55 protein-coding genes, 1 tRNA gene and 1 pseudogene (1 of these 57 cut by a window edge) are annotated in these 55,402 nt (G+C 67.3%); 35 read left to right on the forward strand and 22 right to left on the reverse strand.

The features are described from left to right. Nucleotides 1-100 precede the first annotated feature (100 nt). Genes ACWD0F_RS35330 through ACWD0F_RS35350 form a run of 5 tightly spaced genes read left to right on the forward strand, consistent with a single transcriptional unit; the run spans nucleotide 101 to nucleotide 4,908 of the window. The gene (locus ACWD0F_RS35330) at nucleotides 101-1,525 is read left to right on the forward strand and encodes an FtsK/SpoIIIE domain-containing protein (protein WP_449884050.1); all 1,425 of its coding nucleotides are present in this window, start codon (nucleotides 101-103) and stop codon (nucleotides 1,523-1,525) included. Beyond that, nucleotides 1,522-1,725 carry a hypothetical protein gene (locus ACWD0F_RS35335; protein ID WP_449883677.1) on the forward strand — a complete coding sequence of 68 codons (204 nt, stop codon included), beginning with the start codon at nucleotides 1,522-1,524 and terminating at the stop codon, nucleotides 1,723-1,725. Before ACWD0F_RS35330 ends, ACWD0F_RS35335 begins: the two co-directional genes overlap by 4 nt. Beyond that, nucleotides 1,722-3,344 carry a replication initiator gene (locus ACWD0F_RS35340; RefSeq protein ID WP_449883680.1) on the forward strand — a complete coding sequence of 541 codons (1,623 nt, stop codon included), beginning with the start codon at nucleotides 1,722-1,724 and terminating at the stop codon, nucleotides 3,342-3,344. The genes ACWD0F_RS35335 and ACWD0F_RS35340 overlap by 4 nt, the downstream gene beginning before the upstream one ends. Continuing rightward, nucleotides 3,341-3,532, forward strand: coding sequence for a helix-turn-helix transcriptional regulator (locus ACWD0F_RS35345; RefSeq protein WP_449883683.1), 192 nt, complete (start codon nucleotides 3,341-3,343; stop codon nucleotides 3,530-3,532). Before ACWD0F_RS35340 ends, ACWD0F_RS35345 begins: the two co-directional genes overlap by 4 nt. Continuing rightward, the gene (locus ACWD0F_RS35350; RefSeq protein ID WP_449883685.1) at nucleotides 3,529-4,908 is read left to right on the forward strand and encodes a tyrosine-type recombinase/integrase; all 1,380 of its coding nucleotides are present in this window, start codon (nucleotides 3,529-3,531) and stop codon (nucleotides 4,906-4,908) included. The genes ACWD0F_RS35345 and ACWD0F_RS35350 overlap by 4 nt, the downstream gene beginning before the upstream one ends. Nucleotides 4,909-5,914: 1,006 nt before the next feature. Here the strand turns inward: ACWD0F_RS35350 and ACWD0F_RS35355 are convergent. Beyond that, nucleotides 5,915-6,358 (reverse strand): hypothetical protein, encoded by a 444-nt coding sequence (locus ACWD0F_RS35355; protein ID WP_449883688.1) that lies wholly within the window; start codon nucleotides 6,356-6,358, stop codon nucleotides 5,915-5,917. A gap of 427 nt (nucleotides 6,359-6,785) precedes the next feature. After that, the gene (locus tag ACWD0F_RS35360) at nucleotides 6,786-9,830 is read right to left on the reverse strand and encodes an NACHT domain-containing protein (protein WP_449883690.1); all 3,045 of its coding nucleotides are present in this window, start codon (nucleotides 9,828-9,830) and stop codon (nucleotides 6,786-6,788) included. Between the two features lie 449 nt (nucleotides 9,831-10,279). Here ACWD0F_RS35360 and ACWD0F_RS35365 point away from each other — a divergent pair, with 449 nt between their 5' ends. Further along, nucleotides 10,280-10,810: an NUDIX hydrolase gene (locus tag ACWD0F_RS35365; RefSeq protein ID WP_449884053.1), complete on the forward strand. Its 531-nt coding sequence runs from the start codon at nucleotides 10,280-10,282 to the stop codon at nucleotides 10,808-10,810. Here the strand turns inward: ACWD0F_RS35365 and ACWD0F_RS35370 are convergent. After that, nucleotides 10,788-12,011 carry an XRE family transcriptional regulator gene (locus tag ACWD0F_RS35370; protein ID WP_449883692.1) on the reverse strand — a complete coding sequence of 408 codons (1,224 nt, stop codon included), beginning with the start codon at nucleotides 12,009-12,011 and terminating at the stop codon, nucleotides 10,788-10,790. The two genes, ACWD0F_RS35365 and ACWD0F_RS35370, sit on opposite strands and share 23 nt — an antisense overlap. 208 nt (nucleotides 12,012-12,219) lie before the next feature. On the opposite strand from ACWD0F_RS35370, the gene ACWD0F_RS35375 reads away from it, so the two are divergent. The 3 genes from ACWD0F_RS35375 to ACWD0F_RS35385 all read left to right on the forward strand — a co-directional run bounded on the left by ACWD0F_RS35375 (nucleotide 12,220) and on the right by ACWD0F_RS35385 (nucleotide 13,903). Next, on the forward strand, nucleotides 12,220-12,549 hold the full coding sequence (locus ACWD0F_RS35375) for a hypothetical protein (protein WP_449883695.1): 330 nt from the start codon (nucleotides 12,220-12,222) through the stop codon (nucleotides 12,547-12,549). Beyond that, entirely contained in the window at nucleotides 12,546-12,881 is a 336-nt protein-coding gene (locus tag ACWD0F_RS35380) for a hypothetical protein (RefSeq protein WP_449883697.1), read from the forward strand. The genes ACWD0F_RS35375 and ACWD0F_RS35380 overlap by 4 nt, the downstream gene beginning before the upstream one ends. 305 nt (nucleotides 12,882-13,186) lie before the next feature. Next, complete coding sequence (locus tag ACWD0F_RS35385) at nucleotides 13,187-13,903, forward strand: GntR family transcriptional regulator (RefSeq protein WP_449883700.1); 717 nt, start codon at nucleotides 13,187-13,189, stop codon at nucleotides 13,901-13,903. Nucleotides 13,904-13,990: 87 nt separating this feature from the next. Here the strand turns inward: ACWD0F_RS35385 and ACWD0F_RS35390 are convergent, their stop codons facing one another. Further along, complete coding sequence (locus tag ACWD0F_RS35390; protein ID WP_449883702.1) at nucleotides 13,991-14,500, reverse strand: hypothetical protein; 510 nt, start codon at nucleotides 14,498-14,500, stop codon at nucleotides 13,991-13,993. Between the two features lie 233 nt (nucleotides 14,501-14,733). Between ACWD0F_RS35390 and ACWD0F_RS35395 the strand changes: the two genes are divergently transcribed. From ACWD0F_RS35395 to ACWD0F_RS35430, 8 genes are all read left to right on the forward strand, one after another. Further along, entirely contained in the window at nucleotides 14,734-15,144 is a 411-nt protein-coding gene (locus ACWD0F_RS35395) for a plasmid replication, integration and excision activator (protein ID WP_449883705.1), read from the forward strand. After that, the gene (locus ACWD0F_RS35400; protein WP_449883708.1) at nucleotides 15,141-15,434 is read left to right on the forward strand and encodes a hypothetical protein; all 294 of its coding nucleotides are present in this window, start codon (nucleotides 15,141-15,143) and stop codon (nucleotides 15,432-15,434) included. Before ACWD0F_RS35395 ends, ACWD0F_RS35400 begins: the two co-directional genes overlap by 4 nt. Nucleotides 15,435-15,517: 83 nt before the next feature. After that, nucleotides 15,518-16,942, forward strand: a complete 1,425-nt coding sequence (locus tag ACWD0F_RS35405; RefSeq protein WP_449883710.1) for an FtsK/SpoIIIE domain-containing protein — start codon at nucleotides 15,518-15,520, stop codon at nucleotides 16,940-16,942. Continuing rightward, a complete protein-coding gene (locus tag ACWD0F_RS35410) occupies nucleotides 16,942-17,142 on the forward strand; it encodes a hypothetical protein (RefSeq protein ID WP_449883713.1) in 201 nt (66 codons plus the stop codon). The genes ACWD0F_RS35405 and ACWD0F_RS35410 overlap by 1 nt, the downstream gene beginning before the upstream one ends. Beyond that, entirely contained in the window at nucleotides 17,135-17,284 is a 150-nt protein-coding gene (locus ACWD0F_RS35415) for a hypothetical protein (protein ID WP_379533777.1), read from the forward strand. Before ACWD0F_RS35410 ends, ACWD0F_RS35415 begins: the two co-directional genes overlap by 8 nt. Before the next feature lie 38 nt (nucleotides 17,285-17,322). After that, the gene (locus ACWD0F_RS35420; protein ID WP_449884056.1) at nucleotides 17,323-18,888 is read left to right on the forward strand and encodes a replication initiator; all 1,566 of its coding nucleotides are present in this window, start codon (nucleotides 17,323-17,325) and stop codon (nucleotides 18,886-18,888) included. Further along, the gene (locus tag ACWD0F_RS35425; protein ID WP_449883715.1) at nucleotides 18,885-19,076 is read left to right on the forward strand and encodes a helix-turn-helix transcriptional regulator; all 192 of its coding nucleotides are present in this window, start codon (nucleotides 18,885-18,887) and stop codon (nucleotides 19,074-19,076) included. The genes ACWD0F_RS35420 and ACWD0F_RS35425 overlap by 4 nt, the downstream gene beginning before the upstream one ends. Continuing rightward, nucleotides 19,073-20,437 carry a tyrosine-type recombinase/integrase gene (locus ACWD0F_RS35430; protein WP_449883718.1) on the forward strand — a complete coding sequence of 455 codons (1,365 nt, stop codon included), beginning with the start codon at nucleotides 19,073-19,075 and terminating at the stop codon, nucleotides 20,435-20,437. Before ACWD0F_RS35425 ends, ACWD0F_RS35430 begins: the two co-directional genes overlap by 4 nt. 221 nt (nucleotides 20,438-20,658) lie before the next feature. Here the strand turns inward: ACWD0F_RS35430 and ACWD0F_RS35435 are convergent. Next, nucleotides 20,659-20,740, reverse strand: a tRNA-Tyr gene (locus ACWD0F_RS35435). A gap of 330 nt (nucleotides 20,741-21,070) precedes the next feature. Here ACWD0F_RS35435 and ACWD0F_RS35440 point away from each other — a divergent pair. Together ACWD0F_RS35440 and ACWD0F_RS35445 are read left to right on the forward strand one after the other, a co-directional pair. Next, entirely contained in the window at nucleotides 21,071-21,571 is a 501-nt protein-coding gene (locus ACWD0F_RS35440) for a YajQ family cyclic di-GMP-binding protein (protein WP_449883720.1), read from the forward strand. A 156-nt stretch (nucleotides 21,572-21,727) separates the two neighbouring features. Continuing rightward, nucleotides 21,728-22,204, forward strand: coding sequence for an NUDIX hydrolase (locus tag ACWD0F_RS35445; protein WP_449883723.1), 477 nt, complete (start codon nucleotides 21,728-21,730; stop codon nucleotides 22,202-22,204). 42 nt (nucleotides 22,205-22,246) lie between these two features. Here the strand turns inward: ACWD0F_RS35445 and htpX are convergent, their stop codons facing one another. The 8 genes and pseudogenes from htpX to ACWD0F_RS35485 form a co-directional block, all read right to left on the reverse strand. Beyond that, nucleotides 22,247-23,098, reverse strand: coding sequence for a zinc metalloprotease HtpX (gene htpX, locus ACWD0F_RS35450; RefSeq protein ID WP_449883725.1), 852 nt, complete (start codon nucleotides 23,096-23,098; stop codon nucleotides 22,247-22,249). A 104-nt stretch (nucleotides 23,099-23,202) separates the two neighbouring features. Beyond that, on the reverse strand, nucleotides 23,203-24,792 hold the full coding sequence (locus ACWD0F_RS35455) for an NADH-quinone oxidoreductase subunit N (RefSeq protein ID WP_449883728.1): 1,590 nt from the start codon (nucleotides 24,790-24,792) through the stop codon (nucleotides 23,203-23,205). Next, the gene (locus tag ACWD0F_RS35460) at nucleotides 24,789-26,642 is read right to left on the reverse strand and encodes a complex I subunit 4 family protein (protein WP_449883731.1); all 1,854 of its coding nucleotides are present in this window, start codon (nucleotides 26,640-26,642) and stop codon (nucleotides 24,789-24,791) included. Before ACWD0F_RS35460 ends, ACWD0F_RS35455 begins: the two co-directional genes overlap by 4 nt. Then, nucleotides 26,639-26,821, reverse strand: a complete 183-nt coding sequence (locus ACWD0F_RS35465) for a hypothetical protein (protein WP_449883733.1) — start codon at nucleotides 26,819-26,821, stop codon at nucleotides 26,639-26,641. The genes ACWD0F_RS35460 and ACWD0F_RS35465 overlap by 4 nt, the downstream gene beginning before the upstream one ends. Continuing rightward, nucleotides 26,818-28,731 carry an NADH-quinone oxidoreductase subunit 5 family protein gene (locus ACWD0F_RS35470; protein ID WP_449883735.1) on the reverse strand — a complete coding sequence of 638 codons (1,914 nt, stop codon included), beginning with the start codon at nucleotides 28,729-28,731 and terminating at the stop codon, nucleotides 26,818-26,820. Before ACWD0F_RS35470 ends, ACWD0F_RS35465 begins: the two co-directional genes overlap by 4 nt. A 338-nt stretch (nucleotides 28,732-29,069) precedes the next feature. Continuing rightward, nucleotides 29,070-29,372: pseudogene (gene nuoK / locus ACWD0F_RS35475) on the reverse strand (NADH-quinone oxidoreductase subunit NuoK); the annotation flags it as partial. After that, on the reverse strand, nucleotides 29,372-30,010 hold the full coding sequence (locus tag ACWD0F_RS35480) for an NADH-quinone oxidoreductase subunit J family protein (protein WP_449883738.1): 639 nt from the start codon (nucleotides 30,008-30,010) through the stop codon (nucleotides 29,372-29,374). The gene ACWD0F_RS35480 and the pseudogene nuoK, both read right to left, overlap by 1 nt. Next, nucleotides 30,007-31,344 carry a 4Fe-4S binding protein gene (locus tag ACWD0F_RS35485; protein WP_449883740.1) on the reverse strand — a complete coding sequence of 446 codons (1,338 nt, stop codon included), beginning with the start codon at nucleotides 31,342-31,344 and terminating at the stop codon, nucleotides 30,007-30,009. The genes ACWD0F_RS35480 and ACWD0F_RS35485 overlap by 4 nt, the downstream gene beginning before the upstream one ends. Before the next feature lie 152 nt (nucleotides 31,345-31,496). Between ACWD0F_RS35485 and ACWD0F_RS35490 the strand changes: the two genes are divergently transcribed. After that, nucleotides 31,497-32,687, forward strand: a complete 1,191-nt coding sequence (locus tag ACWD0F_RS35490; RefSeq protein WP_449883742.1) for a protein kinase domain-containing protein — start codon at nucleotides 31,497-31,499, stop codon at nucleotides 32,685-32,687. A gap of 24 nt (nucleotides 32,688-32,711) precedes the next feature. Here the strand turns inward: ACWD0F_RS35490 and ACWD0F_RS35495 are convergent, their stop codons facing one another. The 5 genes from ACWD0F_RS35495 to ACWD0F_RS35515 all read right to left on the reverse strand — a co-directional run bounded on the left by ACWD0F_RS35495 (nucleotide 32,712) and on the right by ACWD0F_RS35515 (nucleotide 36,366). Beyond that, entirely contained in the window at nucleotides 32,712-33,686 is a 975-nt protein-coding gene (locus tag ACWD0F_RS35495) for a hypothetical protein (protein WP_449883745.1), read from the reverse strand. 93 nt (nucleotides 33,687-33,779) lie between these two features. Then, nucleotides 33,780-34,721: an NADH-quinone oxidoreductase subunit NuoH gene (nuoH, locus tag ACWD0F_RS35500; RefSeq protein ID WP_449883747.1), complete on the reverse strand. Its 942-nt coding sequence runs from the start codon at nucleotides 34,719-34,721 to the stop codon at nucleotides 33,780-33,782. Nucleotides 34,722-34,870: 149 nt separating this feature from the next. Next, the gene (locus ACWD0F_RS35505) at nucleotides 34,871-35,413 is read right to left on the reverse strand and encodes an NADH-quinone oxidoreductase subunit C (protein ID WP_449883750.1); all 543 of its coding nucleotides are present in this window, start codon (nucleotides 35,411-35,413) and stop codon (nucleotides 34,871-34,873) included. Then, nucleotides 35,410-35,940 carry an NADH-quinone oxidoreductase subunit B gene (locus tag ACWD0F_RS35510; protein ID WP_449883753.1) on the reverse strand — a complete coding sequence of 177 codons (531 nt, stop codon included), beginning with the start codon at nucleotides 35,938-35,940 and terminating at the stop codon, nucleotides 35,410-35,412. The genes ACWD0F_RS35505 and ACWD0F_RS35510 overlap by 4 nt, the downstream gene beginning before the upstream one ends. A 54-nt stretch (nucleotides 35,941-35,994) precedes the next feature. Next, a complete protein-coding gene (locus tag ACWD0F_RS35515; RefSeq protein ID WP_449883755.1) occupies nucleotides 35,995-36,366 on the reverse strand; it encodes an NADH-quinone oxidoreductase subunit A in 372 nt (123 codons plus the stop codon). Nucleotides 36,367-36,510: 144 nt separating this feature from the next. On the opposite strand from ACWD0F_RS35515, the gene ACWD0F_RS35520 reads away from it, so the two are divergent. The 11 genes from ACWD0F_RS35520 (at nucleotide 36,511) to ACWD0F_RS35570 (ending at nucleotide 47,926) form a co-directional block, all read left to right on the forward strand. Next, entirely contained in the window at nucleotides 36,511-37,986 is a 1,476-nt protein-coding gene (locus ACWD0F_RS35520; RefSeq protein ID WP_449883758.1) for a polysaccharide deacetylase family protein, read from the forward strand. Nucleotides 37,987-38,019: 33 nt separating this feature from the next. Next, nucleotides 38,020-38,112: a putative leader peptide gene (locus ACWD0F_RS35525; RefSeq protein WP_449883760.1), complete on the forward strand. Its 93-nt coding sequence runs from the start codon at nucleotides 38,020-38,022 to the stop codon at nucleotides 38,110-38,112. A gap of 121 nt (nucleotides 38,113-38,233) precedes the next feature. After that, the gene (locus tag ACWD0F_RS35530; RefSeq protein ID WP_449883763.1) at nucleotides 38,234-40,078 is read left to right on the forward strand and encodes a 2-oxoacid:acceptor oxidoreductase subunit alpha; all 1,845 of its coding nucleotides are present in this window, start codon (nucleotides 38,234-38,236) and stop codon (nucleotides 40,076-40,078) included. Further along, nucleotides 40,071-41,117: a 2-oxoacid:ferredoxin oxidoreductase subunit beta gene (locus ACWD0F_RS35535; RefSeq protein ID WP_449883766.1), complete on the forward strand. Its 1,047-nt coding sequence runs from the start codon at nucleotides 40,071-40,073 to the stop codon at nucleotides 41,115-41,117. The genes ACWD0F_RS35530 and ACWD0F_RS35535 overlap by 8 nt, the downstream gene beginning before the upstream one ends. Before the next feature lie 77 nt (nucleotides 41,118-41,194). Further along, nucleotides 41,195-42,061: an NAD-dependent epimerase/dehydratase family protein gene (locus ACWD0F_RS35540; RefSeq protein WP_449883768.1), complete on the forward strand. Its 867-nt coding sequence runs from the start codon at nucleotides 41,195-41,197 to the stop codon at nucleotides 42,059-42,061. A gap of 70 nt (nucleotides 42,062-42,131) precedes the next feature. Further along, nucleotides 42,132-42,803 (forward strand): polysaccharide deacetylase family protein, encoded by a 672-nt coding sequence (locus ACWD0F_RS35545; protein WP_449883771.1) that lies wholly within the window; start codon nucleotides 42,132-42,134, stop codon nucleotides 42,801-42,803. 6 nt (nucleotides 42,804-42,809) lie between these two features. Next, nucleotides 42,810-43,706 (forward strand): glycosyltransferase family 2 protein, encoded by an 897-nt coding sequence (locus ACWD0F_RS35550; protein ID WP_449883774.1) that lies wholly within the window; start codon nucleotides 42,810-42,812, stop codon nucleotides 43,704-43,706. Next, nucleotides 43,703-44,725, forward strand: a complete 1,023-nt coding sequence (locus ACWD0F_RS35555; RefSeq protein ID WP_449883777.1) for a GNAT family N-acetyltransferase — start codon at nucleotides 43,703-43,705, stop codon at nucleotides 44,723-44,725. Before ACWD0F_RS35550 ends, ACWD0F_RS35555 begins: the two co-directional genes overlap by 4 nt. A 99-nt stretch (nucleotides 44,726-44,824) precedes the next feature. Next, nucleotides 44,825-46,132 (forward strand): nucleotide sugar dehydrogenase, encoded by a 1,308-nt coding sequence (locus tag ACWD0F_RS35560; protein WP_449883780.1) that lies wholly within the window; start codon nucleotides 44,825-44,827, stop codon nucleotides 46,130-46,132. Then, nucleotides 46,113-47,291 (forward strand): glycosyltransferase family 4 protein, encoded by a 1,179-nt coding sequence (locus ACWD0F_RS35565; protein ID WP_449883782.1) that lies wholly within the window; start codon nucleotides 46,113-46,115, stop codon nucleotides 47,289-47,291. Before ACWD0F_RS35560 ends, ACWD0F_RS35565 begins: the two co-directional genes overlap by 20 nt. After that, complete coding sequence (locus ACWD0F_RS35570) at nucleotides 47,288-47,926, forward strand: class I SAM-dependent methyltransferase (RefSeq protein ID WP_449883785.1); 639 nt, start codon at nucleotides 47,288-47,290, stop codon at nucleotides 47,924-47,926. The genes ACWD0F_RS35565 and ACWD0F_RS35570 overlap by 4 nt, the downstream gene beginning before the upstream one ends. Here the strand turns inward: ACWD0F_RS35570 and ACWD0F_RS35575 are convergent, their stop codons facing one another. Continuing rightward, nucleotides 47,927-48,760, reverse strand: a complete 834-nt coding sequence (locus ACWD0F_RS35575; protein ID WP_449883788.1) for a glycosyltransferase — start codon at nucleotides 48,758-48,760, stop codon at nucleotides 47,927-47,929. Nucleotides 48,761-48,789: 29 nt separating this feature from the next. On the opposite strand from ACWD0F_RS35575, the gene ACWD0F_RS35580 reads away from it, so the two are divergent. Then, nucleotides 48,790-49,335 (forward strand): dTDP-4-dehydrorhamnose 3,5-epimerase family protein, encoded by a 546-nt coding sequence (locus ACWD0F_RS35580; protein WP_449883790.1) that lies wholly within the window; start codon nucleotides 48,790-48,792, stop codon nucleotides 49,333-49,335. A 13-nt stretch (nucleotides 49,336-49,348) separates the two neighbouring features. Continuing rightward, nucleotides 49,349-50,332 (forward strand): hypothetical protein, encoded by a 984-nt coding sequence (locus ACWD0F_RS35585; RefSeq protein ID WP_449883791.1) that lies wholly within the window; start codon nucleotides 49,349-49,351, stop codon nucleotides 50,330-50,332. On the opposite strand, the gene ACWD0F_RS35590 is transcribed toward ACWD0F_RS35585, so the two are convergent. Together ACWD0F_RS35590 and ACWD0F_RS35595 are read right to left on the reverse strand one after the other, a co-directional pair. Continuing rightward, nucleotides 50,284-51,642: an O-antigen ligase family protein gene (locus ACWD0F_RS35590; protein WP_449883794.1), complete on the reverse strand. Its 1,359-nt coding sequence runs from the start codon at nucleotides 51,640-51,642 to the stop codon at nucleotides 50,284-50,286. The genes ACWD0F_RS35585 and ACWD0F_RS35590 overlap by 49 nt on opposite strands. After that, complete coding sequence (locus ACWD0F_RS35595; protein ID WP_449883797.1) at nucleotides 51,639-52,385, reverse strand: hypothetical protein; 747 nt, start codon at nucleotides 52,383-52,385, stop codon at nucleotides 51,639-51,641. Before ACWD0F_RS35595 ends, ACWD0F_RS35590 begins: the two co-directional genes overlap by 4 nt. Before the next feature lie 115 nt (nucleotides 52,386-52,500). On the opposite strand from ACWD0F_RS35595, the gene ACWD0F_RS35600 reads away from it, so the two are divergent. Continuing rightward, nucleotides 52,501-53,376 (forward strand): DUF6492 family protein, encoded by an 876-nt coding sequence (locus ACWD0F_RS35600; protein WP_449883800.1) that lies wholly within the window; start codon nucleotides 52,501-52,503, stop codon nucleotides 53,374-53,376. A gap of 12 nt (nucleotides 53,377-53,388) precedes the next feature. Here ACWD0F_RS35600 and ACWD0F_RS35605 read toward each other — a convergent pair whose 3' ends face one another. Then, on the reverse strand, nucleotides 53,389-54,288 hold the full coding sequence (locus ACWD0F_RS35605) for a hypothetical protein (RefSeq protein ID WP_449883803.1): 900 nt from the start codon (nucleotides 54,286-54,288) through the stop codon (nucleotides 53,389-53,391). A gap of 185 nt (nucleotides 54,289-54,473) precedes the next feature. Here ACWD0F_RS35605 and ACWD0F_RS35610 point away from each other — a divergent pair, with 185 nt between their 5' ends. After that, nucleotides 54,474-55,402: the 5' portion of an acyltransferase family protein gene (locus ACWD0F_RS35610; protein ID WP_449883805.1), read on the forward strand. The gene runs 238 nt beyond the window's last position; 929 of the gene's 1,167 nt are visible here — the first part of the coding sequence; it begins with the start codon at nucleotides 54,474-54,476; its stop codon lies beyond the right edge, outside the window.

Below are 55,402 nucleotides of genomic sequence, written 5' to 3' on the forward strand. Positions count from 1 at the left end.
CCCGAGAACACCGTACGTACGAGTCCGTCATCATCAAGCACAACTCAGCGTGACGCCACAGCACGATCCGTCACCACCGAATCCGAGACAGAGCCACTGACTGGACACACCCCCTGGCGACGAGGCGCGCAACCTCGTCTCCACCACGCCCGACACGGCCGTCGTCTTCCGACCGGCCGTCGTCACCACACCCGCCATCCTCACCATCGTCATCCTCACCGGTCGCATACTCGCCAGGCTCGTCCGTACGATCTGGCGCCACCCCATCGCGGCCTTCATCCCGATAGCCCTCGGCGCTCTCTGGTACTTCTACGGCTGGCCGCTGGCGGCGTCCCTGTCCGGGACAGTCGTCTTCGCCCTGAGCTCGTGGGCGTTCCTCGACCGGCCGTCCTTCGCCCGTCTCGTCGGCTATCGGCTGCTGGCCTGGTGGCGACTCGTCTGGATCTACCGGCGGCACTGGCAACCCGTCATGATCGTCTCCGGTCTCGGCCGTCACCTCCGGGGCCGTGACTACCTGCCCCGGCTGGGCAAGGTCACCTGCACCTCGTGGGCCGACGTGGTCACCGTGCGCATGCTCAAAGGCCAAGCGGTCAAGGACTGGGCGGATCGCACCGACCACCTGGCCCAAGGCTTCGGCGCGAAGTCGTGCCGCGTTGCCCCATCTCATGCTGGACGGCTGACACTGACCTTCCCACGCAGCGATCCACTCGCCTCGCCCCTGCCGGCGCTCGCCATACCGGAGGAACCGACGGTGGGGCCGGTCGAGATCGGCAAAGGCGAGGATGGGCGGCCGTGGCGGCTCAAAGTGCACGGCACTCATGTCCTCGTCGCGGGCGCGACGGGAGCCGGCAAGGGGTCGATCATCTGGTCCGTCATCCGCTCTCTGCTCCCCGCCGCCAGCGCGGGCCTGGTCGAGTTGTGGGCGCTGGATCCCAAACTCATGGAGCTGTCCTACGGCCGCGACTTGTTCGGCGATCGGTATGCGGCCACGCCCGAGGAGTGCGCCGATCTGCTGGACGAGGCCGTCTGCGTCATGCAGAAACGGGCGGCCCGGTTCGCCGGCCTCCAGCGCTCCCACACCCCCACCGTTGTTGATCCGTTCGTCCTGGTCATCGTCGATGAGGTGGCGTTCCTGACCGCCTACCAGTCCGACCGGCAGCTCAGACAACGCATCTCCGCAGCGCTCGCCACCTTGACCACCCAAGGGCGCGCGGTCGGTGTCGGCGTCCTGGCCGCACTCCAGGACCCACGCAAAGAGGTCATGAACATCCGCAACCTCTTCCCCGACAAGATCGCCCTCCGGCTGGATGAGTCGGAACAGGTGGACATGGTCCTCGGCGACGGCGCACGTGATCGCGGCGCCCTCGCTGACCACATCTCACCCATTCCAGAGATCGGCGCGGGCGTCGGCTACGTCCGGCTGGAAACCAGTCCCGAGCCCGTCCTGGTCCGCGCCGCCTACGTCTCCGATCACGACATCCGCGCCATGGCCGACGCCTATGCCTCACACGGGGAGGCCGCGTGAAGATCTGCTTCCACGGCACCGCCGACGAAATCAGCCTGGTCGCAGGCCGCCCGCTCCTGGTCCTGCTGACCGCGCGTGATCTGCCCCGCATGCGGGTCTTCGAGCTCTACCACCCCCACGTCTACGCCAACCCCTCCCACGAGCGCTACCGGCTCTGCGCCGTAATGACCGAGACCACCGACGAAGGGAGGACCGCGTGACCCATCCGCACGACCGCGCACTACCCCGGGCCGTACGACAGGCCATGCCGATGGCCCGGGATGTGCTCGTAGAGGTCGCCAAGCTCCACGGCGTCTGTATCCGGCCCGTCCCGCTCAAGCGGCTCGACGTCGTCACCGGTAAGTCCGAGATCATCGACGTTCCGTGCGGGGCCACCCTCGACAGCAAGTGCCCGCCGTGCGCCAAGCGCAACAAGCAACTGCGCAAGGCCCAGTGCCGCGAGGGCTGGCACCTCGACGCCGAACCCGCCATCACGCCCGACGAGGCCAACGAGGCCAACGAGGAACAGCGTTGGCTGGTGGAGTTCCGCGCCGACTTCCAAGCCCAGCGGGATGCCGCCGAAAAGGCCGGCGACGACACCACCGACCTGGACGCGATCATCACCGGCCTGGACGAGGAGATCAACGCAGCGGGCATGCGCGGCAACGTCCTGGGCCGTACCACCACCAAGCGCTCCCGCTCCACCAGACGGCGCCAGGACGCGCCCGACCTGCCCAAGCGCAAAATGACCAACACCACCCTGGGACGCACCTTCCACGGCACGGACGGCAAGACCTACCGGCCGTCCCTGTTCGTCACGCTCACCTTGCCCTCGTACGGCAAGGTTCGCGACGGCGTCCCCGTCGATCCGGACGCCTACGACTACCGGCGCGCTGCTCGGGACGCGCTGCACTTCTCCAAGCTGGTGGATCGCTTCGTGCAGAACCTGCGCCGTGTCGCAGGCTATGACGTGCAGTACTTCGCCTCCGTGGAGCCTCAGAAGCGACTTGCTCCGCACCTGCACATGGCCATTCGTGGAACGCTCCCACGCGCGGAGATCAAGCAGATAGCCGCCGCCACCTATCACCAGGTTTGGTGGCCACAAGCCGACGAAGTGCGCTTCGAGGGCGATCAACTGCCGGTGTGGGACGAGGAGACCGGCTTCCTCGACCCGATCACCGGTGAAGTCCTGCCGACCTGGGACGAAGCCCTTGACGCCCTCGGTGAAGACGCCGAGCCGCTCCACGTGCTTCGCTTCGGCGATCAGGTGGACGTGCAAGGCGTTCTCGCCGGTACGCCGGACGCTGACCAGTGCATCCGGTATCTGTCCAAGTACCTGACCAAGTCCATCGGTGACAGCCTCGACGGCGGCCAGGCCCAGCGTGAGCACGCCACACGCATGGTCGATGCCCTGCGTTACGAGCCGTGCTCGCCGTCCTGCCCGAACTGGCTGCGCTACGGCGTACAGCCCAAGAACGCCAAAGCCGGGATGGCCCCCGGCCGGTGTCGCTCCAAGGCACACAAGCCCGAACACCTCGGCTACGCCGGTCGCCGCGTCCTGGTCTCCCGCAAGTGGTCCAACAAGACCCTCGCCGAACACAAGCAGGGCCGCCGCACCTGGGTCCTGGAAGCCCTCGGCCAGGCCGACATACCCACCGACCCACACCGCTACATCTGGCGCCCCGTCCCGACCGGAGACGCCAACGTGCCACCACTCGCCGTCCGGCTCCTCAGATCCGTCCACGAACGCCAACGCTGGCGCGCCCACCTCCGAGAACTGGAGGCCAGAGCAGCCGGCCAAGACCTTTCGGCAGCCGAGGACGTGGGGAGGGCCGCGTGACCAAGCACGACGAACTACTGACCGTCCGCCAGGTCCTCAACGAACTCGGCGGAGTCTCCCGCCGCACCTTCTACCGCTGGCGCGAGGTCGGCAAGGCGCCCGATGGCATCCGCCTGCCCAACGGCGAACTGCGCATCTACCGCAGCGACCTTGAATCCTGGCTCGAATCCCTCCGGAGCGGAGCATGACGACCTCGTACGACGTGAAGTTCTGGGAGATCCGGCGGAACAAGTCCAGCAAGTCACCCTCCTACGAGGTTCGTTGGAAGGTCGGCGGGCGGGAGAAGTCCAAGACGTACAAGACCAAGGCCCTCGGCGAGAGCTTCCTGTCCGACCTGCGGCAAGCGGCGAGACGCGGTGAGGCATTCGACCTGGAGACCGGTCTTCCCGAGTCGATGATCAAAGCCAAGGGCGCGCGAACTGTCCTCGACTTCGTTAAGGCGTACGTCGAAGCGCGCTGGCCGTACGCGGCTGCCAAGAGCCGTGACAGCATGTCCGACGCCCTGGCGACGGCTCTCCCGGCGTTGACGGCAGAGAAGGCGGGGCGGCCGAATGCTGCCCTCCTCCGTACGGCCCTCCGCCAGTACGTTCTGCTGCCTGAGAAGAAGCGGCCCGCGATGCCCGCCGACATCGCGCGAACCGTCCGCTGGCTGGAGGCGGCATCCCTCAGCATGGCGGAACTCAACGACACCAAGGCCGTGCGCCCGGCCTTGGACGCCCTCACCCTGTGCCTCGACGGCCAGAAGGCCGGGGCCAACACGATCAGGCGGAAGCGCGCCGTCCTCCACCACGTCTTCGAGTACGCGGTGGAGCTGGAAGAGCTGCCGTCCAATCCACTGCACCGGATCAAGTGGAAGCTTCCCAAAACCACCGAGACAGTGGATCCACGGGTCGCGGTCAACCCACGCCAAGCCAGGGAACTGCTCGTCGCGCTCACGTACGTCGGCAAGCGCCAACGCGGCGGGAAGGGCCGGGGACAACGGCTGATGGCCATGTTCGCCTGCATGTACTTCGCCGCGCTCCGCCCCGGTGAGGCGGTCAGCCTCCGTGAGCAGGACTGCCACCTCCCGCCAGCGGGCTGGGGACGGCTCACCCTCGACGGCTCCCGCCCTGAGGTGAACCGTCGCTGGACCGACACAGGCGACGCTCACGAGCTGCGCGGGCTCAAGCATCGGGGCGAGGATGACGTCCGGCGGATTCCGATCCCTCCGGAACTGGTCAAGATCCTTCGGCAACACATCGAAGAGTTCGGCGTCGCTCCTGGCGGGCGGCTGTTCCGCAGTGAGCGCGGTGGCGTGGTCGCCTCGACGGCTTACACCGAGGTCTGGCAGGAAGCCCGTACTCTCGCGCTCACGCCCGCCCAGGTCGCCTCACCGCTCGCCCGACGCCCGTACGACCTGCGGCACGCAGCCGTCTCGCTCTGGCTCAACGGCGGCGTACCGGCTCCGGAAGTGGCCGCCCGTGCCGGCCACGGGGTCGATGTCCTGCTGCGGGTCTACGCCAAGTGCATCGACGGCCAGGAGGACAGCGTCAACCAGCGGATCACGGACGTACTGACCGCATGAGATCACGAACAACGTCCCACGAAGGGCTCCGGCTAACCCCGGGGCCTTTCGGCGTTGCAGGGCTTCGTCATCCCGCACATGCTCCGGATCATGGGCCTCTACCTGGGGAAACGCCGCAGGATTCATCCCGCATATATCCCGTGAGCACCGACAAACGGCCGCTCACGGCAGCATCCGGCTGCACAACCCCGGAAAAGCAGAAGAGGCCCCGGAGGGCCTCTGAGCTGCGCTAACTGCATGTGGCAGGTGCAAGGTTCGAACTTGCGTAGGCTGAGCCGACGGTTTTACAGCTCGTGACCGTTGCGGCCCTCACCCAAGCTCCGAACTGCGGGGTTCTACCGTCCGTCGCCTCTAGCCCACAAGATCATTGCACGCATATTGCACAGCGATCCGAGGCCTCGGCCGCGACGATGAGCACGTAGCGACCACGCGTCTGGGGTAGCTTAGCGATGTGCCCTTGCCTACCGGAGCTCGCCGAATAATGGTCGCTGGCGGGCTGGGAGCCTCGATCATCGCTGGTGACAACGGCATGCCTCTTGGCCTGCGCATGATCCTTGGTATCAGCGCGATGATCGTAGCCGCAGTGAGCCTCGCCGACGAGGGCGCTGAAGAATCAACGGGTAGCCAGGTACCCATTTTAAAAAAAACTTGGAGGGTAAGTGTCCGCACTTACCCAATCCCGCCGCGCTCTTCCTGCCCACTAAGCTGCGTCGAGTGACACGGTCATCAAGCTCCGTCTGTGGTTTCTCGCGCGAGGCGCACACGCCGTCCGCCTGATCATCCCGTCTGCCATCGTCCCGCCCGAAGGGGAAGCGGGCCTGGGCCACGGGGTCAAGGTGGAGCGCCCCACTGGACGAACGACCTTGAGCCCGTGGCCCAGGCCCGCTCGGCTTGTCCCGGGTCGATGGCGGGCGGGATGATCAGGCTTCCACCTCAACCACCTACGGCCCCTGTCCCTGCCTCGGCGATCATCCCGGAGCCGGAGGCCCCCGCCGGAGGCGTGGTTCTAAACGTCCAAGTACGTGAGGCACGCGACACCGACGATGACGAGGCCGATCCCTAACAGAATGATTCCGAATACGTTGAGGGAGCCCCAGAACAGCCAGAGCCACGCGCCCGTAACTGCGAGCGCCAACAAGAGCCAGAGTCCAGCTCGGACTGATCCACCGTACTCACCTGAGACGATCAGTGCTAAGGCCCCGAGAAGGATGTACAGGCCGATCCCCCAGAGCAGCAGGCGCCCAAAGTCCTGACCGGAGCCGAACAGCTGTAGCCGTTCCACAAGGGCTGGGACGGCGACCGGGGCTTGCGCTTGCTCGGGGTTTGAAGGGTCGGGAGGGTTCCCTTCCCCCCACGGGGCCCTCTCGTCCCATTTCAGGAAGGTCATCACGGCGACCATGAGAGCTGCGACGGTGGCTACTTCCGCGAGGATCGTTAACCGGCTGCGCATCTTGCCATCGTCTGTTGTTCGGAACTGTCGTGTCCAGACGGTGAGTCGGATGCGCTGCGGTGGCGGGGCGCGAGGGTCGGCGGGTTCGATTGGTACGGCGGGAGCTGACGCGGGCCGGCCCGAGGCGCCGCCGTCAGGGACCGGCCCCCAGGCCGCATGCCCGGACGGCGGGCGCAGGCGGGCCGGTACGGCGGCGCGCCGCGCCGCCGCTTGATACATACAAGAGCAATTCGGCAATGTGAGCGGCGTCAGGCATCAGGCAACTATCCCTCGGGACAAGCACAATTATTTCCAGACCTGCAACGGACGATACGAACGCCCGACTCAAAGATCACAACGGTTTTGCCATACTCTCCCCCATAAAGCGCTGAGTTCAAATAATCCACAAACGTCAGCACATATCAGCCCAGGCGATCCGATCACACTGTCAAAGCGAAATCCGTATGACATCCCATCTTTCGTCGTCCGGCTGAGAGACATTGTTGACATAGTCGCGAACGATATCAACGGCACCGGGGTTAATCGATATAGCGAGAGCGGCAAGCCCCATTGCGACAAAGTCTGGAAGTTCATCTTTTCGCATAAGAGCTGCTTGGATAATTTCTATATCCAGTTCAGACAGAAGAGACTTACCGAGCACATCCAATTCCTTATATATATTCTTGAGTATCCAGCCGGCAAACCAACTCTGTCGAGATTTTGCGTGATCCAGTAGCCATCTAATTAATACGGATGCAGTATCTTCTAGGCACTCGGCAGGAATTCGAGTGGTCTCGGTTATCCAGGCCAACGCCCAGCATACGCACGTCACCACTGCCGGGTCGTTCTTATGCTTGATAAGAAGTTCGCAGATGCTGCCGATGGTGTCTGACAAGTAATTCGTGACAGCTACATCTCCGCCATAGAAGGAGATAGGGAGCTCTCCGTCATGGGTGTCCAGATAGTAGCCAAGCGAGAAAAGGAAGCTGACAGCGCACAACTGTTCGGCCAACAATGGCGACTTAAGAGCGCTGTTCAACTTGACGGAGATCGCCGAGTCATCCAGGGTCGATATATCTCGCGCAAATATCTCTCCGGAAACATGGAAGTAGACTGTCAAATACTCCGCGTGAGTGTCTTCCAGTTGTCCCATTACGAGTGTGCGCATAGCGTCACCATAACGCCCTGCCAGCACATCTCGATACATGCCAAATGTATAGTGCATGAGATGTATTGTTAGATCGATAGCGTCCTCAATGTCATCCGGAAATCCTTGAGCTTCATCTTCGATGCAGGCCAGCAGTATGTGCACTACGGTCTGCTCATTATGAAAAGCTTCCTTCTCTTCGTCTTCTTGCTCTTCCGAGTCGAGCAGTTCGGTGACGTATGAGACCAATGCTTTGATGAGTGCAGCACCTTGGCGCCCAAGGAGCGTGCTGCACAACACAATTACTTCGCTCCAATTCGGATCGGAAAAGTATGGCTTCAGAAGCTCGACTGGGTCGGCTTCGGATGCCGCGGGCATCCACTTGTTTGCGATAGCACGGGCTGCCAAGTACTCCTGAAATGTTAGATGACGAAACTCATATGACGTTGATAGACGCCCTGACTCTATGGCGTGGCCGGCCTTTATAAGAAGGCTGCTACGTAGCTCTACTCTCTTAACAACTTCGGCAGCAGTGCTCTTCGCGTAGGAAAGCACCTCGGGCATTTCTTTTCGTGCTTCGATAAAAACTCTTTCGATGTCTTCAAGACTGGCTTGTTGCGTGCCTTCCTTGGTCATCTCAAAAGCCAGATAAGCTAACTGCGGGACTACTTCATCGAGGTTCAGTGGCGTATGACCTTCAACATTCCAAGTCATCAGCAGCAACTCAATGGCTTTGTCGTAAAGGATCATCCTTCTCTTCGGCATATCGCCGATCCAGCGCTGGACGTATAGGAGTGTCATGAGAAGAAGCGGACTTTGAGCGAGGCGCCGAACACGACTGTTATTAATTATCCTCCCGACCACTTGGTTAATATATTCAGTAGACCTTGGAACCGGGTCAACGTGGCGATACCATGCATGGGTTAGCTGGTGGATGTTTGCATTAGTTAGCTCTGATAGTCGGTAGACGGTGCAGAATCCAGCAATATCGCCAGCTACGATGCGGAATCCCGCCTCGCGGGATGTCAGGACGAGACGAACATTAGGGTGGATAGCAAGGAATGTTCGCAGCTTTGCACTAAAACGTCGCCGAGCTGTTTCGTCAGCTATTTCGTCGATGCCATCAATTAAAAGTAGAGCATCACCTGCTTGCATAGACTGATGTATCAGTTCTTTGAAATCGCTCGCGAAATGAGGAATTTCTGCCTTGCGAGGGATATCGTGAATTACGTCAAGGATTGTTGTATCCTCATGTACCTTGAGATCACGTCCTCGCAATACAAGCGGAAGAAAGGGGCGTCCTGGCAAATTGTCGTCTATTTTGCTACGACGATCCGGGTCGGCATAGGCCACCGCGAGCCTTTTTATGAGTGTCGACTTACCGGAGCCAGGAGGCGCGAGTACTGTTATCTTGACTTCGCTGGATAGTACTTCTCCAAGCCGTTTAACGATGCGGGCTTCCTCGTATGGCCTTCCTGGCGATGCATTGGAACTATGAGAGCGATCTTCAGCCTGTGGCGCCATGCCCTCCAAAGTGATATCGATATAGAAATCCTCTATATCATGACTCGCTGTGCTTACATAGTTATCTATGGGCATTCCTTCGAGGGCTATTGATCCGCATTCCTGCAACACATAGCGGCGATAAGCGTTGAGAACTTCGCTGTCGGCATTGATCCTTGAATCACTGGGCGCGCAGACTGTTAGATCACGAAACTGTTGGGGCAGAAGCGCTTGGATAGATTGTGCGACGGAGTGGGGCAGAAGATACCCGCTCGCGTGGACAAGGGAAAATGCTACAATCTTTCCCAGATGCGAGTATGGAATCAACCAAATCCATCCCGAATTATGTGCAATTAGAATAGGCTCATCGTCAACGGAAAGACCTGTCAGGCTTTCAGACATGGTAGTGGCAGCAGCGAACGCTGCCCTATCTCTTGGAATAAGTATATTTCCAGCGACGAGCTGTTCGTAGATATCGACCGGTCCAAGAAGAAGCATCCTTGGCGAAGGAAAATCATCCTCTTGCAGCCGTGCCGGAGCAGTGAAGCCTGAAATGGATATATAATATCCAACCAGGTTTGGCTCCTGAAGCCGTTCGCGTTCCAACACACCAGCAAATTTGTTCAAGTCCGCGCCGGAAACTGGACGACTTTGCGCCTTACATTCGACAATGACGCTGCGGTGCTCCAACCGATGGCGTCCATGTATGTCAATCTCGCGCCCGGGCTTACTTATGTTCAGGTACAGCGTTTCGTATCCGAGAGCGTGGACAACATCTGTCATACGCTCGGTGAAAACGTCCCCTTGGTCATTCGACTCTGAAGCCGCAACTAGTATTCGCATAACTGCATATTACCTAGCTCTGTTGGTCCTGATAGTCTAAGAATGCAGCATGTTACTGTGACCGTCCAGTAGCGGTCCGGAGTACGCTATGCGTGCTATCACTTAAAGATGTTCTTTGTCCGCTATGTCCTATATTTCTTGGACGTTGTAGACTCTTCTGAACGTACCCGGCAATGGAGGGGGAGAGCATGGCCCTGTACTCATGCCATCCTCTACCCGAGGCATGCTTGTATGCATGCCTGAGAAAGGAGGCTTGGCGTATCGAGGGACGCTGGCCTCGACGGGTTCACCTGGGGTGCTGAGCCACCTAGGTGGACCAGCCCTGACGACGCAGAGAGGTCATGCCGAAATTTCGATGTCGATGGCCTGGACTGGAAGCCATGTACCAGCGATAGCAAAGGCGGTAGCTTCGCGGTGTGGCTGATGACGCTGAGCTGACGCGCTGGGTCGTGCATGGGGAACGGCTGATCTACGACAACCGGTGGATTCGGCTCGGCATGGCCGATGTGGAGATCCCCGGCGGAGAGCGGTTCGAGCATCATGTGGTGCATCTGGACCGGGCTGCCATCGCGGTCGTCGTCGACGAGCAGGACCGAGTTCTGCTGATGTGGCGGCACCGCTTCGTGTTCGACCGGTGGGGGTGGGAGCTTCCCGGCGGCCTAGTCGAAGTGGGTGAGGACCCGATGACCACCGCTGTACGGGAGGTGGAGGAGGAGACCGGGTATCGGCCCAAGCAGGTTGAGCATCTGGTGAGCTATCAGCCGATGGCCGGCATGGTCGACTCCGAGCACATCCTGTTCCTGGCGCGCGGGGCCGAGTTGGTGGGCAAGCCTGAGGGTGAGGTGGAAGCCGACCGGATCGACTGGGTTCCGATGTCGGAGATCCCCGACATGATCGCCCGCGGTGACATCTGGACGTCCGGGACGTTGATCGGGCTTCTCCAGGCTCAGCAGCGGCTCAACGGCCAAGGGCACGGTTGACTGCCCGAGACAGTTCGTCGATGCGGCGACGCTGGCGGCGGGAGCCGGTCATGGTGGCGAGCTGCTGCGCGCGCTGAATATGAGGCTGGGCGGCTTCCGGTTCGCCGGCCGCGAGGAGGGCGTGTCCCAAGTCGCAGCGGACGCCGGACTCAGCACGGTTGTAGGTGCCGTCCATTCCGGCCAGGGCTGAGCGAAGGTCCTCGACGGTGCCGGGGTCGCCGAAGCGGAGCAGGCAACTGCCTCTCCAGCGGGCGAAGTGATGGACGTTGATCGACAGGTAGGGCGTTTCTGGGTCCCCGTCCCCTTCCGGCAGCACTGCGGCGGCCTGGTCGAGTGCGCGACGGCAGGCGTCCTCGTCGCCGAGGACGGCGGCGGCTTCTGCTTCGGCTGCTGCCAGCCAGGTTCTGAGGCGGGCGGGGACGTGGTCGCGGTGGGTGGCGTGGATGTACTGGAGGAGTTCCGCGGCTTCGGCGGGTCGGCCCAGGTCCATGAGGACATACGCCTGCTCGCCGGAAACGTAGGCGAGGACGGCGGGGTCGTCGGCTTCTCGGGCAGCGGCCTTGGCACGTTCGTAGTGGCTCCAGGCGTCGTTGAGGGCCACAGTGTTGATGGCCTGCCATCCGGCCAGTGACGCCGTCTCGGCGAGGAGGTGGGCGAGTTGGGCGCGGATGCGGGGACGTACGGCGTGGTGGTGGGCACGTTCGATCTGGGCTATCTGGGCGCGCATCTTGTCGGCGATGGCGGGTCCACCGATGCGGCGGTCTTGGAGGCGGAGGTTGTTGGTGTCCGTCGTGAGGATCATGACCATCGTGGGGTCGATGGCTGAGGCGGCATCCAGGCGGGCGGCGAGTTCGCTGGTCTGCTCCTGGTGCTCGTCGTCGTGATTACCGGTCGGTGAGGCGATGTCGAGCGGGGCCAGGCCGAGGAGCATTCTGGCGTGGTCGGGCAGGCCGAGTCCGGTGGCGATGCGCTCGAATACCGCGAGTTCCTCGATGGGTCCCGCGCTGCCGTTGAAGATCTTGTTGACTCGGGGTTGGGCGATCTCGGTTGCTGTGGCGATGCGTACCTGGCTGAGTCCGGCGTATTTGGCGACGAGGCGGAATAGCCCGGTGATATCGCGTTTTTGGAGGATTTTGCGGCTTTCGTCGCGATCCCACACCCATTCTGGTATGTCGATCGGGTCGAAAGCGGTTTTACGCATGCGGTCCTCCGGAAGTCGACTCCCAGGTGGTGCATTGAGGTGCCGCAGACTCTATATGCCTTCGCTGTATATCGCCGTGGGATATGTATAAACGGTCTGGCTCCTCATGCTGTCGGGCATGACAACTCCAGTCAGGTGCACTGAATGCGACGGCCGAGGATGGAAGATCGTCACTCGGCGCGGTCATGCTGCGGCATCGAGGTTGGGTATGGCCACGTCCGCCAAGGAAGACTGCCTGTTCTGTGACGGCTCCAACCAGGGCGGCGCGCTGGGTGAGCTGTTCGAGTGGGAAGTCCGCCTCACCGCCGGCCAGGGCGAGGAACTGGGGCCGTGTGGGGCGAGCCCGTTCCAGGCCACTGCCATGGACGAGCTGCGCAAGGCGATGCGGGGCATGCCTGAAGGCGCTGCCGTGCGGGGGCGCATCGTGCACAGCGTCCGCGACTTCGGCGCCCTCCCCGACGACCACTTCCGCCGCGAGATCTTCCGCGCTTCCCTCGACCCGGCGGGCATGGTGCGTTTCGAGCGGGTGGCCGAATGAACGCGGCGAAATTGATCACGATTAGTCCGGGCCATTCGGCCGAACTTCTCCGGCAAGCGCTGGCGGAAAAAGGGGTCGCCGCCGATGTTCACGATGGATACGGGCTCGCGCTCGTGTCGGTCTGGGTCGGTCTGGTGGTGTGGTGCGATGGTCAGCATTTCTGGTGGCGAACGGGCTGGAATGCCGCACGCCGTCGCGTCATCTATGCCTGGCATCCCGCGATTGATCCGGTACGGGCCGCTCACCGCGTTGCCATGCTCTATGCGGACCTTCGAGCTGCCCATCCGGTGACGGGGCCGCTGGCCGACTTCGTCCGCGAGGTCGAGTCATGAGCGACGAGGCGGTCTTCTGGGGATGTGGTGTAGAGGCCGTCCGGCGAAACTCCGTGACGGTGCAGCATGCCGTGCGGACGGATGGCACGACGGCCTGGTGTGGGGCATCGGTCCGCCCAGTGATGATCTTCGATTGGTATCTACCGTTCGACCCGACCTATTCAGCCTCCTGCCAGGAATGCGTTCGACGGTGGGAACGCGCGTTCAAGAGGGCACAGAAGACTGCCTGAAAGGGCCCTGACAGGCCGTACCTTAGCCGGTACTGTACTTGTGCGGACGAGCGCAAGAGTGAACGGACGGCCAAGATGAGCATGGACTTCGCCCCGCCGAAATACGCCCAGGTCATGCGGGCGATTCAGGAGCGGATCGAGTCGGGCGAGTACGCCCCGGGTGACATGCTGCCATCCGAGACACAGTTGGTGCGGGAACTCGGCGTGGGCCGCACCACCGTCGTGCGGGCGCTTCAGACTCTGGCCATGCAGGGGTGGATCGAGCGTGAGCATGGGCGCGGCTCGTTCGTGAAGGGGCGTCCCGAGAGCGGGGCCGATCGTGTCCGGCCGAGTCTGAGCACGGCGGAGCAGGGTGAGAACGCTGACAGCCTCGTGGAGGTGACCCGTGTTCCGGCACCTCGACACGTGTCCCGGCTCCTGGGTGTCGCCGAGCGCACGCCCGTGATCGTGCGTAAGCGGGTGGCCCGCCAGGGGGATGTGCTGTCAGCGGTGGAGACGGTGTGGATTCCGCTGGAGATCGCCGTCGGCACTGACCTGGACAAGCCAGAACCGCTGCGCAACGGTATCCGCCGGCATCTCCAGGCGGTCAAGCATCTCCGGTTCGACCACATCACCGAGCGCGTCTCCGCGCGGAAGCCGACCAAGGAGGAAGCCGAGCTGCTGGGGTCGTCCAACCCGGTGCTTGGCGTGCTGGCGACCGTGCATGACCCGGCCGGTGCTGTGCTGCTGGCCATGAGTCTGGCGCTGCCTGGCAGTCTGCACGAGCTTGAGGATGTCTACGAGGTCAAGTGAGTCTTGCCGCCTTGCTCCAACCTTGCCCATGTAGGTTCGAGTCGCGCTGGGCCAGCGAGTCAGAAAGTCATCCTCGACGGTCACTATTTATCGGGGCCAGGCGTAGGCCGGATCTTCGGTGATCTTCACCTGCTGGGGGGCTTCACGGGGGAAGGCCCAGACACGCCCTGCGGTACTGGTGGCCGTCACGGTGGTCGCATCCAAGATGACCTCGGCGAACGGATTGGCGTCACCGCAAACCGCGACCCACTCCAAGGTGCCTTCGTCATCCTCTCGCGTGAGGGCGACCCAGCCGATGCCGCCGTTGGCAGCTGATTCTCCTGCCAAGGCGCGGCCATCTGCGTAGGCGCATGAGGCGAGCACACAATCGACATCGATCCAGTTGCTGGCCGTCCACGCGGTAGCTCGTAGGAGCTCCACCCACTGCCACTCCTCGGTTCGGGGGTTGCGGAGCTGACCCGGTTGGGAGAAGCGCATGAGCTGCATCACCGACAGCGAACCGTCAGCGAACACGATGAAGTCCCCGTCAGGTGCCTCCCGGGCGCGCCACCGGCGATGCACCTCTAAGGCGGAACCTGAGATGCCCGAAGTATCCATGCCCGGCATCCTGGCATAGGCGGCGCCTCCACAGAGTGGACGCGACAAGGCGACATGGAGCCTGGCGCTTCCAGGAGCTCGCATTAAATAAGGGTGTCTTCAAGGTTAGCTAAGTCTTACCCCGCCCCTCCGCGATAACCACTTGTGCGGACGAGTTCGGTGGACCTACTCTCAACTCATGCGGACAAGTGGACGAGCGAATGAGCGCTCGCGCCGCTAGCGAGAGGAACCACATGGCAATCCAGGGACCCATCCCGATCAGCTTCGACCAGGTCTTCCCGCACGGCTGCTTCCTCGTGGGGCAGGCCGAGCAGGTCAAGGACTTCGACGCCTCGACCAACGGCAGAACCGTCTACGCCAAGGACAAGACGACCGGACAGCCGGTCTGGCAGGTCCCGGTCATGGACGGCGACCCGACCGTCAAGGCGTCCCAGAAGACGGTCGCGGTCAAGATCCTGTCCGAGACCGAACCCACCGCCCCGCCCGCCGTACCCGGCCTCCCGATCACGCCCGTGGAGTTCGTCGGGATGACCGTCACGCCGTACGTCGGTCAGACCGGGCGGCTGGCCTACTCCATCCGCGCGACGGGGATGCGCCCGCCGCGCACCAAGCAGGCTCCCGCCGGCAAGGAGGCGGCGGCGTGAATCTCGGCCCCTACACCTACGTCACGCTCTCGATGGAGCCGGGAGAGCCCACGCACGTGGACGTGTCCTTCTACACGAGCGGTCTGCAGGCCCGATCCAGCGTGATCAACGAGCGTCGTCCGTCCCTGTCGATCATCAGCCGTGACGCCAAGGTCGCCGTCTCCACCACGGGAGGTGGGCCGGTCACCAACGCCGACCTGGCCATCGCCCGCGAGATCTTCACCGCCGCCGCCCAGTACCTGGCCGACTGCGAGCGCCTGCACGCCGAACACGACCAGACGGCGGTCTGACAGAAAGGCGGGGCCGCTGGAAGCGGCAACTTCCGGCGGCCCCTCGGTTCTCCCTGATCTCACTCACGAGAGGTTCCAAGCATATGTTCAAGCGGCTGCCTGGCGACGAGACACGCAACCTCGTCACCACCACGCCCGACACGGCCGTCGTCTTCCGCCCGGCCGTCATCCGCACTCCGGCCATCCTGACCCTGATCATCTTCGCCTGGCGTCTCCTCGCCGGGCTCGTCCGGCTCCTGTGGCGGCATCCCGTCGCCATGCTCGCGACGCTCACCCCCGGCGTCCTCGCTCTGCTGTACGGCTGGCAGACGGCACTGCTGCTCACGGCACCCGTCCCGGCAGGCTTGGCGGTCTGGGCCCTGACCCGCTGGGCCAGCTTCGTCCGTCTGATCGGCTGGCGGCTGCTGGCCTGGTGGCGGCTCGTCTGGGTCTACCGGCGGCACTGGCAACCCGTCATGATCGTCTCCGGTCTCGGCAGGCACCTGTGGGGCCGTGACTACCTGCCTCGGCTCGACAAGGTCACCTGCACCCCGTGGGCCGACCTCGTCGCCGTCCGCATGCTCAAGGGACAGTCGGTCAAGGACTGGGCCGATCGCCTCGACCACCTCGCCCAAGGGTTCGGCTCAGCGTCGTGCCGGGTGGCGCTGTCTCGGGGCGGTCGTCTCACGCTCACCTTTCCCCGGCACGACCCGCTGGCCGAACGCATCCCGGCGCTTCCTGCGCCGGACTCGCCAACCGTGGGGCCGGTCGAGATCGGCAAGCAGGAAGACGGGCGGCCATGGCTGCTCAAGGTGCACGGCACACACGTCCTGGTCGCGGGCGCCACCGGGGCGGGCAAAGGCTCGATCATCTGGTCCACCATCCGCGGACTCCTCCCGGCCGTCCGCGCGGGCCTGGTCGAGATCTGGGCCCTGGACCCCAAGCTGATGGAACTGTCCTACGGGCGCGCCCTGTTCGGTGACCGGTACGCGGCCACCCCTGCAGACTGCGCCGACCTCCTCGACCAGGCCGTGAGCGTCATGCAGAAACGCGCGGCCCGCTTCGCCGGTGTTCAGCGCTCCCACACCCCAACCGTGGATGACCCCTTCGTGCTGGTCGTGGTCGACGAGGTCGCGTTCCTGACCGCCTACCAGTCCGACAGAGAGCTGAGACGGCGGATCTCAGCCGCGCTGGCCACCCTCACAACCCAGGGCCGCGCAGTGGGCGTGGGTGTCCTGGCGGCGCTCCAAGACCCGCGCAAGGAAGTCATGAACATCCGCAACCTGTTCCCCGACAAGATCGCGCTGCGGCTGGACGAGTCCGAACAGGTGGACATGGTCCTCGGCGACGGAGCGCGGGACCGGGGAGCGCTGGCAGATCACATCTCACCCGTCCCCGGACTGGGTGCCGGCGTCGGCTACGTCCGGCTGGAGACCTCGCCCGACCCGATCCGCGTTCGCGCCGCCTACGTCTCCGACACCGACATCCGTGCCATGGCCGACGCCTTCACCGCCGGAGAGGACGCCTGATGAAGGTCTGCTTCCACGGCACCGCCGAAGAAATCGAGCTGGTGGCAGGACGTTCGGTCCTCGTCATGCTCACCATCCGCGATCTGCCCCACGTGCGGGCGTTCGAGGTCTTCCACACCCGCATCAGCCGTCACCCCTACCAGGGCCTCTACCGGCTGTGCGCCGAGCTGGCCGAGACGGAGGGCGGCGACCATGCGTGAGCTCTCCTACCTCCTGGAGGGGCTGCGCTGCTCGGCCTGCCTGAGCGACAACACACTCTGGCTGGACCTGGCGGCGGGCCTGGTCGAGTGCCGCGAGTGCGGCCAAGGCGCCCTCATCGACCACGACGGGGAGGACATGTGACCTACGACCGCGCGCTGCCCCGTGCCGAACGGCTGGCCATGCCCCTGGCCCGCGACGTGGCCGAAGAGGTCGCCAAGCAGTACGGGGTGTGCATCCGGCCCGTCCCCCTCAAGCGGCTCGACACCCACACCGGCCTCTGGGAGATCATCGACGTCCCGTGCGGGGCCACTCTGGAGGCCAAGTGTCCGCCGTGCGCCAAGCGCAACCGGCACCTGCGCATGGCCCAATGCCGGGAAGGCTGGCACCTCGACGAGGAACCCACGATCACGCCGGACGAGCCCAACGACGAACAACGCTGGCTGGTCGAATTCCGCGCCGACGTCCAGGCCCAACGCGAACAGGCCGACCAGGCGGGCCAGGACACCGCCGACCTTGACGAGCTGATCGCCGGGCTGGATGAGGAGATCAACGCGGCGGGCATGCGTGGCAACGTCCTCGGCCGGACGGTCCCCAAGCGCAATCGCTCGACCAGGCGGCGACAAGACGCTCCAGAACTGCCTAAGCGCAAAATGATCAACTCCACGCTCGGGCGGACCTTCACCAGCTCTGACGGCAAGGTCTACCGGCCTTCACTCTTCGTCACGCTCACCCTTCCGTCCTACGGCAAGGTCCGCGATGGCGTGCCTGTCGATCCGGAGACCTACGACTACGCCCGCGCCGCTCGTGACGCGCTGCACTTCTCCAAGCTGGTTGATCGCTTCGTGCAGAACCTGCGCCGCGTGGCGGGCTACGACGTGCAGTACTTCGCCGCTGTGGAGCCACAGAAGCGGCTCGCGCCGCACCTGCACATGGCCATCCGCGGAACCCTGCCACGCGCGGAGATCAAGCAGATAGCCGCCGCCACCTACCATCAAGTCTGGTGGCCGGCGGCCGACCGGGTCGTCTTCGACGGCGACCACCTGCCCGTCTGGGAGGACGGCACGGGCTACCTCGACCCCAGCACGGGCGAGGTGTTGCCCACCTGGGACCAGGCGCTCGACCAGCTCGACACGGACGAGCCTCTGCATGTGATCCGCTTCGGCGCCCAGGTGGACGTGCAAGGCGTGCTCGCGGGCACCCCGAACGCCGACCAGTGCATCCGCTACCTGTCCAAGTACTTCACCAAGTCACTCGGCGACAGTCTCGACCCGGACGACCAGGCCCAGCGCGACCATGCCGCACGGCTGGCTGAGGCGCTGCGCTTCGAGCCCTGCTCCCCGACCTGCCCGAACTGGCTGCGCTACGGCGTCCAGCCCAAGGGCGCCAAGCCGGGCATGGCTCCCGGCCAGTGCCGCAGCAAGGCCCACAAGCCCGACCACCTCGGCTACGCCGGACGCCGTGTCCTGGTCTCCCGCAAGTGGTCCAACAAGACCCTCGCCGAGCACAAGCAGGACCGCCGCACGTGGGTCCTGGAAGCCCTCGGCCAGACCGACCAACCGACTGACCCGCACCGCTACGTCTGGAAACCCGTCCCGGCCGGAGACGCCAACATCGCACCGCTCGCCGTCCGCCTCCTCCGTTCCGTCCACGAACGCCAACGCTGGCGAGCCCACCTCCACGAACTGGAGGCCAGAGCAACCGGACAAGATCCTTCGGCAACCGAGGACACGGGGAGAGCGGCATGACCACGCGAGACGAGCTGCTGACCGTCCGCCAAGTCCTCGACGAGCTCGGCGGCGTCTCCCGCCGAACTTTCTACCGCTGGCGCGAGATCGGCAAGGCCCCAGAGGGCATCCGCCTGCCCAACGGCGAACTCCGCATCTACCGCAGCGACCTCAACGCCTGGCTCCAATCCCTCAGGAGCGCTGCATGACGACCTCCTACGACGTGAAGTTCTTCGAGATCGCCCGTAACAAGTCCAGCAAGACACCGTCGTACGTGGTCCGCTGGTCCGTCGCCCGGAAGCGCTCCTCCAAGACCTACCGAACCAAGGCCTTGGCCGAGAGCTTCCTGTCCGACCTGCGGCAGGCCGCCAAGCGCGGTGAAGCGTTCGATGTGGCCTCCGGGCTTCCGGCATCCATGCTCAAGGCCAAGGACGCCAGGAGCGTCCTGGAATTCGCCCAGGCGTTCATAGAGATGAAGTGGCCACACGCGGCGGCCAAGAGTCGAGACAGTATGTCCGACGCCCTCGCGACGGTCCTGCCCGCACTGACCGAGGAACGAGCGGGCCGCCCGGACGCTCGCGAGCTGCGCGTAGCTCTCCGCAAGTGCCTCCTCCTGCCCGAGGACAAGCGACCGAACGCCCCTCAGCAACACGCCGCTGCGGTGGCCTGGCTGAAAGCAGCCTCGCTCGACCTGGCAAGCCTGGAGGAGGCCAAGACAGTACGGCTCGCCCTGCACGCCCTGACCATGTGCCTCGACGGCAAGGCGGCAGCCTCCACGACGATCGCCCGCAAGCGCGCTGTCTTCCATGCCCTCCTGGAGTACGCGGTGGAGCTGGAGGAGCTTTCGGCAAATCCGCTACACAAGGTCAAGTGGAAGCCGCCCAAGACCACCGAGACGGTAGACCCGCGCGTCGTGGTGAATCCGCGCCAGGCGCAAGAGCTACTGACCGCGGTGACTTACATCGGACGACGCGGCAGAGGCCGGCGGCTGATGGCTCTCTTCGCCTGCATGTACTACGCCGCCCTACGCCCGGCCGAAGCCGTCGGCCTCCGCATCCAAGACTGCCACCTGCCCGCCTCAGGTTGGGGACGGCTCACCATCGACGTATCCCGCCCAGAGGTCAACACCCAGTGGACCGACAGCGGAGACGCCCACGAAGAACGCGGCCTCAAGCACCGGGGCAGGCAGGACGTCCGCCCCGTGCCCATCCCGCCAGAGCTGGTCAAGATCCTCCGCAAGCACATCGCCGAGTACGGGACCGCCAAGGACGGCCGGATCTTCCGCAGTGAACGAGGCGGCGTCGTGGCCTCAACCGCCTACACCGAGGTCTGGCAGGACGCCCGCCTCCTGGCCTTCACACCCGCCCAGGTCGCCTCTCCGCTCGCCAAGCGCCCCTACGATCTCCGGCACGCGGCTGTCTCGCTCTGGCTCAACGCAGGCGTCTCAGCCCCAGATGTGGCCGAACGAGCGGGCCATGGCGTCAATGTCCTCCTGAGGGTCTACGCCAAGTGCATCGACGGCCAACAGGAGATCGCCAACAAGCGAATCGGCGACGCCCTCGCCGCATGACCGCGTCCCAATCGTCCCAAGAGCCCCGGCCCACCACCGGGGCTCTTCTTCTTGGCCGCGTATTGGCCGAAACCCGTGGCCGACCTGCAGAAACGCGCTCAAGATCATTGCACGTATATTGGTGGACCAGCGACAACGGGCCGCTCAGAGCGGCATCCGGCTGCACACCCCTGAAACGCAGAAGAGGCCCCGAAGGGCCTCTGAGCTGCGCTTACTGCGTGTGGCAGGTGCAAGGTTCGAACTTGCGTAGGCTGAGCCGACGGTTTTACAGACCGCTCCCTTTGGCCACTCGGGCAACCTGCCGTGCCATCCGCTCTCGCGGCGACAGACAGAAGAATAGCGGACTTCGGAGGTGTGCGTGACACCGGTTTGTCCCGAGCCGGATCTCGGGTACCTGGTGCGCCGAAACGAGGGCCGTACATGCTGTCCCGCGCCGCCGACCCGGGGCCCCGGAGGTGCGCTGTTGTGGGGTGGGTTTGGTGGAGGATGGGTTGCGCGAATCTGGATGCTTGCCCGCACAGGAGGCGGGGTCCTGCGCGGCGCGTGGATGCTGGCTAGGCTCGTTCGCTGGGTCCGCGCGTTTCGGGTACGACGGGGAAGCGGGATTCGGGACGTGGTTTCGTAGCTGAGAGGATGGGTGTTTTGGCCGATTCGTCTTTCGACATCGTCAGCAAGATCGACCACCAGGAGGTCGATAACGCGGTGAATCAGACGGTCAAGGAGATCGGGCACCGCTTCGACTTCAAGGGGACCGGGGCGAGCATTGGCTGGTCCGGTCAGACGAACATCGAGATCAAGGCGAACAGCGAGGAGCGGGCGAATGCCGCACTCGACGTGTTCAAGGAGAAGGTGGTCAAGCGGGGTCTGTCGCTGAAGATCATCGATGCGGATGAGCCCAGGCTGTCGGGCAAGGAGTACCGCATGCTGGTCAGCCTGAAAGAGGGCATCGACCAGGAGAACGCCAAGAAGATCTCCAAGCTGATCCGTGATGAGGGTCCGAAGGGGGTCAAGGCGCAGATCCAGGGTGAGGAGTTGCGGGTCAGCTCCAAGAAGAAGGACGATCTGCAGGACATCATCACCCTGCTCAAGGGCAAGGATCTGGACATCGCCCTTCAGTTCGTGAATTACCGCTAGCGGGCGATGGGAGCGTACGGCTCCGGGTTGCTTCGGAGGGCAGGCGCATCTGGGGCACACGGGTGAGCGCGTTGTCCATGCGGCGACGCGGCTCCTCCTGTGCCTCGGGCCGCTCCCCACTCGATTCGAGGAGCGTTGACCGTAAGCTCGATGATCGTGACGAAGATCCCCCTGCGCCGGTTCACGGCTCGTGTTCTGCCCATGGACGACCAAGACCGGGTGCTCCTGCTCTACGGCTTCGATCCGGCACGGCCCGATGCGCCGTTCTGGTTCACGATCGGCGGCGCCCTGGAGGGTGACGAGACGCTGCGGGAGGCCGCGGTGCGGGAGTTGTACGAAGAGGTCGGGATCCGGGCCGTCGCGGAGGATTTCGGCGGGCCGTACGGGACCGACACGATCGAGTTCACCTGGACCGACTACGCCATCACGCAGGACCAGACCTTCTTCGCGTTCCGGGTGGGTGACGCGGCCGTGTCGTTCGAGCACATGGAGCAGATCGAGAAGGACACGACGACTGCTTATCGGTGGTGGAGCGTGGCGGAGCTCGAAGAGACCGCGGACGTGTTCCATCCGGAGGATCTCACGGCCATTGTGCGGAAGATCCTCGCGGAGGGTCGACGGTCCGAGGACTGATGCCGGCGGCTAAGCGGTTCGTGCCGGTTCTCGGGCGGACGGTCAGCGGCGGTAGCCGGCCATGCGCTCGAGGCGGGCGACGCGCTCGGACGTGGGCGGGTGCGTCGAGAACAGGCGGCCGAAGCCGGAGCCGCTGAACGGGTTCGCGATCATCATGTGGGAGGCCGAGGTGAGGCGGCTGTTCTCGGGGAGCGGGAGTCTGCGGGCGCCCATTTCGATCTTGCGCAGTGCGGAGGCCAGTGCGAGCGGGTCGCCGGTGAGCCTGGCGCCGGATTCGTCGGCCTGGAACTCTCTCGTCCGGGAGATCGCCATCTGCACCATGCCCGCCGCCACCGGCCCGAGCACCATCATGAGCAACGCGCCTACGAAGCCCGGCCCCTCGTCGTCGTCCGAACCGCCGAAGAAGACCGCCACGTAGCTGAGCCAGGTGATCATTGTGGCCAGCGCGCCGGCCACGGAGGAGACGAGGATGTCTCGGTTGTACACGTGTGACAGCTCGTGCCCGATCACGCCGCGCATCTCGGACTGGTCGAGCAGCTTGGTCAGGCCGTACGTCACGCAGACCGCGGCCTGGCGGGGGCTCCTGCCGGTCGCGAAGGCGTTCGGCTGAACCGTCGGCGACATGTACAGGCGCGGCATCGGCTGTCGGGCCGCGGTGGAGAGCTCTCGTACGATGCGGTAGAGCGTGGGCTGCTCGACCTCGCTGACCGGTCTGGCACGCATGGCGGACAGGGCGATGCGGTCAGAGAAGAAGTAGGCGACGCCGTTGCTCACCAACGCGAGCACGAGGGCGATCCGCGCACCGGTGCCGCCGCCCAACCAGGCGCCCACCGCGACAATCAGCGCCGACAGACCGCCTATCAATACGGCGGTGCGCAGACCGTTGTGGTGCAAGGTTCCCCCCTCCGTGGTCTGGGTTCACCTGGTCCAACGCCTACGACCCGGTCCTTCGTTCCCCGCAGTGCTCAACTGAGGGCGGAGCGCGACTTGTCGTGACGTCAGCCGGAGGCGGACAGGGAGGTCATGTCCAGCACGAGCTGCGGGGCGAACGAGAAAAGCACCGCTATCGCGAGGGCCAGTCCGATGGCCAGCCAGGTGGTCGCAGCGGGTGTGTGGCGTGAAAGTGGCGCCGATGCCGGAGTGAAGAGGCGGACGGTCCAGACGGCGTAGTAGTAGAGGCCGATGACCGTGTTGACCGCCATGATCAAGGCGAGCCAGCCGGCGTCGTCTTCGATGATCTCCCGGAAGACGAAGACCTTGGCGAACAGGCCCGCCAGGCCGGGCGGCAGGCCCGCCAGGCAGATCAGGCAGAACGCGAGCGCCAGTCCCGCCGCAGGCCGGCGCACGGCCAGGCCGCGGTAGTCGTCGAGCTCGTTGCGGCCGGTGGTTCTGGAGACGAGCATGACGACCGCGAACGCGCCCAGGTTCATGGCGGCGTAGATGAGCAGGTACGCCAGGGAGGCGCTGATCGCTCCCGACGCCGCCGCGTCCCCGGGCAGGGCGGAGTCGGTGGTGGCGGCGGCGGTGGCGGCGGTGGCCGAGCCCGCCACGGCGAGTGGGGCCAGGATGTAGCCGGACTGCGCCACCGAGGACCAGGCCAGCAGGCGTACGGCCGAGCGCTGGCGCATGGCGAGCAGGTTGCCGACGGTCATCGTGAGCGCGGCGAGGATGGCGATGATCGGGGCCCACGTGGCCGCCTGCCCGGACAGGCCCACAGTGAGTACGAGGATCAGTCCGGCGAACCCGGCGGCCTTGGAGATGACCGAGAGCAGCGCGGCCACCGGCACGGGGGCACCCTGGTAGACGTCGGCCGCCCAGGAGTGGAACGGCACGGCTGCGATCTTGAAGGCGAAGCCCGCCACCACGAGGACGACGCCGACCGCGACGACGGCGGGCAGCTCGTGACCGCCCTGCAGCGCCATGGCCGGTGGCACGACCTGGCCGCTGAAGACGGCCGCCAGGCGGGACAGATAGATGGTGCCGGCGATGCCGTACAGGAGGGAGATGCCGAACAGCATGATCGCGGTGGACACGACCGACACGACGAACAGCTTCACGGCGGCCTCGGACGAGCGGCCGTCGTAGCGTTTCATCGCGGTGAGGGCGAAGACCGGGAGCGAGACGAGCTCAAGGGCGACCACGAGCATGATCAGGTCTCGGGAGGCGGGCAGGGTCAGGGCGCCTACGAGGGTGCAGAGCAGGAGGAAATACCACTCTCCGACCGGGATGCCGCCGCCTGCCAGCTCCGTCATCGACATCAGGACGACCACCACGGCCGCCACGAGCACCAATCCCCCGAACACCAGCGTGAACTGGTCCACCACGAACGAGCACTGGGTCGCGGGCTGGGAGTCGGAGACGAGGTTGGGCGGGATGCAGAAGGTCGACCGGGGAGTCCCTCCGTAGGTCGCCGCCTGGGCGATGACGAAGCCGAGGGAGATGAGGAGGCCCGTCAGCGTGACCAGGGCGAGGATGGTTTTCGTGCGCGGGCGCGCCGGGAGGAACGCGTCCAGGAGCAGGACCAGGGCGGCGACCACGGTCAGGATCAGCGGGGGTGCGATCGTGTAATAGTCGATCTGCTGGATCATGGCAGGGCTCCCAGCAGGGTCTGGACGACCGGGGTGGTGAGGGAGAGGAGCAGGCCGGGCCAGAGGCCGAAGAGGAGCGTCAGGAGCACCAGAGGGGTCCAGGCCAGGAGTTCGTAGTCTCGGATGTCGTCCGGTGTGCGGGCGGAAGTGGGCGGTGTCGCTCCGCCGCCGCCTGATGTCCCCGCGTGGGTCCGGATCTGATCCGTCCCTGAGTCGGGGCCATGGTCGGGGGTGTTGTCGGGGCCTAGGTCGGGGGTGTAGTCGAGGCCGAGGTCGGGGGTGTTGTCGGGGCCGAGGTCGGGGAACGTGTTGTCGTATGGGTCCCCCGGTGCCGGTTTTGGTGTCAGGGTGGCCGTTGCTGAGCGGCGCTCGGGAGAGCCGAGAGGGACGACGGGACGTTCGTCGGGCGTGGCGCCGATCAGGCGGCGGTCGATCGGCAGGGCGTCGTCCGCGGCCGCCGCGGCTTGGGCCGCCTGCTCCTGGGGGCGGCCGTGGGTGATGCGGGAGAGCATGATCAGGAAGTAGGCGGCCGTCAGGACGGCGCCCAGGCCGCCGATCGCCATGTACGTGACGAACAACCCGCGTGGCAGGCCGTTCGCCGGCTGGAACGCCCCCAACAGCGCCAGCATCTCGCCCCAGAATCCGGCCAGGCCGGGCAGCCCGAGGGAGGCGATGGCGGCGAAGGTGAGCAGCGAGCCCAAGCGCGGCAAGGTCGCCAGCATGCCGCCGCCCAGCGACGGCATGTCGGCGGTGTGGTAGCGCTCCTTGATCGCGCCGGCCAGGAAGAACAGCAGGCCGGTGATGAGGCCGTGGGCGACGTTCGCGAAGAGGGCGCCGTTGATGCCCACCGGCGTCAGCGTGGCGAAGCCCAGCAGGACGAAGCCCATGTGACCGACGGAGGAGTAGGCGATCATGCGTTTGAGGTCGCGCTGCGCGAGGCAGGCGAGGGCGCCGTAGACGATGCCGACCACGGCGAACGCGCCCAGCCATGGCGCCACCGCCGTCGCGCCCTCGGGGAGGACGGGGATGGCGATCCGGGCGAAACCGTACGTGCCCATCTTCAGCAGCACCCCGGCGAGCAGCACCGAGCCCACGGTGGGAGCCTCGGTGTGGGCGTCCGGCAGCCAGGTGTGCAGGGGCCACATGGGGGTTTTGACCGCCAGGCCGATGCCGATGGCCACGAACGCCAGAATCTGCACGGACCTGGGGATGCCGGCGCCATGAGCGGCGCTCAGCGCCTCGATGTCCAGGGTGCCGGTCTGAGCCCAGACGAGCAGCAGGCCGAGCAGCATCACCACCGAGCCGAGCAGGGTGTAGAGAATGAACTTGATGGACGCCGCCCTGCGTCCTGCGCCGCCCCAGATGGCGATCACGAAGTACATCGGGATGAGGACGATCTCGAAGAACACGAAGAAGAGCAGCAGGTCGAGGGCGAGGAACGTGCCGATCATGCCCACTTCGAGCACCAGCAGCGTGAACACGAGCGCTCGCGGCCTGGCGCGCAGCAGTTGCCCTGGGGCCCGGGCGCTGCCCCAGCACAGGTAGACGAAGCACAGGAACGTCAGCAGCGCCGTCAGCGCGACCAGCGGCAACGAGATCCCGTCGACGCCGAGGTGGAACCGGAGCCCCAGCCCGGAAATCCATGGCAGGTCGACCTCGAACTGCGGACGCGCCGCCGCCCCGCCGTAGTCGAACGTCGCCACCAGTAATGCGGCCAGCGCCAGCGTGAGGCCGGACACGACGAGTCCGTACGCGCGAAGCCGCGGGCGCAGGGCGTGCGGCGCGATGAGGAGCAGGAGCGCGCCGAGCAGTGGCACGGCCAGCAGCGCGACCGGAATCCAGCCTGTCATGTGAACATCACCGGCCTCACTGCGATGCCCGTCACGTGACACACCACCTGCTCCACCGCGACGCCCGTCACGTGACACACCACCCGCTCCACCGCGACGCCCGTCACGTGACACACCACCCGCTCCACCGCGACGCCCGTCACGTGACACACCACCCGCTCCACCGCGACGCCCGTCATGTGAACATCACCGCCCCCACTGCGATCAGCAGCACACCGGCGAGCAGGCCGGTCACGTAGAGCTGGACGTTGCCGTTCTGGGTCAGGCGTAGCACTCCGGACAATCCGCGGGCCGACTTGCCCGAGCCGCGCACTGCCCCGTCCACGACCACGTCGTCCGTCCTGACGACGAGCCTGGCCAGGGCCAGCGCCGGGCGTACGAACAGTGCGACGTAGAGGTCGTCCACGTAGAACGCCCGCTCGCACGGCACCCTGAACGGCCCCAGCAGACGGGCGGGGTCGGCGATGGGGTCGATGCGCCAGAGCGCGTACACCGCCCCGGCCCCGAGCGCGGCGAGCACGACGCTGATGGCCGCGATGCCGAAATCCAGGTGTGGCTCGCCGGCGAAGCCCAGGAGGAGTGCGGGCACCGCGAGCAGCATGAGGGGGACCAGCATCGTGCGGGGGGCCTCGCTGACGTCCACGACGTGGGCCGTGCCGGGCTCCGGCTCCGGGAGCGCCACGACGCGGGGCTGGCCGAAGAACGTCCTGAGCCAGGCTCTGGTGGCGTACGCGCCGGTGACGGCCACGGTCGCGAGCGCGCAGCCGTACAGGAGGAGGGCGGCCGCGTCCGTCAGGCTGCTTGTTGACAGCGCGTCGTCCATGGCTGCCAGGACCGCGTCCTTGCTGAAGAAGCCGCTGGCCGGCGGGATGCCCATCAGGGCTGCGAAACCGATCGTCATCGTGACGAACGTGACCGGGAGCTCGCGGCGCAGGCCGCCCATCTGGGTCATCAGGTTGGAGCCGACGTGGTGGATCACCGCGCCCGCGCACAGGAACAGCAGTGCCTTGAACGCGCCGTGCGTCAGCAGGTGGAAGATGGCCGCGGTGTCGGAGCCCGCGGCGAGGCCGCCGGCCATGTAGGCGAGCTGGCTGATCGTGGAGTAGGCGAGCACGCGTTTCAGGTCGTCCTGGGCCAGTGCGGCCAGCGCGGCGCCCAGCATGCCGAGGGCGGCCATGACGGCCAGTACGTCGAGTGTGGGCTGGGCGGCCAGGAACGCGGGAAAGAGTCTGGCCACGATGAAGATGCCGGCGGCGACCATGGTGGCCGCGTGGATCAGGGCGCTGATGGGCGTCGGGCCCGCCATGGCGTCGGGTAGCCACGTGTGCAGGGGCACCTGGGCGCTCTTGCCCGCCACCCCGGCCAGCAGGAGCATCGTGGCGGTCACCACGGTGGCCGGGGACATCTCCGGCACTTTCGCCAGTACGTCGGCGATGCGGAAGCTGCCTGCGGCCACCCCCAGGGTGAAGATGCCGAACAGGAAGCCGACGTCGCCGAGCCGGGTGACGAGGAACGCCTTGACCGCGGCACGGGAGTTGCTCCGGTCTTCCCACCAGTGGCCGATGAGAAGGTAGGAGCACAGGCCCATGATCTCCCAGCCCACGTAGAGGAGCAGGAGGTCGCCCGCGTAGACGACCAGGAGCATGGCGCTGGTGAACAGGCTGATGAAGGCGCTGTAGGACGGGTAACGCGGGTCGTTTTTGAGGTAGCCGACCGAATAGACCTGTACGGCCAGGGCCACCACGGTCACCAGGACGCCGAGGATGCTCGACAGGGCGTCAGCCTGGAGGGTGAGCGCGATCGGGATGCCGCCGGTGACGATCGTGCCGTATGCCTGGCCTGTGGGGGGTGTGGTGGCGCCGTTGAGGAAGGCGAAGCCTGGGCCGGACAAGGCCAGCCAGGCGGCCACCACGGCTGAGGCCGTCGTGGGGAGGATGGCGATCCAGGCTGCTCGGGTGTTCGCTTGGTTGCTGCCGTCCGGCCTCGTGGCGGTTGTGGGGGCTTGGTGGTGGGGGCGGCGGGAGAGGAGCAGGCCCGCGAAGGCTGCTGCGAACGGCAGGAGGACGGCTAGCAGCGGGAACGTCGTCACAGCGTGCCACCTCGCTTGACGCGGTGCTCGCCCTCGCGGCCGGGCAGATCGGTCGGGGTGTGGAGCTGCTGATCGTGCTGGGATGCGTGGGCGGGGTCAGGAGGGCCGCCGGGCTCGAAGGCGGGCTTTGCCTCGGGAGTCTGCGCGGAGCCGCCGGGCTCCGGGGCGGGGTCTGCCTCGGGAGTGTGCGCGGGCTCGGATGGGTTCTGCAGGAGGGTCGCCTGTGCCGGTGTCGGCGACCTGTGTGAGGGGTCTTGGGTTACCTGGTCGCCGGGTGTGCTGGAGGGTCTGCCCAGGTCGTCGTCCCGTGGGCGTACGGCGGGGTAATCGTCGGTGGGCTCGGCCAGGTCGCGGAGGTGGTCGATGTCGACCGTGCGGCGGTTGCGGTAGAGGGCGAGCACGATGGCGAGGCCCAGGCCCACCTCGGCGGCAGCGATGACGATCACGAAGAGGGTGAGGACCTGGCCGCTGTGCAGGCGGTCGCCCAGCCACACGTCGAACGCGACCAGGTTGAGGTTGACGGCGTTGAGCATGAGCTCGACGGACATCAGCACGAGGATCGTGTTGCGGCGGGCGAGCACGCCGTAGACGCCGATGGAGAAGAGGAGCGCGGAGACGACCGCCGGGTAGACGATGTGCACTAAATTCCCCCGGTCTGATCGAGTGAGCCGCTGTCCTCGGGCCGGTCGGGTGTCTTGTCGTTGCCGATCGTCTTGTCGTGGCCGGCCGTCTTGTCGGATGGGAGGTCGGCGGAGATGTCGGTGCGGGAGAGCACGATGGCGCCGATCAGGGCCGCCAGCAGGAGGACCGAGAGCGCTTCGAAAGGCAGGACCCAGGTGGCGAAGACGCTGGCGCCCAGCTCCTTCGCGGCTCCCATGCCTGGTGTCAGCGGTGTGTACGCCGAGCGGAATCCGTCGATCACCACCGTGACCAGGACGGCGGCCGTTGCCACCGCCACCAGGGCGGACGTCAGCCGGTTGCCGCTGTTGAGGTCCGCTGAACGGCCGATGGGGGCGCGGGTGAGCATGATGCCGAAGAGCATCAGCACGACCACCGCGCCGACGTAGATCAGCACCTGGACCCAGGCCACGAACTCGGCCGTCAGCACCAGGTAGCCGCCCGCGAGCGCGCCGAAACAGACCACCAGCCAGAGGGCGGCGTGAACTAGTTGTTTGGTCATGACGACAAGCAGCGCGGATCCAACTGCTACCGCGCCCAGCAGCAAGAAGACGATCTCTTGCCCGGTGGGTGACAGGTAGGAGGGCACCGCCTCGATCACGACTCCTCCTCGGACTCCCTCGTGTCATCAGGGCCGAGCCTGCCGGGCGGTTGGATGGACCGTGGATCGGCCATCCTGCGGCGGCGGGGGCTCGCGGCAGAAGTCTGCTCCTCAGGTTCGGGCTCCGGTTTCGGTTCGCCTGAAGCTGTGGACAACTCCTCGGGAGGTGGCGGGCCTGTGGATGAAGCTTGTTCCTGGGGCTGATCCGCCTGCTCCGATGGAGTGTCTTGAGGGTGGGGCGGGAGGGCGCCTGGGGGGCGGATCCCGCGTACGTTCGTCATCGGACGGCGGGGGCGTTCGCGGCCGGCGGGCTTCGGGGCTTCTTCGGGCGCGTTCGGCGTCGGGTCCGCGCCGGAAGGACCGGTGGTGGGTGCCGGTTGCGGGTGGCCGACCGTCGGGTCCACATCTGATGAGCCGGTGGCGGGTGTCGAACGCGGGTGGCCGACCGTCGGGTCCGGCTGTCGCGGGGCTGCTGTGGGGGGCGTTTCGCCGGTGTCGGTTGAGGGGGTGGCTGCCTGCTCAGTGCCGGTCGAGGATGGAGTTTCGCCGGACGAGGGGGATGCCTCGGTGGTGCCCGTCGAGGGGGTCGTCCCGCTCGTGGCCTCGGTGTCACCTGTCCGTGCAATCGTCCCCCCCGTACCGGACGAGGGGGCTGCGTCGGACGTGCCGGTGGAGGGAGATGCGTCGGACGTACCGGCCGGAGGGGCTGCGTCGGACGTACCGGTAGAAGGGGTCTGGCTCTTGGGGGTGGTGGCCGACGGCGGTGGGGATGCCTGGGTGGTCTGGCGCGCGGCGGGCGCGGCCGGCGATGTACGGGGAGCGCGGTCGGCGGCCGGGCGGCGGGGGGTGGCGGTGAGCTCCTTCGGGAGCTCGGCGCCGGGGTCGTGAGCCGGAGGTGGCGGCACTGTTTGGGTCCAGGAGGCCAGCTTGTCCTTCTCGTGGAGGAGGTTGCGGATGTCGCCTTCCGCGTACTCGAACTCCGGAGACCAGAAAAGGGCGTCGAAGGGGCACACCTCGATGCAGATGCCGCAGTACATGCACAGGGCGAAGTCGATGGCGAAGCGGTCGAGGACGTTGCGCTGGCGAGGGCGGCCTCCCTCAGGGGCCGGGATCGTCTCCTTGTGGGAGTCGATGTAGATGCACCAGTCGGGACACTCTCGGGCACAGAGCATGCATGAGGTGCAATTTTCCTCGACTAGGGCGATAACGCCTCGGCTGCGAGGCGGGAGGGCGGGCTTGACCTCGGGATACTGCTGGGTGACCGATTTGCGCAGCATGTGACGAAGGGTGATGGACAGCCCTTTTGCCAGTCCGACTCCCGGTATCCGCGCCATGGTTCAACATCATGACGCACTTGGCGGCGCAGGTGAATGAGGCAGAGCATTGTCCCCAGGTTTTCCACAGTCATCCACAGGTTGACGGGGGGTTATCCACAAGCTGTGTGCATGCCGGATATGAACCACGGCAGGGCGATAGTCTCTCGGCCATGCAGCACAGCCATGCGATCCGTCCCAGCGGCGGGGCATGGGCGGCTTCCATTGTCTGGGCCTGCCTGCCCCTGTTCACCTGCGGTTTCGCGACCCCGTTCTCGATCGGGTTCGCGGCCTACTGGCTGCGGAGCGTCTGGCAGGTCTTCGCCGCGTCCGCTTACCTGGTCTGCGTCGGGTCGTTCCTGATCTCCGTCATGGCGTACGACACCTTCGATGACATTCCCCAGCCGCTGGCCGGGCTCATTTCGCTGGGATGGCTGTTCAGCTGGGTAGGCGGGGTCGTCCACTCGGTGTTCCTGGTGCGGCCCATGGTCCGGGCACGGCTCAGAGCGCCCTCGCCTCAGCGGATGCATCCGCACCACCAGCCGGTGAACCTGCACCAGCGGACCACCGCGCCGACCTACCAGCGGCGGACGGGCGAGCCGGACTGGATCGGGCACTATCGGGTGCTTCAGCCGCTCGGGCGCGGCGGGCAGGGGACGGTCTACCTCGCCATGGCGCCCAACGGGACGCGGGTGGCGGTGAAGGTGCTGCATGATCTGGTCGATGAGACGGCGCGGGCGAGGTTCGCGCGGGAGGTGGACGCGGCTCGGCGGGTGGCGACGTTTTCCACAGCGCGCGTGCTCGACGTGAGCATCACGGGCCAGCCTGCTTACATCGTCAGCGAGTACGTGGAGGGGCCCTCACTCGAGCAGCTCGTCAAGAAGCACGGGCCGCGCGACGAGGACGGTCTGACCCGGCTGGCGTTGTCCACAGTGGGGGCGCTGGCCGCCATCCACAAGGCGGGGATCGTGCATCGTGACTTCAAGCCGAGCAACGTGTTGATCGGGCGCGATGGGCCCCGGGTGATCGACTTCGGGATCGCTCGGGCGCTTGATCAAGTGACCATGACGTCCGGGAAGATGGTGGGGACCCCGCCTTACATGTCGCCTGAGCAGTTGACGGGAGAGGCGGTGGGGGCGGCTTCTGATGTGTTCAGCTGGGCTGTGACCATGATGTTCGCGGCTACCGGGCGGCCGGCGTTCGGGGAGGACACGGTGCCGGCGGTGTTCAACCGGGTGCTTACCTTTCATCCGGACCTATCGCCGTTGCCGCCTGCGTTACGTGGGGTTGTGGGGTCTTGTTTGAGCAAGCGGCCGGCGGATCGGCCTTCGGCATCTGAAGTGTTGTTGGCCATCGTTGCTTGAGTTGGGGCGTTGTCGTTGATCGCGTCAGGGAGTTGCTTCCCTTGCGCTTTTGGTGAGGTCGAGGTATTCCTCGCGGGTTATCCGATGTGTGGCTAGTGACAGTATGTGGCGTTCTGCGAAGTTGTGGGTGTGCTCTGGAGACCAGTGGCCGGGTAAGTGGTGAAGGGCTCGGCCGGTTATGTCCAGGATGAAGAGGCCGGTCAGATTCTCGTAGTGGTAGAGGAGCAGACTGAAGGCTTGACCGGGCGACGCGCCGATGCGGTATTCGGCCAGGACTTCGCCGCTGTGCGTCACGCTGATCCTGCCGTCCGGCTCACCGCGTAAGTTCAGGCCGCCGTGCGGGCCGAGGATCGTGCCGCGTTCTACTCGCCGGCGGTGGAACCTCTTGAGAACAGGACCCATGACCAGCAGGGCCGGGCTGAACATGACCGCCAGCCACTTGGCGTGGAGCAGGTCCAGGAGCATCGCGCCGAACGCGGACAGGCCGCGCCAGACGCCCCACAATCCCAGCGTGGCCAGGTAGGCCATGAAGCCGAGGCCGACGACACCTGCGCACATTGCTATGGTTTTGCGCCACTTACGGAGGGCGGGGATGGGCATGCCGCGCATGCGCTGCCAGCCTGGGGCTCGGCTCGCCAGGGTTCCGCGTACACGAGCGGCGGGTTGGAAGCGGGCGTCCAGGACCGGGATGCCGGACTTGGTGACGAAGGCGTCCACGTCCGGTCCGTGCCACTCGCCCGGAAGGTCGAGCAGGACCAGTCCGTCGGCGTCCAGCGCGGCCATTCCTTGAACGGAGCGCGGCTGCTCTTTCTTGCCGGTCGGCGTGGTGGTCCGCTGGTCGCAGTCGTAGCGGTAAAGGGTGGCCGGAGTGATGCGTACCGATGCGCCGGTGGTGGTGTCGGTGGCGGTCAGAGTTCGGCCGTCTGCGGTCAGAACGGTTCCGGGGCATTGACTGCCCTTGGTCGCGCCTGCGATAGGACGGAGTTGCAACACAGTCATACCCCCAGTGGGCCCCGTACTCAGGTATGACGAATATGTGCGGTGGAAGGTTTCCGGCCCCCTGCTTGAGGTCCACCTCGCACAGTCGATGTTCTAGGTGAGGACCTTGATGACGCCGGTGAGGGCCAGTTGGAGCAGGGCCAGGGGGACGAGGACGGCCCAGGCGAGCTTCTGGAGCTGATCTTCGCGCAGGCGAGGGTAGGTCACCCGGAGCCAGATCACCACGAACGCCAGCAGGAAGACCTTGATCAGGGTCCAGAGCCAGCCGGGCAGGAACGGGCCGTGCCAGCCGCCCAGGAACAGGACGGTGGTCAGGAAGGACAGGACCACGATCCCGGCGTACTCGGCGAGCATGAAGAGGGCGAAGCGCATGCCGGTGTACTCGGTCATCGGGCCCATGATGATCTCGGACTCGGCGATCGGCATGTCGAACGGAGGGCGGCGCAGCTCGGCCAGGCCGGCCAGGAAGAAGACCACGCCGCCGATCGCCTGCCAGGGCAGCCACCACCACTGCCACGCCTCGACGATGCCGGGGATCGAGAGGGTGCCCGCGGCCATCGCGATCGATGCGGCCGCCAGGACCAGCGGCAGCTCGTACGACATGAGCTGGGCGGCCGAGCGCATGCCGCCGAGCACCGAGTATTTGTTGGCAGAGGCCCAGCCCGCCATGATCGAGCCCAGGACGCCGATGCCCATGACGGCCAGCACGAAGAAGAGGCCGAGGTCCAGATCGACGGCCACGAGGTCGCGGTCTATGGGGATGGCGATCAGTACGACGAGGTAGGGGATCAGGGCCACGCCGGGGGCGATCATGAAGATCCGGCGGTCGGCGGCGGCCGGGATGACGTCCTCCTTCTGCGCGAACTTCACCCCGTCGGCGATGAGCTGGGCCCAGCCGTGGAAGCCGCCCGCGTACATGGGGCCGAGACGTGACTGCATGTGGGCCATGACCTTGTGTTCGGTCTGCCCGATGATCAGTGGGAGCGCCAGGAACACGATGAGGATGACGACGAAGCTCAGCACCACTTCAAGCATCGGGCGGCTCCCAGATCGGGTGGTTGACGCTACTTCAGGGCTTCAGATGGGGATTCGGATGCGGCCTGGGGTGGGTGGGTGCGGGTGGAGGCAGGAGGTGTCAGGCATCGGGGGTTCCCAGTCGGCCGGGACGCCGGGATGCAGGGGTGTCAGGCATCGGGAGTTCCCCAGTCGGCGGGGACGCCGGGAGGCAGGGTTCTGCGGCGGCTTGGGGAGCCGTGGCCCGACTCCCCCGGCTCCTTGGCTCCGGGCCACGGCTTCGCCACCCGGGCCGCCAGGATGAACTCCTTGCGGAGCGGGTGCCCCTCGAACCCGTCGGGGAGCAGCAGCGGCACCAGGTTGGGGTGGCCGTCGAAGATCACACCGAACATCTCGTACGTCTCGCGCTCGTGCCAGTTCGCCCCCCGGTAGACGCCCACGGCGGTCGGCAGGTGGGGATCGGCCCGGGGGATGCGGGTGCGCAGCAGGAGGCGTTGGCCGGCGGCCAGGTTGAAGACGTGGGCGACGATCTCGAACGCGTCCGGCGGGTCGTCCACGCCGGTCAGCCAGTCGAAGAAGGCGTAGCCGAGGTCGTCGCGGACGAAGGTCAGCAACTCGATCCAGTCGGCCGGTTCGACGTCGACCGTCGTGTCGCCGTACGACTCGGAGATCTGCGCCCGGTCGCCGAAGCGCGCGGTGATCGCGGTGCTCACGCCTCCTCCCGTGTGGAGGAGGGAGCTGCGTAACGTTCGCCGAGGTTTTCGGCTGCGATCTTCTCCTGCAGTTGCATGATGCCGTACAGGAGCGCCTCCGGCCTGGGCGGGCAGCCGGGGACGTAGACGTCGACGGGGATGATCTGGTCCACGCCGTTGGTGACGCAGTAGGAGTCCCAGTAGGGGCCGCCGCTGTTGGAGCAGGCGCCGAACGAGATGACGTACTTCGGGTCGGGCATCTGCTCGTAGAGGCGCTTCACGGCCGGGGCCATCTTGTCGGTCACGGTGCCCGAGACGATCATCAGGTCGGCCTGGCGCGGGCCGTTCGCGAACGGGATCACGCCGAACCTGATGAAGTCGTGCCTGCTCGTCGACGCCGCGATGAACTCGATGGCGCAGCAGGCCAGCCCGAAGTTGAACACCCAAAGGGAGTAGCGCCGCCCCCAGTTGAGCACGAAGCGCATCGGCTTGGGCGCCAACTTGGAGATCGGGCCCACGGAGGGCATCGGAAGATCCGTCGCTGCCATGCCGCCCATTCTTGCGCGGATCACAGGTCAGGCAAAGGATCCATCGCCAAGGGCTCAGGTCCAGGTGAGTACGCGCTTGCGCCAGGCGTACAGGATGCCCAGGGCGATGAACCCCAGGAAGACGAACATCTCGACCAGCGTCGTCACCCCGTAGCCGGGCGCGTCGAAGACGGTGGCCCACGGGAAGAGGAAGACGGCGTCCACCGCGAAGACCACGTACAGGTAGGTGAACACGTAGTAACGCACCTGCGACTGCGCCCACCCCTCGCCCACCGGGTCGACTCCGCACTCGTACGTGGTCAGCTTCTCCGGCGTCGGCCGGGACGGGCGGAGCAGGCGGTTGACGAAGAGGGCGCCGGCCACGATGGCGACGCCGATGGCGAGCAGCGCGGCGACGAGCACGTAAGACCCGAAGTAGCCGTCCATGGCGTGATCGTAACTCCGGCGGCCCGGCGGAACCACGGACGCTGCCCCCTGGGGCACCCGCAAAACAAAGACTCGGTCAAAGGCTCCTCCCCGCTTCCCCCAAATGGGTATAAATCACAAGATCAGCCCCATACGGTGACATACATGCACAAAATGCGATTCGCCCCCGGAATCGCTCTGCTGGTCCTCTCGGCCACGGGTTGCGGTCTGGCCGCCGCCTCTCCAGGGGAGGACGTCGTGGTCCCGGCAGAGCCGACGCTGATCGACTTCGTCGACCCGGCGACCGTCGTCGGCCTGTCCACCGAGACGCTGACCGAAGGCGACTCCGCCTCCAGCAGATACGTGCACATCACCTACCCGGAGCTGGCCGACGCCCCCGCGCTCAACCAGGCGCTGCGCGCCCACGCCCAGCGCCAGTTCGACGGCTTCCGCGAGCGCGCCGAGCCCGGCGACCCGGCCCCGCGTCCCGAGCTGAACGTCGACTGGCAGCTCGCCGCCGTCTCCCCCGACGCGGTCGCGGTACGGCTGCGCACCGGCGAGTCCACCGGCGCGAGCTGGAAGAACTCCACCCGGACCTACTGGTTCGACCCGCATTCGGGCCAGGCCGCCGGCTCGACCGGCCTGCTGGACGGCCAGAGCGCGCTGCGGCGGCTCGCGGCGCTGGTCAAGAGCCAGCTCGACACGCGTGGCTCCGAGGTGGAGCGGGACGCGGTGCGGCCCGACGACGACCGGTTCGACTCGATGGCCTTCAACCGGGCCGGAGACCTGGTGGTCGAGTTCGACGACTGCCAGGTGGGGCCGTGCTCGCTGGGCCGGGTCGCGGCGGCGGTGCCGGCCGGGCAGGTGACGCCGCTGCTGTCGGAGCTGGGGCGGCGGGCCCAGGACCGGGCGCGGTCGGCGGCCGGGAGCGGCCTGCCCGTGACGCCCAGGATGGCGCCCACCACCAACCCGGACGCGGTCAGCAACCGGGCGGGGAGCGTCGACTGCGTCGCCGTCAAGTGCGTGGCGCTGACGTTCGACGACGGGCCCGGCCCCTACACGGGCGAGTTGCTGGACCTCCTGCTGAAGGATCGGGCGCGGGCCACGTTCTTCACGGTCGGCACGAACGCCGCCGCCCAGCCCGGGTTGTTGCGCAGGATGAGCGCGGAGGGCCACCTCGTCGGCAACCACAGCTGGGGACACCGGGACCTGTCGGAGCAGGGCACCAGCAAGATCACCGACTCGCTCGGGCGGACGGAGGACGTGATCTCCGGGGCCATCGGGCAGACGCCGAAACTGGTGCGGCCGCCGTACGGGGCCGTGAGCCAGGACGTGCGCGACACCGCCCGCAAGATGGGGCTGACCCTCGTCACCTGGGACGTCGACACCCAAGATCAGCTCGGCGGCGAGGCGCGCGACATCGCCGACATGGTGGCGGAACAGGTGCATCCCGGTGCGATCATTCTTATGCACGACATCCATCGGGAGACCGTTGACGCCGTTCCGGACATCCTCAAAAGGTTGCACGGGAAGGGATACAGCTTCGTCACCGTTCCTGAGTTGTACGGCTCTGCGGCAATGCAGGCCGGACGCCTGTACAGGTCAGGGAACGAGCTGCCGGGTAAGCAGCCCCTGACGTAGCGCACATGCTGGGGGGACGTATAGTTGGCGCTCGTGACCCGAACCGTCCTGTTCGCCCGCCTGCATGTGGACCTCTGCAGGCTCGCGTCCGGGCTGTGTCGTCGTTGTTCTCCGAGCTCACCCTGACTCCGACGGCGTTTACCCGCTTTGTGCGGCTGGCAAACGCGTGACCTTTCGAGGATCTAGCATGGAAACAGAGAACGCGCCTAAGGCAACCGCGCAGTGGCGCGTCGAGGAGGACTGAGCTGTGACAAAGCAGGTCCAGCAACTCGACCGCGTGATCATCAGGTTCGCCGGAGACTCCGGCGACGGCATGCAACTCACCGGCGATCGTTTTACCGCGGGCACCGCGGAGTTCGGCAACGACCTGTCGACGCTCCCCAACTTCCCCGCTGAGATCCGCGCGCCCGCAGGCACTCTGCCCGGCGTGTCGAGCTTCCAGTTGCACTTCGCCGACCACGACATTCTCACGCCCGGCGACGCGCCGAACGTGCTCGTGGCCATGAACCCCGCCGCGCTCAAGGCCAATCTGGGCGACCTGCCCAGGGGCGCGGACATCATCGCGAACATCGACGAGTTCACCAAGCGCAACCTGCAGAAGGTCGGCTATGACGCCAACCCGCTGGAGGACGACGCGCTCAGCGAGTGGCGCGTGCACGCCGTGCCGCTGACCTCGCTGACCGTCAAGGCGCTCGAAGGCTTCGACCTGTCCAAGAAGGACGCCGAGCGGTCCAAGAACATGTTCGCCCTCGGCCTGCTGTCCTGGCTCTACCACCGGCCGACCGAGCACACGGTCAAGTTCCTCGAGCAGAAGTTCGCCAAGAAGCCCGACATCGCCAAGGCCAACATCGCGGCCTTCCAGGCAGGCTGGAACTACGGCGAGACGACCGAGTCCTTCTCGGTCTCCTACGAGGTCAAGCCGGCTCGCCTGACACCGGGCGTCTATCGCAACATCTCCGGCAACCAGGCCCTCGCGTACGGATTGATCGCCGCCAGTGTGCAGTCGAAGCTGCCGCTCTTCCTGGGCTCCTACCCGATCACCCCGGCCAGCGACATCCTGCACGAGTTGTCGAAGCACAAGCGGTTCGGCATCCGCACCTTCCAGGCGGAGGACGAGATCGCGGGCGTCGGCGCGGCGCTGGGGGCCGCGTTCGGCGGTGCGCTGGGCGTCACCACCACCTCGGGTCCGGGTGTGGCGCTGAAGGCCGAGACCGTCGGCCTGGCGGTCACCACCGAGTTGCCGCTGATCGTCGTGGACGTGCAGCGGGCCGGGCCGAGCACCGGCATGCCGACCAAGACCGAGCAGACCGACCTGTTGATGGCGATGTTCGGCCGCAACGGCGAGTCCCCGGTGCCCATCGTGGCGCCGATGTCGCCGAGCGACTGTTTCGACGCGGCCATCGAGGCGGCCCGGATCGCGGTCAAGTACCGCACGCCGGTCATGCTGCTCTCGGACGGCTACCTGGCCAACGGCTCCGAGCCATGGCGTCTGCCAGAGGTGTCCGACCTGCCGGACATCTCGCAGGAGTTCACCACCGAGCCCAACGGCGCCGACGGCGAATACCTGCCGTACAAGCGCGACACCGAGACGCTGGCCCGGCCGTGGGCCATCCCCGGCACCGCCGGCCTCGAGCACCGCATCGGCGGCATCGAGAAGGCCGACGGCACCGGCAACATCTCCTACGACCCGGACAACCACGACCTGATGGTCCGCACCCGGGCCGCCAAGATCGCCGGCATCGACGTGCCGCCGCTGGAGGTGGACGACGCCGACGGTGACGCCCGCGTGCTGGTCATCGGATGGGGCTCGACGTACGGGCCGATCGCCGCGGCCGTGCGGCGCATCAGGCGCGAGGGCGGCAAGGTCGCGCAGACCCATCTGCGCCACCTCAACCCGCTGCCCGCCAACACCGGCGAGGTCCTCAAGAGCTACGACAAGGTGCTGCTGCCCGAGATCAACCTCGGCCAGCTCGCCCTGCTGCTGCGGGCCCGCTTCCTCGTCGACGTGATCAGCTACAACCGTGTGCGCGGGCTCCCGTTCAAGGCCGAGGAGCTTGCAGGAGTCATTCAGGACGTGATCGACAGTGACTGAGCTCGTCAACGGGAAGGGCCTGTCGCTCATTCCCAAGACCGACGTGAAGCAGGGCATGAAGGACTTCAAGTCCGACCAGGAGGTGCGCTGGTGCCCGGGTTGCGGTGACTACGCGATCCTGGCGGCGGTGCAGAGCTTCCTGCCCGAGCTGGGGCTCAAGCGCGAGAACATCGTGTTCGTCTCCGGCATCGGCTGCTCCTCGCGTTTCCCGTACTACCTCAACACCTACGGCTTCCACTCCATCCACGGGCGGGCGCCGTCCATCGCGACCGGGCTGGCCGCCTCGCGGCCCGACCTGAGCGTCTGGGTGATCACGGGTGACGGTGACGCGCTGTCGATCGGCGGCAACCACCTGATCCACGCGCTGCGCAGGAACGTCAACCTGAACATCCTGCTGTTCAACAACCGGATCTACGGTCTGACCAAGGGCCAGTACTCACCCACGAGCGAGGTCGGCAAGATCACCAAGTCGACGCCCATGGGCTCGCTGGACAAGCCGTTCAACCCGATCTCGCTGGCCATCGGCGCCGAGGCGTCGTTCGTGGCCAGGACCATCGACTCCGACCGCAAGCACCTGCAGTCGGTGCTGCGCGACGCCACCGCGCACCGCGGCACGTCGCTGGTGGAGATCTACCAGAACTGCAACATCTTCAACGACAACGCCTTCGAGCAGCTCAAGGACCCTGAGATCCGCGACGACATCACCGTGCGGCTCGAGCACGGGCAGCCGATCGTGAGCAGCTCCAAGGCCGTCGTGCGGGCGCCCAGCGGCGGCATCCAGGTGGTGTCCCGTGACAGCGTGGCCGAGTCGGAGATCCTCGTGCACGACGCGCACAACCCCGACCCGTCCCTGGCCTTCGCGCTGAGCAGGCTGGACGAGCCGGCGTTCGAGCACGTGCCGATCGGGATCTTCCGGCAGGTCGAGCGGCCGGCCTATGACGTGCTCATGGCCGGGCAGCTCGAAGAGGCCGTGGCCCAGAAGGGGCCGGGCGACCTGAGTGAGCTGCTGCTGGGCGGCGACACCTGGCGCATCAGCTGACATTCACGATTTGATGGGGCCTGCTCGTCCGAGCGGGCCCCTTTCGTATGCCCGCCACGTTCTCTGAGGGGGCGCTCGTGGAGTGGCATGGCAGGCGGGCTCTGGTGACGGGGGCTTCGGGGTTCATCGGCGCCGCCCTGGTCCGGCGGCTGACCGAGCTGGGCGCCGAGGTGCACGGCGCCAGCAGGAGCACGGGCGTCGATCTGCGGGACGCCGCGGCCGTGGACGAGGTGTTCGCGGCCGTCCGTCCCGAGGTGGTCTTCCATCTGGCCGGCGAGGTGAACGGCGCCAGGGACGTGTCCGTGGTGCGGCCGACGATGGAGGGGAATCTGGCGAGCACGGTGAACGTGCTGAGCGCCGCCGTCCCGTCCGGCTGCCGGGTGGTGCTGGCGGGGTCGAGCGAGGAGCCGCGGCCGGGCAACGGGCACAACGCGCCGCCGTCGCCGTACGCGATGGCCAAGACCGCGGCGACCGGGTACGCCGAGCTGTACCACCGGTTGTGGAACGTGCCGTTCACGATCGTGCGGCCGACCATGGTGTACGGGCCGGGGCAGCGGGACGTCGCGAAACTGGTGCCGTACGTGACGCTGGCCCTGCTGCGCGGCGAGAAGCCGCGGCTGACCAGCGGCGCCAAGCTCGTGGACTGGGTGTACGTCGACGACGTGGTCGAGGCGTTCGTGCTGGCCGGGCTGAGCGAGCGGACCGCCGGGCAGGCGTTCGACGTGGGCACCGGCACGCGGATCTCGGTCCGGAAGGCCGTCGAGCTGCTGTACGAGATCGCCGGCGAGGACGCCGCCCCGCCCTTCGGCGCCGTCGCCGACCGGCCGCTGGACGTGCCGCAGACGGCCGATCCCGGGCCCGCCCTGGAGCTGATCGGCTGGTGTCCCCGCACCACGCTGGCGGACGGGCTGCGCCGCACCTACGCCTGGTACAGATCCAGCTAAAGGCTCACTTGTAACGGTCCGAGGGGCAGGCCGGATACACAAGAGCTGAACCGGACTGGGGAGAACGGTTATGACGCTGGGGTCGATCATCAACCTGACCGTTCATGGCATAGGTGACACCGATCGGCCGCTCGACCCTGGTGAGGACGGCACCTGGGTCACTGTCGAGCAGTTCGAGCGGGTGCTCGACGCCGTCGTGGACCGTAAGGATGTCCGGATCACCTTTGATGACGGCAACGCCTCCGATGTGGAGATCGCCCTGCCCCGGCTGCTCGAACGCGGACTGCGCGGCGAGTTCTTCGTGCTCGCCGGGCTCATCGGACAGCCGGGCAGGGTGACGGCCGACGGCGTCGCCGAGCTCGTCAGGTCGGGCATGCGGGTCGGCTCCCACGGATGGGGGCACCGCGACTGGCGGCGGCTCGGGCCCGGACAGGTCAGCGAGGAGTTGTCGCAGGCCCATCAGGTGATCGGCGGATTATGCGGGCATCCGGTGACCCGGGTCGCCATCCCGTTCGGCTCCTATGACCGGCACGTGCTCGGGCGGCTCCGCACGGCAGGCGTGACCTGCGCATACACCAGCGACGGCGGCCGGGCGACGCCCGGCTCCTGGCTTCAGGCCCGCAACAGCCTGCGGCACGACCTGGACGAGCGGTGGATCCACCGGGTGCTCGACGACCGCCCGCCGCTGGCGCACCGGGCCAGGAAGGCCGCCGCGCGGCTGTACAAGAGAGCGCGAGGCTGACCCCGGATGCGCGTAGCGGTAGTGATCGTCACCTACAACAGCGCCGACGTGCTGGCCGGCTGCCTGCGCAGCCTCGCGGCGGGCGCGCGCGGAGTGGAGCTGGCCTCGGTCGTCGTGGCCGACAACGCCTCGGCCGACGACTGCCTGACCATCGCCAAGCAGGCCAGGGACCTGCCGGTGATCACGGTCCAGCTCGGCAGGAACGCGGGCTACGCGGCCGCCGTCAACGCCGGCGTGGACGCGCTGGACCTGGACGGCCTGGACGCGGTCTACGTGATGAACCCGGACTGCCGGCTGCTTCCCGGCTCGATCGCGCCGCTGGCCGAGGCGTTGCGGGCGCCGGGACGCGGCATCGCGGTGCCGTACATGGTCAATCCGGACGGGTCACTGCAGCCGTCGTTGCGCCGCAGGCCGACGATCGGCCGGGCCGTGATCGAGGCGGTCATCGGCGGGGACCTGGCCGGGCGGCTGGGCAAGGCGGGCGAGCTGGTGACCGATCCGCGCGAGTACGAGCGGCCCGGCGCGGTCGCCTGGGCGACGGGGGCGGCGATGTTGTTGTCGGTGCCCGCGATGCGCGAGATCGGGCCGTGGGACGAGTCGTTCTTCCTCTACAGCGAGGAGACGGAATACTGCCTGCGGGCCGCCGACCAGGGCTGGCTGACCTGGTACGAGCCGGCGTCGGTGATCGAGCACATCGGCGGCGACTCGGGCACGAACCCGTTCCTGGCCGCGCTGCTCATCGTCAACAAGGTGCGGTTGTTCCGCAGGCGCCGCGGCCGTCTGCCGGGCGCCGCCTACTACGTCGCGGTGCTGCTCGGCGAGGGCGCGCGGGCGCTGGCCGGCCGGAAGATCTCCCAGGCGTCCTTCGCCGCGCTGCTGCGCCCGTCCCGGGTGCTCCCGTGAAGGCGTTCGACGAGCTCACGACGGAGGAGCTGGACGCCTGGCACAAGCTGCGGGCGGCCAACCCGGCGCTGGACAGCCCGTATTTCCATCCGGGCTTCGCGGCGGCGGTGCACGAGTTCGAGGCCGTGCGGGTGGCCGTCGCCAGGGATCCGCGCGGGGAGATCGTCTCGCTGCTGTCCTGTCACCGGGACGGGGGGCTGCTGCGGCCCGTGGGGTGGCCGGGAGCCGACTTCCAGGGCCCCGTGCTCGCGCCCGGCACCGCCTTCAGGCCGCTGGAGCTGCTCGGGCGGGGGGTGCGCGGGCTGGAGTTCGACCATCTGCTGGAGGACGCGGGGTTCGAGCCGTGGATCCTCTCGCGCCGCGCCTCGCCGTACGTGGACGTGACCGGGGGGCTCGACGGCTATCTGGGGCGCGCGTCGCGGTCGGGCAAGGACAACATGGGGCAGGCCAGGCGGCGGACGGCCAAGGCCGAGAAGACGTACGGGCCCGTCCGCTTCGAGGCGGACACCGTCGATCCCGAGGCCCTGCGGGAGGTCGTCCGCCTCAAGCGCGCCCAGTACGCCGCCACGGGCGCCAGGGACTACTTCGCCGAGCCGGGCCGGATCGAGCTGCTCACCAGGCTGCTGCACACCCGCGACCCGGCGTTCGGCGGCGTGTTGTCGACGCTGCGCGCGGGCCCGCACCTGCTGGCGGCGCATTTCGGGATGCGCTCGGGCGGCGTGCTGCACTGGTGGTTCCCCGTCTACGACCCGGAGTACGCCCGGCTGGCGCCCGGCTGGATGTTGCTGCGCGAGCTGGTGTCCGCGGCACCCGCGCTCGGCCTGACCCGCATCGATCTGGGGCGCGGCGACGACGAGTACAAACGCCGGGCCAAGACCGGCGAGAGCGTCGTCTGCCAGGGGCTCGTCACGGGCAGCCCGGCGCGGCTGGCCCTGCGCCGCGCCCGTGACTCGCTCGCCGCCACGGCCAGACGGTCGGAGCTCCTGCGGAACCTCGCACGCAAGATCAGGAACGTGTAACGCTCCAAGCAACTGATCCGAACAAACAAGGGTGAGCCGGGTGAGGCATGACAAATGTCGTGAGCCCTGCTCCTGACGCGACGGGGGAGGGCCCGGACCGTGAGAATCAGTGTCTTCGGACTCGGTTACGTCGGTTGCGTGTCCGCCGCCTGCTTGGCCTCGATGGGGCACGAGGTCGTGGGCGTGGACGTCAGCCAGGCGAAGGTGGATCTCATCGCCTCGGGGCGCGCCCCCGTGGTCGAGGAGCGCATCGGCGAGCTGACCGAGCAGGTGGTGCGGGCGGGATCGCTCCGGGCCACCACGGACGCCGCCGCGGCCGTCCGCGCCACGGAGGTGTCGCTGGTCTGCGTCGGCACGCCGTCGGCGCCGAACGGCAGCTTGTCGACGCGCTACCTGGAGCGGGTCGCCGAGGAGATCGGCGCCACGCTGGAGAGCGGGCACACCGTGGTCTTCCGGAGCACCATGTTGCCGGGGACCTGCGAGAGCCTGCTGATCCCGATCCTGGAGCAGGCGTCCGGGCTGCGGGCGGGGCGGGACTTCGGAGTGGCGGTGAACCCGGAGTTCCTGCGCGAGGGCACCAGCGTGCGGGACTTCTTCGATCCGCCCAAGACGGTGATCGGCGAGAGCGACGCGGCCACCGGCGCGCTGGTGGCCACGCTGTACGAGGGCATCCCCGGCGAGGTGTTCCGGGTGCCGGTAGCCGTAGCCGAAATGACGAAATATGCGGACAACGCGTTTCATGGGCTCAAGATCAGCTTCGCCAATGAGCTGGGCTCGGTCTGCCAGGCCCTGGGGCTCGACTCCCACCAGGTCATGGACGTCTTCCTGGCCGACCGCAAGCTCAACATCAGCCCCGCCTACCTGCGCCCCGGCTTCGCCTTCGGCGGCTCGTGCCTGCCCAAGGACCTGCGCGGCCTGGTCTACGCCGCCCGCCGGGCCGACGTGTCCGTGCCGCTGCTCTCGCACGTGCTGCCCTCCAACGAGGCCCACCTGCAGCGGGCGTTCGAGCTGGTCGTGGCCGCCGACAGCCGCAAGGTCGGCCTGTTCGGGTTGTCGTTCAAGCCGGGCACCGACGACCTGCGGGAGAGCCCGCTGGTCGAGCTGGCGGAGCGGCTCCTCGGCAAGGGCTACGAGCTGCGCATCTACGACGAGAACGTGACCCTGTCGCGGCTGATGGGCGCCAACCGGGACTACATCGAGCAGCGGCTCCCCCACCTCGGCGACCTGCTGACCACCTCGATCGACGAGGTGCTCGCGCACGCCGACGTGTGCGTGATCGGGTCCCGCGAGCCGGCCGTGCTCGACGCCGTCGCGCGCGCGGGCACCCGAACGATCATCGACCTCGTCCGTCTCCCCGACGCCGCCGCGCGCCGGGCGACTCCTGGATATGTGGGCCTTGCCTGGTAAACGTGCGCTGATCCTCGTCGAGAACCTCTCCGTGCCGATGGACAGGCGGGTGTGGCAGGAGAGCGTCACGCTGCGCGACGCGGGCTGGGAGGTGCACGTCATCTGCCCGCGCGGCGCCAAGCAGGACACCGAGCCCGAGGCGGTGATCGACGGCATCGCGATCCACCGCTACCCGCTCACGGCCGCCACCGGCGGGCCGCTCGGCTACCTCAAGGAGTACGGCTCCGCGCTCTGGCACACCTTCCGGCTGGCCAGGGAGGTCGGACCGGTCGACGTGGTGCACGGGTGCAACCCGCCCGACCTGTTCTACCTGGTGGCGCGGAAGCTGGCCCGCAAGGGCACCCGGTTCGTCTTCGACCAGCACGACCTGGTGCCCGAGCTGTACCTGTCGCGGTTCGGCCGGGGCAAGGACCTGCTCTACCGGGTCGTGTGCGGGCTGGAGCGGCGTACGTACGACGCCGCGCATGTGGTGATCGCGACCAACGAGAGCTACCGGGAGGTGGCGCTGACCAGGGGCGGCAAGCGGCCGGACGAGGTGTTCGTGGTCCGCAGCGCACCCGCGGTCGAGCGTTTCCACCAGGTGCCGCCGGACACGTCGATCAAGCGCGGCAAGCCGTACCTGCTGTGCTACCTGGGCGTGATGGGGCCGCAGGACGGCGTGGACTACGCCTTACGCGCGCTGGCCCGGCTGGAGCGGCAGGACTGGCACGCGGTGTTCGTCGGGGGCGGCGACACGTTCGACGCGATGGTGGCGCTCTCCGGGGAGCTGGGGCTGGCCGACCGGGTGGAGTTCACCGGGCGCATCCCCGACGAGGACCTGATGCGCTATCTGTCGACGGCCGACGTGTGCCTGTCGCCCGACCCGCTCAACCCGCTCAACGACGTCTCCACGATGAACAAGATCATGGAGTACATGGCCATGGCCAAGCCGATCGTCTCCTTCGAGCTGCGCGAGGCTCGGGTGTCGGCGGGTGAGGCGGCCCTGTACGCGCCGGCCAACGACGAGGCGGAGTTCGCGAAGCTGATCGCGTACCTGCTGGACCATCCGGATGAACGGCGCAGGATGGGCGAGATCGGCCAGGAGCGGGTCCAGGGCCCGCTGTCCTGGAACGAGTCACGCAAGGCCCTCATCGCCGCCTATTCGAAAGTGATCGCATGAGCGCATACACGTGGCTGCGGCGCAGCGTCGGCCAGCTCCTGTACGAGCGCAGGTACGGCGTACGCACGGCCGACCGCGTCGACCTGGCCGACTTCGGCCTCGACGGCGAGGAGCGCGTCTCCTACATCGCGTTCAACTGGCGGGGCCTGCGCAAGGCGCTGCCCATGAGCGAGGTGAGCGAGCGGGACGTGTTCATGGACTTCGGCTCGGGCATGGGCCGGGTGATCGTGGAGGCGTCCCGCTACCCGTTCGCCCGGGTCATCGGGGTCGAGCTGTCGGAGGAGCTCACGGAGATCGCCAGGGAGAACGTCGCGAACATGCGGGTGCGGCGGCGCTGCGGCGACATCGAGCTGGTCGTGTCCGACGCGCTCGACTACGACATACCCGACGACGTGACCGTGGTGTTCTTCAACAACCCGTTCCGCGGCAAGACCTTCGGCGAGGTCGCCGACCGGCTCATCGCCTCGGTGGACCGCGCGCCGCGGCGGATCCGGATGATCTACTACAACCCGGTGGAGGAGCCGTACCTGACGAGCACGGGACGCTTCCGCCACGTGCGCACGATCGAGCTGAAGCCGGACCCGCTCAACCCGCCCTTCGGGACGATCAGGACCTACGACCTGCTGCCGAAGTGATCACCCGCGGGTGCTCGCGTCGGTGCCCCACCGGACGGCGCCGGAGCGGCGGAGCACGGTCAGCGCCCGGTCGAGCAGGAGCACGGCCAGATAGCAGGCGGCGTCCAGCGGGCTCACCTCGCGCCTGCGCACCAGCGTGCCCAGCGCGCCGAGCCGGAGCGGGCTCCCGGTCACCGGGCGGCCCAGGCGGGCCAGTTGCCGGTTGCCGAGGCGGACCCGGACGCGGCGGCGCAGGTGGGCGGCGACGGTCCTGGCCGGCCGGACGAGCGAGGTGGCCGCCGGCACCGGGACCCGCTCGCCGTCCAGGAAGCTCGCGTGCACCCAGCCGTCGTCGGACAGCACGTCGGGCAGCGGAAAGGCCCTGGCATGCCCCTCTTTCCCGAGCGCGTAGACGCCCACCCCCGCCAGCGCCCGCCCCGGCGCGACCAGCCGGTCGTGCGTCCGGTGCAGCCGCCTGGCCACCCATCCCGCCCGCGCCAGGTCGAGCACGGGCACCGGGGCGCAGGCCAGCACCCCCGGACGCGCCAGGGCGGCCACCAGCGCCCGCGCCGAGGCCGTGCTCAGCACGACGTCCGCGTCCAGGTAGAGGCGGGGGAACGTGCGGCAGGCTTCGTCTCCGAGCCGCAGTGCGTGCGCCTTGCCGCCGACCGGCGTCTCGATCACCCGCACGCCCGCCGCGCGGGCCAGGGCCGCGGTCTCGTCGGCGCAGGCGTTGGCCACCACCACGACGTCGAGCTCGCCCGGCGCCGCCTCCTCCAGCAGGGCGGCCAGTCCCGCCCCGATGACGACTTCCTCGTTGTGCGCCGGAATGACGACGCTCGCGATGGGATCCACCGGCCGGTCCCTTTCGAAAGGATGAATCGATGAGAGTTGAGCGGACCCCGCTCGACGGCGTGTTGCTGTTCGTGCCGTCGCCGCACCGCGACGAGCGCGGCCTTTTCACCCGCACGTTCGACACCCGGGTCGCGGCCGAGCACGGGCTCGACCCGGCGGCGTTCCTGCAGGACAGCCAGTCGCGCTCGCGTCAGGGCACCGTGCGCGGCATGCACGGCAGATCCGGGCGCGGTGAGGCCAAGCTGGTGCGGTGCGCGCGCGGGGCCGTGCACGACGTGCTGGTGGACCTGCGGCCCGGCTCCCCCACGTTCGGGCGGCAGTTCTCGGTACGCCTCGACGACCACGACTTCGTCACCCTGTACGTGCCCGCCGGCTTCCTGCACGGCTTCCAGGCGCTGACCGGCGAGGCGGACACCTGCTACCGGATCGACAGGGAGCACGATCCGTCGGAAGATCTGTCGGTGCGCTACGACGACACCGAGCTCAAGATCGACTGGCCGCTGCCCGTCACGGCCGTCAGCCCGCGTGATCTCGCGGCCGGCACGTGGGCGCAGCTCGTCGAGCGTCTCGCCTAGGAGAGTGTGATCCATGCGAAGGCTACTCGCCGGCGCGGTGTTGTTGGTGTCGGCCTGCGGCATCGGCGCGGCGCCCCAGCCCACCGTGACCGTCACCGTGACCGCCCCGGCCTCCCAGCCAGGCGGCCCCTCGTCGTCCGAGGCCCCGGCCTCCCGGCCGGCCGCGACGCAGCCGCCCCCGCTGGTGCCCCGGCCCGTGGTCGCCCCCGACGGCCGCCGCTGCCCCGACCATCCCACGCCCGCCTGCACCGGCGTGCCGCCCGGCACGCAGCTGACCACGATGGACGCCAACGACGGCCCGGCGACCCGGATCGACAAGCCCGGCACCGTGCTCGACGGCGTGCGCGTCACCGGCGACCTGCTCATCGGCGCGGAGAACGTCAAGATCGTCAACAGCCAGATCGACGGCGCCATCCAGCCCAAGTTCGACGACCAGCCCTACTCCTTCAGCATCACCGACAGCACCGTGGGGACGACCGACGAGTGCGTGACCGCGCCCGCCATCGGCTACGCCCACTACACGGTCGAGCGGGTGCTGGTGCACGGCCACGCCGACGGGTTCCGCGACTCCGGCGACGACATCGTCATCAAGGACTCCTACGCCAGGCTCTGCTCCGACGGGATGAAGAACTACGCCGACGGCGTGCAGACCTTCAACGCGGGCCGCAACTTCACCCTCGACCACACCACGATGGACATGCGCGACGTCAAGAACTACAACGCGCCGATCTTCTTCAACGACCGGCCCGACGGCACCCGCGACGTCACGGTCACCAACAACCTGGTGATGGGCGGCAACTACACGGTCCAGTTGCACAACATCCACGGCTTCCTGATCGTCAAGAACAACCTGGTGGTCGACAAGACGTGGGAGTTCGCCCCGATGTCCGGCGACTGTCTCGACACCATCCAGTTCGAGAACAACCACATCGTCACCATCGACGACGACTACCGGGTCACCTCCATCGTCCGGCCGCTCACCTGCAACGGCAAGTGAGCGGGGCGCCGCTCGTCGTTCGCCATCCGCAGCAGCGTCCCCGTGGCCCCGACCAGCAGGAACGACAGGCCCGTGACGATCGCGTACGACAGCAGGTCGAACGTGGCGGCGCCGAGCACCGGGGCCACCAGGCAGGCCGCGATCGTCAGCCCGAGCTCCCTGACGTCCGGGTCCGCGCTCAGATAGCGGGCCCGCAGCGCGCACACGAACGCGCAGACGAACATGCCCAGGAAGGCGGTCACGCCGAGGAGGCCGGTGTCGATCGCGCCCTGGATGTACTGGTTGTCGAAGACCTGGTACTTGGGGGCGTACCAGGTGCCCGTGCCGCGCCCGAGCCACAGGTGCTTGGAGATCTCCTGGCCGGCGAAGGCGTAGTCGTGCGTGCGGTAGTCGATGCTGCTGTCGTTGAAGAAGTTGTCGAACAGGCCGAAGATCGTGCCGAGCAGTCCGGGCGAGACCACCTTCATCACGGCGAGGAAGCCGCCCAGCACCACGAGCGCCTGGATCCGCCGCCGCGCCGGCCAGCCGAGCAGCAGCACCACGCCGACCCCGGCCAGGGCCAGGATGGCCGACCTCGACACCGAGAACATCAGGCCCATGCCGATCATGCCCGTGCACAACCACCAGCGCAGGGCGGGCCTGGCCAGCTCACGGGCGCGGAAGCTGTAGTGCGCGGCGAGCGGCAGGATCATGGCGCAGATCACGCCGAACTCGATCGGATGCCCCGACGTGGCGGCCACCCTGCGCATCGCGTTCCGATCGAAGATGAACGCGTCCTCGATGACGAACCGCAAGCCGGGGACCTGCATGTACTGGGTCAGGTCGAAGTTGAACAGGAACTGGCCGGCGCCCACCAGCGACATGAGCGCGCCGCCCACGACGATGGTCTTCAGCACGAAGTCCAGTCGCTCCCTGATCCGGATGCCGTCGCACACGGCCAGCCCCACGCCCGCGTTGGCCAGCACCAGCACGATCGCGTGATCGGCCATGTTGAGCTCGTCGGACGGCAGGAAGCCGTAGGTGCCGTAGCCGTAGGCGGCGGCGCAGGTGATCACGTACAGGAAGAGTGCGGTCCTGACCGGGCTGCGGCCCTTGGCGGCGCCCAGCGTCCTGGTGAGCTGCGCGCACAACCACAACAACGCGGCGAGCAGGGCGAGCACGTTCGCCACCGACAACGCCAGCGGCAGGCCGCGGATGATCATGCGGGCCGGGATCAGCATCAGCGTCACCACGAACAGGCAGAGCACCGTGGCCGCGTCCGCCCGGCGCGGCATCCCGGGCAGCACCGGCGGCGCGAGCGGGGTCGTCACGCCGGCTTGCCGTTCAGGTGGGACTCGGCGGCGACCAGCACCCGCGCGTCCACCTCGACCGGCGGACCGGCCTCGGCGGCCGCGGCCTCCCTGCGGCGCCTGCGCAGGTCGGCGAAGCTGTCGTAGGCGTACGTCGCGAACAGGCTGGCCATGATGCCCAGCGCCAGCGCGACCACGGCGGCCCGCAGCTTGCGCCCCGGCTCGGGCTCCGGCGGTGTCGGCGCGACGATCTGGGAGAGCGTGATGTAGGTGCCCGGCGGCGCGTCGACGGTCTGCTGGCTCTTGAACAGCTCCACCTTGGCCCTGGCCGCGACCTTGCGGACGATCTCCCGCGCCGCCTCCGGCGTGCGGGCCTCGCCCTCGATGAACACGAACGGTCCCGAGGCCAGCGCCTCGGCGTTCGTGCTGCCGTTGTGCACCTTGTACGTGACGTCGCCGCCCGCCACGATCCCCAGCTCGGCCGCCGTGTCCACGGTGGTGAGCCGGGCCGTCAGGATCGATGCGGTCATGGTGAGCCCGCGGTCGAAGTTGAGCAGCGGGTTCACCGGGGCGTTGGTCGTGCCCGGATGGACGGGCAGGCTGGCACCGGTGCGCGGCGTGGTGAGCACCATGGCCGCGTTGGAGGCCCACAGGGTGGGGACGGTCGAGTAGACGCCCGCGGCCACCCCCAGGGCCAGCAGGAACGCCGGAACGGAGACATACCAGCGGCGGAACAGAACCACTACCGTGAGCCAGAAGTCCATGCGCCCTTCCCCCTCAGGCCGCGAACCACGGGCACCGCCATGACACCCAGGTATCGTTCCAATAGGCCACGGATGTTACGTAACGAATCACCACTCCTCCGGCGATAAGCCTTCCGTGACCAAGGTGGCAGTGGTGACGCCCAGCTTCGGCCCCGACGCGGACCTCTTCGCCGAGCTGCACGCGTCCGTTCTCGCGTACACCTCCGACGAGACCGTCCATCACGTGATCGTGCCGCCGGGTGACCTGGCCCTGTTCGCGCGGTACGCGGGCCCCCGCTGCCGGATCTGGAGCGAGCCGGAGCTGCTGCCCCGCCGCTACGTCCGCGTCCCGAGGTCGGGTCTGTGGATCAACCGGCTGCGCCCGTGGCCGCCGATCCGCGGCTGGGTGATCCAGCAGGCGCTCAAGCTCTCCCTCACCGCCCGGATCGAGGCGGACGCCGTGCTGATCGTCGACTCCGACATCGTGCTGGTCAGGCCGGTGGAGGAGGACACGTTCCGGGCTGACGGGCGGCTGGTCCTGCACCGGGCCGAGAGCGCCGTGCACGAGGGCATGGGCCGGCACGTCCGCTGGCACCAGGTGGCCCGCGACCTGCTCGGCCTGCCGGCCGCGCCGGCGCCGCCGCTGCACGACTACGTCAGCTCGCTGACGTTCTGGGACCCGGCGGTCGTGCGCGCCATGCGGACCAGGATCGGCCAGGCCACCGGCCGCCACTGGCTGGACGCCTTCACCGCGCGCCTGCACATCTCCGAGTTCATCCTGTACGGCGTGTACGCCGACGAGGTCCACTACCTCAGCGACCCGCCCGTGGCCAACACGGCGCTCTGCCACAACTACTGGGACAGGACGCCGCTCGACCACGACGCGGCCCTGGCCTTCGCCGACCGGCTGGGCCCCGGGGCCATCGGCATGATGATCTCCGCCAAGTCGGACACGCCGCTGGCCGTCCGGCAGGCGGCGGTGCGCAGGTGCGCCGAGGTGGCCGGGCACTGAGAGCGCGCCCGGTCACTTCCGCGGCGACGGGATCTCGACCTTCGGGAACGTCTGCGTGTCGGCGGCGTCCTCGTCGTCGTCGTCCCGGTCCGCCAGCACCTCAACCGGCGGCCTGACCTGGCGGAACGTCTGGGTGTCGGTGGCGTCCTCCGGCTCCTCCGCGGCCGGCTCCTGGGGAACAACGGGCACCGGCTCGCTCTCCGGTGCGGGCGCCACGGTGTCCACGGCCTCGGTCCGGGCGTTCTCCGTGGGCGCCGCGGCCACCCGGATCCGCGCTCGCCTGCGCTGCCACGCGTACGCCAGGCTGAACCCGGCGAACACCATGAGCACGGAGATGATCATCGCGGTCTGCACCTTGTCGCCGATCTGCTCCTCGGGCGTCGACGGCGGTGTGACGTTGACCAGCGAGATGTAAAGGATCTGCGGCGCCCCCAGCTCCTTCTGCCGGGCGGCCAGATCGTCCTTGACTCGTTTCTGCGCCCGCAGCACCAGCTCCCGCGCGCTGCGCTCGGTGGGGCTGTCCACCGTGATCGAAAGGAACGGTCCACCGCTGCCGAACAGGGCCTGGTTGGTGCCGCCGTCGTCGATGGTGAGCGTGCTCGGCCCGTCCTTGGGCGCGCCGAGCTCGGCCAGCACCTCGGGTGTGCCGGTCGCGAGGATCAACGCCGCCGCCGTGGTCCGCAACCCGGCGTTGTCCTGCAGCAGCGGATTGGTCCGCCCGGCCGCCGACACGGGCTCTCCCGCCGCCGGCTGCGTGTTGCCCGGCCCGGCGAGCAGCAGCACCACATTGGCCGTGTAGTGAGCGGGCACGATGAGGAAAGCCACGAGACCCGCCAGCACGGCGGCCGCCAGGATCGGTGGACCGATGAACTTGTGTCTGGCCAGGTCGAAGACGGTTTTCCAGAACTCCAAGACGTCCCCGCCCCCTGAGTATATTTCGACCTGTACGAATGTGCGAAAATTAACATTCCCCCGGCATGCTGTACAGGGTTCATGTCGCCTATGGCACAACTCTTCATCTGAAAAAACGACTTACCTGTTACGTCCGCGCCGGTCCTGACGATAGACCTAGGGGCCGGACACGGGGGTGCCAGTGCATGAAGTCGGCTGAAATGGTCCAGACGGCCACCATCGACCGCCGCAGGCTGGCCGGTCTGGACGGAATACGCGGTCTAGCTGCGCTTTTCGTGGTGTTCCACCATCTCTGGCTGCTGTCGTTTCCCGGTTTCCCCCGGGACACCGGGCCTGGCTGGGCGAGCTGGATGCTCTACGGGCACTTCGCGGTGGTGGTGTTCATCGTGTTGTCCGGTTTCTCGCTGGCGATCTCACCGGCTCGCGCCGGCTGGCGGCTGGGCTCCCTGAGCCGGTTCGCGCAGCGCCGCGCGTGGCGGATCCTGCCGCCGTACTGGGCCGCGGTCGCCATCAGCCTGGTGATCGCCTGGACGCTGGTGCCCCAGCCGGGAGAGGGCGTGCCCACGGGTAAGTCCGTCCTCATCTATGGGCTGCTCCTGCAGGACGTCTTCGGCAGCCCGAGCCCCAACGGCGCGCTCTGGTCGATCGCCGTGGAGGCCCAGCTCTACTTCGTCTTCCCGCTGTTGTTGCTGTTGTTGCGCCGGGCCGGCGCGGTCGTCATGGTGGGCGCGGTGACCGCGGTCGTGGTGGGCCTCGGGCTGCTCGCCCAGGGGGTGCCGCTCGTGGGCGAGCTGATGCGGCTCACTCCCCAGTTCGCCGCGCTGTTCGCGCTCGGCATGGCGGGCGCGGGCGTGGTCCGGCTGCGGCGGCGGCTCCCCCTGCAGTGGCTGGCCCTCGCGGCCCTGGCGCCGGTGATCGTGCTGATCGTGGTCAACGGCTCGGAGTGGACGATCGGCCACCTCTACTGGGTGGACCTGGCGATCGGCCCGGCGACCGTGCTGCTGCTGGCGGCGGTGGCGACCGGGCGGCCCGCGCCGGTGGTGTGGCTGCTGGACACCCCGCCGATCAGGAGTCTCGGCTCGTTCTCCTACAGCCTCTACCTCATCCACGCGCC

The sequence above is a fragment of the Nonomuraea sp. NPDC002799 genome (assembly GCF_053592075.1).

Excerpts from the sequence above, each read along its gene's own strand:
- ACWD0F_RS35350 (WP_449883685.1), top strand. The coding sequence starts at position 3,529 with ATGACGACCTCGTACGACGTGAAGTTCTGGGAGATCCGGCGGAACAAG.
- ACWD0F_RS35355 (WP_449883688.1), bottom strand. The coding sequence starts at position 6,358 with ATGCGCAGCCGGTTAACGATCCTCGCGGAAGTAGCCACCGTCGCAGCT.
- ACWD0F_RS35360 (WP_449883690.1), bottom strand. The coding sequence starts at position 9,830 with ATGCGAATACTAGTTGCGGCTTCAGAGTCGAATGACCAAGGGGACGTT.
- ACWD0F_RS35370 (WP_449883692.1), bottom strand. The coding sequence starts at position 12,011 with ATGCGTAAAACCGCTTTCGACCCGATCGACATACCAGAATGGGTGTGG.
- ACWD0F_RS35375 (WP_449883695.1), top strand. The coding sequence starts at position 12,220 with ATGGCCACGTCCGCCAAGGAAGACTGCCTGTTCTGTGACGGCTCCAAC.
- ACWD0F_RS35380 (WP_449883697.1), top strand. The coding sequence starts at position 12,546 with ATGAACGCGGCGAAATTGATCACGATTAGTCCGGGCCATTCGGCCGAA.
- ACWD0F_RS35385 (WP_449883700.1), top strand. The coding sequence starts at position 13,187 with ATGAGCATGGACTTCGCCCCGCCGAAATACGCCCAGGTCATGCGGGCG.
- ACWD0F_RS35390 (WP_449883702.1), bottom strand. The coding sequence starts at position 14,500 with ATGGATACTTCGGGCATCTCAGGTTCCGCCTTAGAGGTGCATCGCCGG.
- ACWD0F_RS35395 (WP_449883705.1), top strand. The coding sequence starts at position 14,734 with ATGGCAATCCAGGGACCCATCCCGATCAGCTTCGACCAGGTCTTCCCG.
- ACWD0F_RS35405 (WP_449883710.1), top strand. The coding sequence starts at position 15,518 with ATGTTCAAGCGGCTGCCTGGCGACGAGACACGCAACCTCGTCACCACC.
- ACWD0F_RS35410 (WP_449883713.1), top strand. The coding sequence starts at position 16,942 with ATGAAGGTCTGCTTCCACGGCACCGCCGAAGAAATCGAGCTGGTGGCA.
- ACWD0F_RS35415 (WP_379533777.1), top strand. The coding sequence starts at position 17,135 with ATGCGTGAGCTCTCCTACCTCCTGGAGGGGCTGCGCTGCTCGGCCTGC.
- ACWD0F_RS35420 (WP_449884056.1), top strand. The coding sequence starts at position 17,323 with ATGCCCCTGGCCCGCGACGTGGCCGAAGAGGTCGCCAAGCAGTACGGG.
- ACWD0F_RS35425 (WP_449883715.1), top strand. The coding sequence starts at position 18,885 with ATGACCACGCGAGACGAGCTGCTGACCGTCCGCCAAGTCCTCGACGAG.
- ACWD0F_RS35430 (WP_449883718.1), top strand. The coding sequence starts at position 19,073 with ATGACGACCTCCTACGACGTGAAGTTCTTCGAGATCGCCCGTAACAAG.
- ACWD0F_RS35440 (WP_449883720.1), top strand. The coding sequence starts at position 21,071 with ATGGGTGTTTTGGCCGATTCGTCTTTCGACATCGTCAGCAAGATCGAC.
- ACWD0F_RS35455 (WP_449883728.1), bottom strand. The coding sequence starts at position 24,792 with ATGATCCAGCAGATCGACTATTACACGATCGCACCCCCGCTGATCCTG.
- ACWD0F_RS35460 (WP_449883731.1), bottom strand. The coding sequence starts at position 26,642 with ATGACAGGCTGGATTCCGGTCGCGCTGCTGGCCGTGCCACTGCTCGGC.
- ACWD0F_RS35465 (WP_449883733.1), bottom strand. The coding sequence starts at position 26,821 with ATGACGGGCGTCGCGGTGGAGCGGGTGGTGTGTCACGTGACGGGCGTC.
- ACWD0F_RS35485 (WP_449883740.1), bottom strand. The coding sequence starts at position 31,344 with ATGGCGCGGATACCGGGAGTCGGACTGGCAAAAGGGCTGTCCATCACC.
- ACWD0F_RS35490 (WP_449883742.1), top strand. The coding sequence starts at position 31,497 with ATGCAGCACAGCCATGCGATCCGTCCCAGCGGCGGGGCATGGGCGGCT.
- ACWD0F_RS35495 (WP_449883745.1), bottom strand. The coding sequence starts at position 33,686 with ATGACTGTGTTGCAACTCCGTCCTATCGCAGGCGCGACCAAGGGCAGT.
- nuoH (WP_449883747.1), bottom strand. The coding sequence starts at position 34,721 with ATGCTTGAAGTGGTGCTGAGCTTCGTCGTCATCCTCATCGTGTTCCTG.
- ACWD0F_RS35510 (WP_449883753.1), bottom strand. The coding sequence starts at position 35,940 with ATGGCAGCGACGGATCTTCCGATGCCCTCCGTGGGCCCGATCTCCAAG.
- ACWD0F_RS35515 (WP_449883755.1), bottom strand. The coding sequence starts at position 36,366 with ATGGACGGCTACTTCGGGTCTTACGTGCTCGTCGCCGCGCTGCTCGCC.
- ACWD0F_RS35520 (WP_449883758.1), top strand. The coding sequence starts at position 36,511 with ATGCACAAAATGCGATTCGCCCCCGGAATCGCTCTGCTGGTCCTCTCG.
- ACWD0F_RS35545 (WP_449883771.1), top strand. The coding sequence starts at position 42,132 with ATGACGCTGGGGTCGATCATCAACCTGACCGTTCATGGCATAGGTGAC.
- ACWD0F_RS35550 (WP_449883774.1), top strand. The coding sequence starts at position 42,810 with ATGCGCGTAGCGGTAGTGATCGTCACCTACAACAGCGCCGACGTGCTG.
- ACWD0F_RS35565 (WP_449883782.1), top strand. The coding sequence starts at position 46,113 with ATGTGGGCCTTGCCTGGTAAACGTGCGCTGATCCTCGTCGAGAACCTC.
- ACWD0F_RS35570 (WP_449883785.1), top strand. The coding sequence starts at position 47,288 with ATGAGCGCATACACGTGGCTGCGGCGCAGCGTCGGCCAGCTCCTGTAC.
- ACWD0F_RS35580 (WP_449883790.1), top strand. The coding sequence starts at position 48,790 with ATGAGAGTTGAGCGGACCCCGCTCGACGGCGTGTTGCTGTTCGTGCCG.
- ACWD0F_RS35585 (WP_449883791.1), top strand. The coding sequence starts at position 49,349 with ATGCGAAGGCTACTCGCCGGCGCGGTGTTGTTGGTGTCGGCCTGCGGC.
- ACWD0F_RS35595 (WP_449883797.1), bottom strand. The coding sequence starts at position 52,385 with ATGGACTTCTGGCTCACGGTAGTGGTTCTGTTCCGCCGCTGGTATGTC.